This window comes from Microbulbifer sp. ABE4_465, assembly GCF_056160765.1.
This window is the reverse complement of record NZ_JBSWXV010000004.1, coordinates 57672-115216: the sequence shown is the minus strand read 5'-3', so window position 1 is coordinate 115216 and position 57545 is coordinate 57672. Positions and strand designations below refer to the sequence as shown.

55 protein-coding genes (2 of these 55 cut by a window edge) are annotated in these 57545 nt (G+C 58.4%); 19 read left to right on the top strand and 36 right to left on the bottom strand.

Going from position 1 to position 57545, the window contains the following annotated elements:
* From ACXAG1_RS09130 to ACXAG1_RS09090, 9 genes are all read left to right on the top strand, one after another.
* Positions 1 to 302, top strand: partial view of a chondroitinase-B domain-containing protein gene (locus ACXAG1_RS09130; RefSeq protein ID WP_475119536.1) — the 3' end only. Its footprint begins 1969 nt before the window's first position; 302 of the gene's 2271 nt are visible here — the last part of the coding sequence; the start codon falls outside the window, past its left edge; the stop codon is at positions 300 to 302.
* Positions 303 to 322: 20 nt separating this feature from the next.
* Positions 323 to 2566 (top strand): heparinase II/III domain-containing protein, encoded by a 2244-nt coding sequence (locus ACXAG1_RS09125; protein WP_475119535.1) that lies wholly within the window; start codon positions 323 to 325, stop codon positions 2564 to 2566.
* Between the two features lie 17 nt (positions 2567 to 2583).
* Positions 2584 to 2937, top strand: coding sequence for a cupin domain-containing protein (locus ACXAG1_RS09120; protein ID WP_475091384.1), 354 nt, complete (start codon positions 2584 to 2586; stop codon positions 2935 to 2937).
* Between the two features lie 2 nt (positions 2938 to 2939).
* Entirely contained in the window at positions 2940 to 4235 is a 1296-nt protein-coding gene (locus ACXAG1_RS09115; protein ID WP_475091383.1) for an MFS transporter, read from the top strand.
* Positions 4236 to 4296: 61 nt separating this feature from the next.
* On the top strand, positions 4297 to 5046 hold the full coding sequence (locus ACXAG1_RS09110) for an SDR family NAD(P)-dependent oxidoreductase (RefSeq protein ID WP_475091382.1): 750 nt from the start codon (positions 4297 to 4299) through the stop codon (positions 5044 to 5046).
* A 37-nt stretch (positions 5047 to 5083) separates the two neighbouring features.
* Positions 5084 to 6040: a sugar kinase gene (locus ACXAG1_RS09105; RefSeq protein ID WP_475119534.1), complete on the top strand. Its 957-nt coding sequence runs from the start codon at positions 5084 to 5086 to the stop codon at positions 6038 to 6040.
* A 356-nt stretch (positions 6041 to 6396) separates the two neighbouring features.
* On the top strand, positions 6397 to 9267 hold the full coding sequence (locus ACXAG1_RS09100) for a TonB-dependent receptor (protein ID WP_475091379.1): 2871 nt from the start codon (positions 6397 to 6399) through the stop codon (positions 9265 to 9267).
* Positions 9268 to 9461: 194 nt separating this feature from the next.
* Positions 9462 to 11333: a polysaccharide lyase family 7 protein gene (locus ACXAG1_RS09095; protein ID WP_475119533.1), complete on the top strand. Its 1872-nt coding sequence runs from the start codon at positions 9462 to 9464 to the stop codon at positions 11331 to 11333.
* 244 nt (positions 11334 to 11577) lie between these two features.
* On the top strand, positions 11578 to 12693 hold the full coding sequence (locus tag ACXAG1_RS09090) for a GNAT family N-acetyltransferase/peptidase C39 family protein (protein WP_475119532.1): 1116 nt from the start codon (positions 11578 to 11580) through the stop codon (positions 12691 to 12693).
* A gap of 85 nt (positions 12694 to 12778) precedes the next feature.
* Here the strand turns inward: ACXAG1_RS09090 and ACXAG1_RS09085 are convergent, their stop codons facing one another.
* The 8 genes from ACXAG1_RS09085 to ACXAG1_RS09050 form a co-directional block, all read right to left on the bottom strand.
* Positions 12779 to 14533 (bottom strand): M28 family metallopeptidase, encoded by a 1755-nt coding sequence (locus ACXAG1_RS09085; protein ID WP_475119531.1) that lies wholly within the window; start codon positions 14531 to 14533, stop codon positions 12779 to 12781.
* A 98-nt stretch (positions 14534 to 14631) separates the two neighbouring features.
* A complete protein-coding gene (locus tag ACXAG1_RS09080; protein WP_475091374.1) occupies positions 14632 to 15378 on the bottom strand; it encodes a hypothetical protein in 747 nt (248 codons plus the stop codon).
* Positions 15379 to 15449: 71 nt separating this feature from the next.
* A complete protein-coding gene (locus ACXAG1_RS09075) occupies positions 15450 to 15860 on the bottom strand; it encodes an ACT domain-containing protein (RefSeq protein ID WP_475091373.1) in 411 nt (136 codons plus the stop codon).
* Complete coding sequence (locus ACXAG1_RS09070; protein WP_475119530.1) at positions 15857 to 16702, bottom strand: hypothetical protein; 846 nt, start codon at positions 16700 to 16702, stop codon at positions 15857 to 15859. The genes ACXAG1_RS09075 and ACXAG1_RS09070 overlap by 4 nt, the downstream gene beginning before the upstream one ends.
* A gap of 165 nt (positions 16703 to 16867) precedes the next feature.
* Entirely contained in the window at positions 16868 to 17413 is a 546-nt protein-coding gene (locus ACXAG1_RS09065; protein ID WP_475091371.1) for a hypothetical protein, read from the bottom strand.
* Between the two features lie 134 nt (positions 17414 to 17547).
* A complete protein-coding gene (locus tag ACXAG1_RS09060; RefSeq protein ID WP_475091370.1) occupies positions 17548 to 18708 on the bottom strand; it encodes a hypothetical protein in 1161 nt (386 codons plus the stop codon).
* Positions 18709 to 18933: 225 nt separating this feature from the next.
* A complete protein-coding gene (locus ACXAG1_RS09055) occupies positions 18934 to 19611 on the bottom strand; it encodes a thiol:disulfide interchange protein DsbA/DsbL (protein WP_475091369.1) in 678 nt (225 codons plus the stop codon).
* Positions 19612 to 19813: 202 nt separating this feature from the next.
* Complete coding sequence (locus ACXAG1_RS09050) at positions 19814 to 20464, bottom strand: c-type cytochrome (RefSeq protein ID WP_475091368.1); 651 nt, start codon at positions 20462 to 20464, stop codon at positions 19814 to 19816.
* A gap of 153 nt (positions 20465 to 20617) precedes the next feature.
* On the opposite strand from ACXAG1_RS09050, the gene yihA reads away from it, so the two are divergent.
* Positions 20618 to 21283, top strand: coding sequence for a ribosome biogenesis GTP-binding protein YihA/YsxC (gene yihA, locus ACXAG1_RS09045; RefSeq protein ID WP_475091367.1), 666 nt, complete (start codon positions 20618 to 20620; stop codon positions 21281 to 21283).
* 16 nt (positions 21284 to 21299) lie between these two features.
* On the opposite strand, the gene ACXAG1_RS09040 is transcribed toward yihA, so the two are convergent.
* From ACXAG1_RS09040 to polA, 3 genes are all read right to left on the bottom strand, one after another.
* Positions 21300 to 21479: a hypothetical protein gene (locus ACXAG1_RS09040; protein WP_475091366.1), complete on the bottom strand. Its 180-nt coding sequence runs from the start codon at positions 21477 to 21479 to the stop codon at positions 21300 to 21302.
* Positions 21480 to 21490: 11 nt separating this feature from the next.
* Positions 21491 to 21970 (bottom strand): hypothetical protein, encoded by a 480-nt coding sequence (locus ACXAG1_RS09035; protein WP_475091365.1) that lies wholly within the window; start codon positions 21968 to 21970, stop codon positions 21491 to 21493.
* A gap of 1037 nt (positions 21971 to 23007) precedes the next feature.
* Positions 23008 to 25752 carry a DNA polymerase I gene (polA, locus tag ACXAG1_RS09030; protein ID WP_475119529.1) on the bottom strand — a complete coding sequence of 915 codons (2745 nt, stop codon included), beginning with the start codon at positions 25750 to 25752 and terminating at the stop codon, positions 23008 to 23010.
* Positions 25753 to 25961: 209 nt separating this feature from the next.
* On the opposite strand from polA, the gene ACXAG1_RS09025 reads away from it, so the two are divergent.
* Entirely contained in the window at positions 25962 to 26510 is a 549-nt protein-coding gene (locus tag ACXAG1_RS09025) for a hypothetical protein (protein WP_475119528.1), read from the top strand.
* Positions 26511 to 26542: 32 nt separating this feature from the next.
* On the opposite strand, the gene ACXAG1_RS09020 is transcribed toward ACXAG1_RS09025, so the two are convergent.
* Positions 26543 to 27463, bottom strand: a complete 921-nt coding sequence (locus ACXAG1_RS09020) for a metal ABC transporter solute-binding protein, Zn/Mn family (RefSeq protein WP_475119527.1) — start codon at positions 27461 to 27463, stop codon at positions 26543 to 26545.
* 199 nt (positions 27464 to 27662) lie between these two features.
* Between ACXAG1_RS09020 and znuC the strand changes: the two genes are divergently transcribed.
* Together znuC and znuB are read left to right on the top strand one after the other, a co-directional pair.
* Complete coding sequence (gene znuC, locus ACXAG1_RS09015) at positions 27663 to 28448, top strand: zinc ABC transporter ATP-binding protein ZnuC (protein ID WP_475093908.1); 786 nt, start codon at positions 27663 to 27665, stop codon at positions 28446 to 28448.
* Positions 28448 to 29257: a zinc ABC transporter permease subunit ZnuB gene (znuB, locus tag ACXAG1_RS09010; protein WP_475091361.1), complete on the top strand. Its 810-nt coding sequence runs from the start codon at positions 28448 to 28450 to the stop codon at positions 29255 to 29257. Before znuC ends, znuB begins: the two co-directional genes overlap by 1 nt.
* Before the next feature lie 19 nt (positions 29258 to 29276).
* On the opposite strand, the gene ACXAG1_RS09005 is transcribed toward znuB, so the two are convergent.
* From ACXAG1_RS09005 to ACXAG1_RS08980, 6 genes are all read right to left on the bottom strand, one after another.
* Entirely contained in the window at positions 29277 to 30065 is a 789-nt protein-coding gene (locus ACXAG1_RS09005) for a lysostaphin resistance A-like protein (protein ID WP_475091360.1), read from the bottom strand.
* Between the two features lie 117 nt (positions 30066 to 30182).
* Entirely contained in the window at positions 30183 to 30851 is a 669-nt protein-coding gene (locus ACXAG1_RS09000) for an SCO family protein (protein WP_475091359.1), read from the bottom strand.
* A 1-nt stretch (position 30852) separates the two neighbouring features.
* Positions 30853 to 31761: a heme o synthase gene (cyoE, locus tag ACXAG1_RS08995; RefSeq protein WP_475091358.1), complete on the bottom strand. Its 909-nt coding sequence runs from the start codon at positions 31759 to 31761 to the stop codon at positions 30853 to 30855.
* 240 nt (positions 31762 to 32001) lie between these two features.
* Positions 32002 to 33054, bottom strand: a complete 1053-nt coding sequence (locus ACXAG1_RS08990; RefSeq protein ID WP_475119526.1) for a COX15/CtaA family protein — start codon at positions 33052 to 33054, stop codon at positions 32002 to 32004.
* 23 nt (positions 33055 to 33077) lie between these two features.
* Positions 33078 to 33728: an SCO family protein gene (locus ACXAG1_RS08985; protein WP_475119525.1), complete on the bottom strand. Its 651-nt coding sequence runs from the start codon at positions 33726 to 33728 to the stop codon at positions 33078 to 33080.
* Positions 33729 to 33812: 84 nt separating this feature from the next.
* Positions 33813 to 34646, bottom strand: coding sequence for an SURF1 family protein (locus tag ACXAG1_RS08980; protein ID WP_475119524.1), 834 nt, complete (start codon positions 34644 to 34646; stop codon positions 33813 to 33815).
* A 33-nt stretch (positions 34647 to 34679) separates the two neighbouring features.
* On the opposite strand from ACXAG1_RS08980, the gene ACXAG1_RS08975 reads away from it, so the two are divergent.
* Positions 34680 to 34904 (top strand): DUF2909 domain-containing protein, encoded by a 225-nt coding sequence (locus ACXAG1_RS08975; protein WP_475091354.1) that lies wholly within the window; start codon positions 34680 to 34682, stop codon positions 34902 to 34904.
* 50 nt (positions 34905 to 34954) lie between these two features.
* Here ACXAG1_RS08975 and ACXAG1_RS08970 read toward each other — a convergent pair whose 3' ends face one another.
* The 4 genes from ACXAG1_RS08970 to coxB are packed head-to-tail and all read right to left on the bottom strand — an operon-like array spanning position 34955 to position 39181.
* A complete protein-coding gene (locus tag ACXAG1_RS08970) occupies positions 34955 to 35845 on the bottom strand; it encodes a cytochrome c oxidase subunit 3 (RefSeq protein WP_475091353.1) in 891 nt (296 codons plus the stop codon).
* 6 nt (positions 35846 to 35851) lie between these two features.
* Positions 35852 to 36424 carry a cytochrome c oxidase assembly protein gene (locus tag ACXAG1_RS08965; protein ID WP_043319827.1) on the bottom strand — a complete coding sequence of 191 codons (573 nt, stop codon included), beginning with the start codon at positions 36422 to 36424 and terminating at the stop codon, positions 35852 to 35854.
* Between the two features lie 21 nt (positions 36425 to 36445).
* Positions 36446 to 37996 (bottom strand): cytochrome c oxidase subunit I, encoded by a 1551-nt coding sequence (gene ctaD / locus ACXAG1_RS08960; protein ID WP_475091351.1) that lies wholly within the window; start codon positions 37994 to 37996, stop codon positions 36446 to 36448.
* A 24-nt stretch (positions 37997 to 38020) separates the two neighbouring features.
* Positions 38021 to 39181 carry a cytochrome c oxidase subunit II gene (coxB, locus tag ACXAG1_RS08955; protein ID WP_475091350.1) on the bottom strand — a complete coding sequence of 387 codons (1161 nt, stop codon included), beginning with the start codon at positions 39179 to 39181 and terminating at the stop codon, positions 38021 to 38023.
* Between the two features lie 418 nt (positions 39182 to 39599).
* Here coxB and ACXAG1_RS08950 point away from each other — a divergent pair, with 418 nt between their 5' ends.
* On the top strand, positions 39600 to 40958 hold the full coding sequence (locus tag ACXAG1_RS08950; protein ID WP_475119523.1) for an MATE family efflux transporter: 1359 nt from the start codon (positions 39600 to 39602) through the stop codon (positions 40956 to 40958).
* Positions 40959 to 41096: 138 nt separating this feature from the next.
* Positions 41097 to 41756: a hypothetical protein gene (locus tag ACXAG1_RS08945; RefSeq protein ID WP_475004270.1), complete on the top strand. Its 660-nt coding sequence runs from the start codon at positions 41097 to 41099 to the stop codon at positions 41754 to 41756.
* A 48-nt stretch (positions 41757 to 41804) separates the two neighbouring features.
* Here ACXAG1_RS08945 and ACXAG1_RS08940 read toward each other — a convergent pair whose 3' ends face one another.
* Genes ACXAG1_RS08940 through ACXAG1_RS08930 form a run of 3 tightly spaced genes read right to left on the bottom strand, consistent with a single transcriptional unit; the run spans position 41805 to position 44975 of the window.
* Entirely contained in the window at positions 41805 to 42611 is an 807-nt protein-coding gene (locus tag ACXAG1_RS08940; RefSeq protein ID WP_475091348.1) for a hypothetical protein, read from the bottom strand.
* A 31-nt stretch (positions 42612 to 42642) separates the two neighbouring features.
* Positions 42643 to 42903 (bottom strand): YheV family putative zinc ribbon protein, encoded by a 261-nt coding sequence (locus tag ACXAG1_RS08935; protein WP_475004272.1) that lies wholly within the window; start codon positions 42901 to 42903, stop codon positions 42643 to 42645.
* Positions 42904 to 42926: 23 nt separating this feature from the next.
* Positions 42927 to 44975 carry a M3 family metallopeptidase gene (locus tag ACXAG1_RS08930; protein WP_475119522.1) on the bottom strand — a complete coding sequence of 683 codons (2049 nt, stop codon included), beginning with the start codon at positions 44973 to 44975 and terminating at the stop codon, positions 42927 to 42929.
* A 149-nt stretch (positions 44976 to 45124) separates the two neighbouring features.
* Between ACXAG1_RS08930 and ACXAG1_RS08925 the strand changes: the two genes are divergently transcribed.
* The 3 genes from ACXAG1_RS08925 to ACXAG1_RS08915 all read left to right on the top strand — a co-directional run bounded on the left by ACXAG1_RS08925 (position 45125) and on the right by ACXAG1_RS08915 (position 48254).
* On the top strand, positions 45125 to 45679 hold the full coding sequence (locus tag ACXAG1_RS08925) for a gamma carbonic anhydrase family protein (RefSeq protein ID WP_475119521.1): 555 nt from the start codon (positions 45125 to 45127) through the stop codon (positions 45677 to 45679).
* 182 nt (positions 45680 to 45861) lie between these two features.
* Entirely contained in the window at positions 45862 to 47118 is a 1257-nt protein-coding gene (locus tag ACXAG1_RS08920; RefSeq protein ID WP_475119520.1) for a Zn-dependent hydrolase, read from the top strand.
* 224 nt (positions 47119 to 47342) lie between these two features.
* A complete protein-coding gene (locus ACXAG1_RS08915; RefSeq protein ID WP_475091344.1) occupies positions 47343 to 48254 on the top strand; it encodes a dimethylarginine dimethylaminohydrolase family protein in 912 nt (303 codons plus the stop codon).
* A 91-nt stretch (positions 48255 to 48345) separates the two neighbouring features.
* Here ACXAG1_RS08915 and ACXAG1_RS08910 read toward each other — a convergent pair whose 3' ends face one another.
* The 11 genes from ACXAG1_RS08910 to ACXAG1_RS08860 all read right to left on the bottom strand — a co-directional run.
* A complete protein-coding gene (locus tag ACXAG1_RS08910; protein ID WP_475119519.1) occupies positions 48346 to 48735 on the bottom strand; it encodes a c-type cytochrome in 390 nt (129 codons plus the stop codon).
* Positions 48736 to 48768: 33 nt separating this feature from the next.
* Positions 48769 to 49170, bottom strand: a complete 402-nt coding sequence (locus tag ACXAG1_RS08905) for a hypothetical protein (RefSeq protein WP_231758916.1) — start codon at positions 49168 to 49170, stop codon at positions 48769 to 48771.
* Between the two features lie 104 nt (positions 49171 to 49274).
* A complete protein-coding gene (locus ACXAG1_RS08900; protein WP_475119518.1) occupies positions 49275 to 50405 on the bottom strand; it encodes a 5-(carboxyamino)imidazole ribonucleotide synthase in 1131 nt (376 codons plus the stop codon).
* A gap of 55 nt (positions 50406 to 50460) precedes the next feature.
* Positions 50461 to 50952, bottom strand: a complete 492-nt coding sequence (gene purE / locus ACXAG1_RS08895; RefSeq protein WP_475091341.1) for a 5-(carboxyamino)imidazole ribonucleotide mutase — start codon at positions 50950 to 50952, stop codon at positions 50461 to 50463.
* 297 nt (positions 50953 to 51249) lie between these two features.
* Positions 51250 to 52089, bottom strand: a complete 840-nt coding sequence (aroE, locus tag ACXAG1_RS08890; protein ID WP_475119517.1) for a shikimate dehydrogenase — start codon at positions 52087 to 52089, stop codon at positions 51250 to 51252.
* 42 nt (positions 52090 to 52131) lie between these two features.
* On the bottom strand, positions 52132 to 52560 hold the full coding sequence (locus ACXAG1_RS08885) for a hypothetical protein (protein ID WP_475091339.1): 429 nt from the start codon (positions 52558 to 52560) through the stop codon (positions 52132 to 52134).
* 184 nt (positions 52561 to 52744) lie between these two features.
* Complete coding sequence (gene hemF, locus ACXAG1_RS08880) at positions 52745 to 53650, bottom strand: oxygen-dependent coproporphyrinogen oxidase (protein WP_475091338.1); 906 nt, start codon at positions 53648 to 53650, stop codon at positions 52745 to 52747.
* 31 nt (positions 53651 to 53681) lie between these two features.
* Entirely contained in the window at positions 53682 to 54302 is a 621-nt protein-coding gene (locus ACXAG1_RS08875) for an L-threonylcarbamoyladenylate synthase (RefSeq protein WP_475091337.1), read from the bottom strand.
* A 206-nt stretch (positions 54303 to 54508) separates the two neighbouring features.
* Complete coding sequence (locus ACXAG1_RS08870; RefSeq protein WP_475119516.1) at positions 54509 to 55654, bottom strand: PQQ-dependent sugar dehydrogenase; 1146 nt, start codon at positions 55652 to 55654, stop codon at positions 54509 to 54511.
* A gap of 75 nt (positions 55655 to 55729) precedes the next feature.
* Complete coding sequence (gene dprA / locus ACXAG1_RS08865; RefSeq protein ID WP_475119515.1) at positions 55730 to 56884, bottom strand: DNA-processing protein DprA; 1155 nt, start codon at positions 56882 to 56884, stop codon at positions 55730 to 55732.
* Positions 56885 to 56934: 50 nt separating this feature from the next.
* Positions 56935 to 57545: the 3' portion of a LysM peptidoglycan-binding domain-containing protein gene (locus ACXAG1_RS08860; protein ID WP_475091334.1), read on the bottom strand. It continues 457 nt past the right edge of the window; only the last 611 of its 1068 coding nucleotides appear in the window; the start codon falls outside the window, past its right edge; it ends in the stop codon at positions 56935 to 56937.

Here is a 57545-nt window from a genome sequence, read left to right as displayed (position 1 = left end):
GTACCGATGAAAGCACCTTTGGGCCGCACATCGACTTTAGTAACAACGAGGTTATCGGCTCCGGTAAGGGCAAGCGCAACAAGGCGCAGGCACTGATCAAACTGCACGGTACCCAGGTGGCGGACATTCATAAAAACCGCATCGAAGACAGTGCGGGTATTGTGGTCGAACATACCGTGGGTGAGCCGGTTACCCATATTGCCAACAATCAGTTCTTCAAGGCCCCTCTGCCGGAAGTCACTGAACTTGTCGCCGAGGGCCCGCACACCGCAACCCTTGCCAACAACACCGTGAAAAACTGATTTAGAGAAGAACGAAAACGATGTTTGGCAATTCAATATTTAAACAGCGTAAATCTCTCGCCGCCGGCGTGGCTCTGGCGGCCGGGGTATCTGCGGCAGTTTTCGCGCTCAACCCACTTGCAGCATTCGGCGCGAACCATCCAAATCTGGTGATCAGCGCTGCCGACGTCGATGCCATGCAGGGCGCGGTTGAGCAACCCGGCCGCTTTCGCAGCGCCTTTCTCCGCAGTCAGTCCGCGGTAGATCGCGCACTGGAAGCGCCCATCGCGGTGCCGGTACCAGCGGATGCCGGCGGTGGCTACACCCACGAGCAGCACAAAAAGAACTACCAGCTGATGTACAACGCTGGCGTGCTGTATCAAGTGACCGAAGACGCAAAATACGCGGAGCGCGTACGGGATATGCTGCTCGCCTATGCGGACATGTACCCGACGCTGCCACTGCACCCCAAGCGTCGCCCCGGTGCAGAGAATCCGGGGAAACTGTTCTGGCAGAGCCTGAACGAAGCGGTGTGGCTGGTGTACACCATTCAGGCCTACGATCTGATCCGTTCGTCTCTCACTGACGCGGAAGCACAAAAAATTGAACAGGGTGCGCTGCGCCCGGTGGCCAAATTTTTGTCCGTCGATTCGCCGAAGACCTTTAACAAGGTACACAATCACGGCACCTGGCTGACCGCCGGTGTGGGTATGGCCGGCTATGTACTGGGTGAGCCGGAGTGGGTGGAGCAGGCGCTGCTGGACCTGGATAAATCCGGCAAGGGCGGATTTCTTCGCCAGCTGAGCACCCTATTTTCGCCGGACGGCTACTATAACGAAGGCCCCTACTACCAGCGTTACGCGCTGATGCCTTTCGTGACCTTTGCCAAGGCGATTGAAAACAACGAACCGGAGCGCGGAATTTTCGATTACCGCGACGGTATCGTGATGAAAGCGATCGATACCACCATCCAGCTCAGCTACAACAATCTGTTCTTCCCGATCAACGATGCCATCAAGAGCAAGGGGATCGATACGTCAGAACTAGTACTGGGTGTCACCATCGCCTACGGTGAATCCGGTAATCCACAGCTGCTGGACATCGCCGCGCGTCAGGATCAGATCCTGCTGAGCGGCGATGGGCTCAAGGTTGCCCAGGCGCTGGACGCCGGTGAGCAACAGCCCTACGAATTCAAATCCTTCGCGTTCCGCGACGGTAAAGACGGCGACGAAGGCGCGCTGGTGGTTCTACGTCAGGAGACTGCCGGCGATCAGGCATTGGTGTTCAAGCCCGCCGCCCAGGGTATGGGCCACGGCCACTTCGACAAGCTTTCCTGGCAGTTTTACGACCGCGGGGCCGAGATTGTTACCGACTACGGTGCCGCGCGCTTCCTGAATGTGGAAGCGAAAAACGGCGGCCGTTACCTGGAAGAAAACGAAACCTGGGCCAAGCAGACCGTCGCGCACAACACAATTGTGGTGGACGAGACCTCGCACTTCAACAACAGCCTGAAGGTGGCCAACCAGGAGCATCCGGAACTGCTGTTTTTCCACGCGGATGATCAGGTCAAAATCAGCGCGGCGGAAATTGACTCCGCCTATCCTGGTGTTTCCCTCAAGCGTACCCTGGCACTGGTGAACAACCCGCAAAGTGGCAGTACCTTCGCCATCGACCTGTTTGACGTGCAAGCCACGAAAAAACACCAGTTCGATTTGCCACTGCACTACAACGGCCAACTGGTGGAGACCAGCTTCAACTTGCAGGGTTACACCGACAGCCTGAAAGCGCTGGGCAGCAAAAATGGTTATCAGCACCTGTGGCTGAAGGCCCGCGGAAAACCCGAATCCGGCCTCGCCCAGGTGACCTGGCTGAACGACAACGGTCGCTTCTATACCCAGTCGAACCTTGTGGATGGGGAAACCGAACTGCTGTTTACCGAACTCGGTGCCAACGACCCGAACTTTAACCTGCGTTCCGAAAAAGGCTTTATCGCCCGTCGCGACAATGCCCGTGCACATAGCTTCCTGAGCGTGCTCGAGCCCCACGGTGAGTACAACCCGGCCAAGGAATTCACCTTGAGAGCGGAAAGCCAGGTCAATGCTCTGGCGCATCAGCGCAGCGGCGATCTGGAACTGATCTCCATTGGCACCAAAAATGGCGCCACACAACTGCTGGCGTTCAACGGAAATCCCGACGCAGCGGACGATATCCAGAACACGTTTGAATTCGGCGGCAGTGAATACCGTTTCACCGGCCGCGCCAAACTCTTTCAGATTAAAAATTGAGAAAGGCAAAACACGTTATGCCCGCAACTGATGCATTTGTTCAGGCCCAGGATGTTGCCGTCGAAGATCTCGGCGGTGGTATCAAGCGGCAGATTCTTGGCCACGACGACAACCTCATGATTGTGCGCGTGTGGTTTGAGGAAGGCAGTATCGGCTATGTACACAAACACCCGCACACCCAGGTGAGCTACGTGGAGAGCGGTGAGTTTGAAGTACAGGTGGATGGCCAGAAAAAACTGCTGAAAGCAGGAGACAGTTTCTACATAGCGCCACATCTGGAACACGGCGCCGTGTGTAAAAAGGCCGGAGTGCTGCTCGATACCTTCAGTCCCTACCGGGAAGACTTTCTGGAAAGCGAAACAGGAAAATAATAATGAAGAACTTACGCTGGACCATTGTGTCCCTGGTGGCCCTGGCCACCATTATCAACTACATCGACCGTACTGCCCTCTCGGTGATGTGGCCGGGCATTGCCGACGACCTCGGCATGGACAGCCACGACTACGCCAACATCATGAGTGTATTCCTGATTGCCTACGCCATCGGTCAGGCGGTATTCGGCCGCGTGTTTGATGCCATCGGTACCCGTCTCGGCTTTATGTTGTCGATTGTGGTCTGGTCGATCTCCATCGCACTGCACGCGCTGGCCACGTCCGTAGCCTCTTTCAGTATCTTCCGTGTATTACTCGGCTTCGGTGAAGCGGGCAACTGGCCCGGCGCCACCAAGGCCAACGCAGAGTGGTTCCCGGCAAAAGAGCGCGCTCTGGCTCAAGGGATCTTTGGTGCCGGCGCCTCTGCGGGCAGCATCATCGCTCCTCCGCTGGTTGCCTTCCTGTACGCCTTCCTCGGCTGGCAGGCCACCTTCGTTGTTGTTGCGCTGCTCGGCTTCATCTGGCTGGTACCCTGGCTGATCATTTACAAGAGCGGTCCGGATGCGCACCCGTGGATCACCCAGGAAGAACGCGAACTGATTCTGTCTGGACAGATCACTGCCGAAAAAGACGAAGACGAATATGTTCCGACACTGCGCGAACTGCTGTCGCACCGTCAGAGCTGGAGTGTGATCTCCGCGCGCTTCTTTATCGAGCCAATCTGGTGGCTGTTTGTGGCCTGGTTGCCGCTGTACCTGAACGACAAATTCGGCTTTGACGTGAAGGCAATCGGTGCGTCCGCATGGATTCCTTACTGCGGCGCCGCCGCCGGCGCCCTGTTCGGTGGCTGGTTATCCGGCAAGCTGATGAGCAGTGGCTGGAGCGTGAACAAATCCCGTAAATTTGCTGTGCTGGTTGGCGGTTGCTGCATGCTGCCGGCCCTGCTCGCAACCACCGTTGCGGCAACGCCAGCCGCGGCACTGGCCCTGATTACCGTGATCCTGTTCGGCTTCCAGGCCGCCATCAACAATATCCAGACGCTGCCCAGTGATTACTTCTCTGGCAAGAGCGTTGCCAGCCTCGCCGGCATCAGCGGCGCTGTTGGTGTAATCAGTGTGATTACCGCTATCCAGTTGGTACCGATCATTACCAACGACGGCACCTATTACCCGCCCTTCTTCATTCTCGGTGCTTCTCTGGTACCGCTGATGTTGATCTCCGTTCTGTTTGTTGGGGGACGTATCGCACCGGTACGTAGCAAACAGGAAAAGAAGCAACTCGCTGAAGCGGCGAGCTAACACAAACCTGAAAAACTCTTCGATCAAAAGTCGGAATTCAAAATTACAGTTAGGAGTAGATATGAAACTTCAAGGTAAAGTAGCCATCGTCAGCGGTGGGGCGCGGGACATCGGTAAAGCGGTATCCCTGAAACTGGCAGCGGAAGGCGCGAAAGTAGTGGTGAACTACTTCAGCAACGCACAGACTGCAGAAGAAACCCTGGCCGAGATCAAAGCGGCTGGCGGTGAAGCGATCATCGCCAAAGGCGACATGACCAAGCAGGCGGACGTTGAGAGCGTGGTTGCTGCAGCGCAGGAAGCCTACGGCAAAACCATTGACGTACTGGTAAACGTCGCCGGCGGTCTGGTAGAGCGCAAAACTCTGGAAGAAATGGACGAAGAGTTCTTCAACAAAGTTGTTGCTCTGAACCTGAACAGCACCTTCCTGCTGACCAAAGCGGTTGTTCCGCACATGGACGGCGGCGCCATCGTAAACCTGGCATCCCAGGCTGGCCGTGACGGCGGCGGCCCCGGTGCTTCCGCGTACGCCACTTCCAAAGGTGCAGTAATGACCTTCACCCGCGCCATGGCGAAAGAACTGGGCCCGAAAAACATTCGCGTCAACTCCCTGTGCCCGGGCATGATCAGCACTACCTTCCACGATACGTTCACCAAAGATGCCGTGCGTGAGAACGTTGCCAATGCCACTCCGCTGAAACGCGAAGGTAAAGCACCGGAAGTCGCCGATGCCGTTGCCTACCTGGCTTCCGACGATGCGTCTTTCATCACCGGTACCAACATCGACATCAACGGCGGTCTGTTCTTCTCCTAAAGGGGAAGGAAAGAAACTCAGCTCTTTGAGGTAAATCATGCACAAGCGCATTGCAGTTATCGGCGAATGTATGCTGGAAATGAACCTGGACAATGACTGTCGCAGCCATCACAGTGAGCGCCGCCTGAACGCGGGGCTCTCATTTGGTGGCGACACATTGAATACAGCACTGTATATGTCCCGGCTCGGCGCCAGCGTCGATTATGTGACTGCGCTGGGTGACGACCACCTCAGTGACTGGATGATCCGCCAATGGCAGGCCGAAGGTATCGGCTGCGATCTGGTAAAGCGCGAGGCAAATGCAACGCCCGGGCTTTACCTGATCGAAACCGATGCCACTGGTGAGCGCACCTTTCACTACTGGCGAGACCGCGCTCCAGCCAAACGCCTGCTGGATAGCCCACAAGCGGCGAAGCAGTTGTTTGCGCAACTGAAGCAGTTTGACGCGGTGTATCTTTCCGGAATTTCCCTCGCCATTCTCTCGCCCTATGGGCGCGAATGCCTGTACGACTTTCTCGCAGAATTTCGACAGGACGGCGGAAAGGTAATTTTCGACGGTAATTACCGGCCGCGCCTGTGGGGCAGCGAGACCCTTACCCGCAAAGCCTATGAGCAGATATTACGACTAACGGATATCGCACTGCCGACGTTCGAAGACGAACAGATGTTGTTTGAAGACAAGGATACCGATGCGGCGCTGGCACGCTTCCAGGAATGGGGCGTGGGGGAAATCGTATTGAAACTGGGCGGTGATGGCTGCCTTGTGGTTCAGCAAAACCGCGACCCGAAATTAGTACCGGCCAATAAAGTGGTGCCGCTGGATACTACCGCTGCGGGAGACTCATTTAATGCGGGTTATTTGGCCAGCCGTTTGTCGGGCCAGAGTGCCGAGGAAGCAGCGCAGCAAGGTCACCAACTTGCGAGTACGGTTATTCAATATCGCGGCGCGATCATCGCGCAAAGTGCCATGCCCGGAGCTGCGCAGAGCGCATAAAAAACGCGGGGCTTTCGGTGACTAAGAGCGGCTTATTAGCCGCTTTTTTTGTCTGCGAGGCGGGTAGCCGATCAATGAAGATGACAGAAGAAACTCAACCTATCAAACCAATTGGCTTTACCCCTGAGCAAATAACGAGTCGCATTAAAAAACATAAAAATTTATTTAAATTTACTTTTTCCTTAGAAAAAACCGAAAAACCCATATAAAACAATTATTTAATTGTATTCTGCAACAACCTATCTTACCAATACCGTTAACCAATATTATTGACAGGTTTTCTCGAACGCGTTTAACTCGCCATGCTGCGAGCTAATAAAAATAAAATCGTTCTTACAATGAGAGGAAACTGTTATATGGATAACTATAAAAAATTTAAGAAGTTCGATAAGCAGAGCGCACTGAGAGACCTCAGCGTGTTGATGCTGTCCGCCTCCGCTATGGCATTTACCCCCATGACTTTTGCCCAGACTGACGATGCCGCCCTGGAAGAAGTTACTGTAACGGGTATTCGCGCCAGTCTCGAAGCCGCCGCCGATGCCAAACGTGACGACGCCCGTGTTGTCGACGCGGTGGTTGCGGAAGATATCGGTAAACTCCCCGACAACAACATCGCCGAAGCCCTGCAGCGTGTTACCGGTGTTTCCATTACCCGTGAATTCGGTGTGGGCTCCGGGGTATCCATTCGCGGTCTCACCCAGAACCGTGTGGAAGTAAACGGTCGCTCCGTTATTGGCGATGCCCGCAGCGGTATCGACTTCCAGGATTTCCCCGCTGCCTTCCTGCAGAAAGTCGAAGTCGTAAAGTCCCCGACCCCGGAGATGACCGAGGGCGCGCTCGGCGGCACCATCAGCCTGAAAATGGCGCGCCCGCTGGACCTGAATGCACCGCTGGCCGCGGTTTCTGTTCAGGGCGAGTACGCCGACAAAGCAGAAAACTGGGCGCCGATCATCAGCTCCGGTGTTGGCAACAACTGGGATCTGGGCGACGCCGGCACCTTCGGTGTAATCGCCTCTCTGGCCTATCAGGACCGCACCCTGCGTCGCGACGAATCTCTGGTTCAGCTGCAGGTAGGTCCCGTTGAAGGCCTGGGCCCGGCGCAAAACACCCCGAGCGGCAACTATGTGTATGCCCGTGAGCACACCTACAACCCGCGCACCGAAGACCGCGAGCGCACCGCATTCAACCTGGCGTTCCAGTGGGCGCCGGCTTCCGAACAGGGCCAGTTCTACCTGGACCTGAACGCCGTTGAGCGCGCTGGCGGACAGGAAACCTTCTCCCTGCTGCACATCCTCGACGATCCGACCATTACCGCAGATACCTACGAAGATGAAAACGGCCAGCTGCAGAACTTCATGTACGACGAAGTTCAGCCGCTGATGACTACCGGCTCCAGCTTCCGCCACAGCGATTCCTTCAGCCACGCGTTTGGTGGCGAGTGGAATTTCACTGACCAGCTGAGCGTTAAAGGTGAATTCTCCACCGCCTCATCCGACAGCTACACGCCATTCTCCGAGTTCCGCTTCCGCGGTATTGATCGCTCTCTGGAAGGTCAGGGTGCGGATGGCGAGAACAAATGGCTGATCCCGGTAACTTATCGCGGTAACGACAGCGGTGCACCGGTTGTAGACTTTGCCGACGGCTATGTATTCACCGACCAGCAGAACCAGGCGTTCCGTCGCTACGAAGACACCCGCACGTACGTTAAGAACAACGAAGACGCTTTCCGTTTTGACGTGAAGTACGTGGAGCCCTTCGGTCTGGATTGGGTAAGTGCCATCAAATCCGGTGTCCGCGTGACTACCCGTGACTACGAGCAGAGCCGCGAGCAGTTCCGTATCACCAACATCTTCAAAAACCTGACCGATGCCGACGGCAATCCGGATATTATCTGGATGGAAGATGTGGTGGCTCAGTTCCCTAATGCCATGACCGATTACGACTTCACCGGCGATGCGTTTGAGCACTCCGGTCGTGCCGGTGCCTACGATCTGGCGAAGTTCACTGCCTACGATGCCAAGCTGCTGCAAAACCAGCAGGCAACCTTCGATATCGTCAGGCAGCTGCTTGCCGGTACCAATATGGAAATCAACGGCAGCCTGGCGGACAACCTGGAGTATCAGGAAGGTGCCTACGCGGAAGTAAGCGAAGATACCTCCGCTGCCTACATTCAGGCAGAGCTGGACTTCGGTGACGTGCGCGCGATTGTCGGCGGCCGTTACGTGGGTACCGACCTCAGCACCAGCGCCTACCAGGACGGTGAGATCGTTTCTGGCACCAGCAGCTACAACGATTTCCTGCCCAGCCTGAACGTCACTTGGGGCCTCACCGAAGCTACCCAGCTGCGTTTTGCTGCTGCCAAGGTAATGCGCCGTGCGGACTTCAACGAGCTGAGCCCGGCTTACGCCTATCGCGATGCCTACATCGCCGCCAGCCGCGGCAACCCGGATCTGGAGCCCTACCGTGCAACGCAGTACGATATCGCGGCAGAGCACTACTGGGACAACAACATGGTTTCCGCCACCCTGTTCTTCAAGGACGTGGAATCCTTCCTGACCCGTACCTACGAGTGTGAAAACCAGCCAGAAGTTGTCAGCACCCAGACCAACGTGTCTGACTACGACAAGATCTGTCTGTGGCAGGCGAACGGCATCCAGTACGCCAACGAGAATACCCCGATCTCCGAGATGGGCATCCTGACCGACTTCATCACCAACGGTGAAAACGGCAAGGTGCAGGGTCTGGAACTGGGTTACCAGCAGGCGTTCGACTTCCTGCCGGGCCGCTGGTCTGGTCTGGGTATGAGTGCCAACTACACCTACGCGGACAGCGAAAATCCCGACGGAACCCCGCTGGAAGATATTTCCAAAAACACCTTCAACACTCAGCTGTACTACGAGTATGAAGGCCTGGGTATCCGCCTGGCATACACCTACCGCGACCGTTTCCTCGACAACGAAGAAACCAAGCGCGTACTGCCACTGGGTGAACTGGTACTGGCAGGTGCTTCTCAGGACGACGACCCAACTCTGGGTAACGACTACCGCGAAGCAGTGTCGCAGCTGGACCTCTCCGCCAGCTACGACGTCACCGATAACATTACCGTTATCGGCAATGTTTCCAACCTGACCGGAGAACCCACCATCAACACCGGTACCAACGGCTCTGCATTCCAGATCATGGAAAACGACCGTCGCTTCGTACTGGGTGTACGCGCCAAGTTCTAATCCGGCGCAAAGGCCGGCGGCACTCCGCCGCCGGCCTTTTTGCTCTTAAAAATTATTCCTGAACAGAACAACAACACACCGTGTCTACGGCGGTATTGCCGTGGGTGAAACAAAAAAATCGAAACAAGAGAGAAACAGCAGCAGACGGTATCGCTGCACCCTTAAACACCCTAAAAATAAGTACAGAGGGTTCAATGAAAAGCAATAAAAAAACCTTAGCGATGAAAATCAGCTGCGCCGCCGCACTGTCGGTCTGTATGGCCAGCGCCAGCGCATCCATTCAAAACCCCGGTTTTGAAAATGACTGGGACAGCTGGAATGATTCCGACCCATCGGCGATCTCCGGCGTTGCCGAAAGCGGCAGCAAATCCGCAAAAATTTCCGGTAGTGGTGGCAAGGTGGAACAGCAGGTCTCCGTCAGCACCAATACCAACTATCGCCTGACCGCCTATGTGAGCGGTGCGGGCACCATCGGTGCCGTGGTCAACGGCAGCACTTACGACAGTAGCATCAGCGACGGTGACTGGGATCAACTGCAGGTGGAGTTCAACTCCGGCAGCGCCAGCAGCATTACCGTATTCGGTACCTACAATGGCGACGAAGGGCGCTTTGATTCTTTTGCACTGGAGAATCTCGGTATCGCCTCTTCCTCCAGCAGCTCTTCAAGTAGTTCGTCGAGTAGTTCATCCGGCGGCTCGTCCAGCGGTGGCAGCGCCTGTACGTCCGGCAGCAACCTGCCTGTGGCTTCCGCCTCCGATGACGGCAGCAACGATGGCCACGGCCCCGGCAATGTACTCGACGGCAGCCTGGCCGACGAATCCCGCTGGTCCTCCCAGGGTATCAAGTGGATCACACTGGATCTCGGCAGCGTAAAATCGGTAGAGGGTGTGGATATCGCCTGGTTCAAGGGCGACCAGCGCGCAAGCTTCTTCTCTGTGGAAACCTCCACCGATAACAGCAACTGGACAGTTGTACTTTCCGGCGGCCAGTCCAGTGGCAACAGCGCGGATATGGAAAGCTACGACGTGGCCGACAGTAGCGCGCGCTACGTGCGGGTTACCGGCAGCGGCAACTCCGCCAACAACTGGAACAGCATGCTGGAAATGGATGTGATCGGTTGTAGCAGCGGCGGCAGCGGTTCCAGCTCCGGCGGTTCTTCTTCCAGCTCTTCGTCCAGTTCCAGCAGCTCAAGCTCCAGTGGCGGTTCGAGTGGTTCAGGTTCTGGCGGTACACTGGATCCCAACCTGCCCCCTTCCAGCAACTTCGACTTGAGCGCCTGGTACCTCAGCGTACCCAGTGACGACAACGGCGACGGCAAAGCGGATTCCATCAAGGAAGACGAGCTGAACGGTGGCTACGCCAACAGCAGCTACTTCTACACTGCAGCCGATGGCGGCATGGTGTTCCGCTGCCCGGTAGATGGCTACAAAACCTCGTCCGGTACCTCCTACACCCGTACCGAGCTGCGCGAGATGTTGCGCCGCGGCGATACCAGCATTGCCACCCAGGGTGTCAATGAAAACAACTGGGTATTCGGTTCTGCCCCCTCCTCCGCGCGCAATGCAGCGGGCGGCGTGGATGGTGTACTGCGGGCAACCCTCGCGGTCAACCATGTCACCACCACCGGAGACAGCGGCCAGGTTGGGCGGGTTATTGTTGGCCAAATCCACGCAAATGACGACGAACCCCTGCGCCTGTACTACCGCAAACTGCCGGGTAACAGCAAAGGCTCCGTGTACATTGCCCACGAGCCCAACGGTGGCAGCGACAGCTGGTACGAAATGATCGGCAGCCGCTCCAGCAGCGCCTCCAATCCTTCCGACGGCATCGCCCTGGATGAAATCTGGAGCTACGAAGTCAAGGTGGTGGGCAACACCCTCACCGTCACCATCATGCGCGATGGTAAAGACGACGTGGTACAGGAAGTGGATATGAGCAACAGCGGTTACGACGTATCCGATCAGTACCAGTACTTCAAAGCCGGTGTGTATAACCAGAACAACACCGGTAATGGAAGCGACTACGTACAGGCGACCTTCTATGCCCTGGAGCAGTCGCACGATTAGCTGCCAGGGCAAGTTTTCCCCGAGCGCGTGATGCGGGTGGCTCTTACCCCCAAAAGGTAGTTTTAAGGAAGGGGTCACTCAGCGGAAGCTTCCCGGAGCGGTGTCGTTTCATCTCCGCCGCTCCGGGCTTTTTGCCACGCAGAAAAATATTTTTGCAGGGATATTGCCGGAACCCGCAACCGGCGCTTTAATCGCACTATCTCTTCAACTCTCGGGCCAGTTCCGGCTCCCCACCTTCCCCTAAATGACCAACCCCTCAAGCTCGAGCTGCCCTATTCGCCCCGCCGTCGGTACCGATCTCGACCAGCTGTGCGCACTGGAAGAAGCCAGCTTCAGTGGCGACCGCCTCAGCCGCCGACGCTTCCGCCACTGGCTGAAAACTGATAACCGCGTATTTCTGGTGGCAGAACAGGAGGGCATCCTGCTTGGCTATGTTCTGGTACTGCTGCGCCGGGGAACTCGGCTCGCGCGGCTGTACTCCCTTGCAGTCGGGCCCGCCGGGCGCGGCAAGGGAATCGGCAAGGCGCTGTTGAGCGCGGCGGAAGATGCGAGCAGTCGCAGCGGCCGCCTGTATATGCGCCTTGAAGTCGCCGAGCAGAACACCGCGGCCATCGCCCTGTACCAGCAGCTGGGTTACCGCACCTTCGGCAGTTACGCCAACTATTACGAAGACTCGGGCAATGCACTACGGATGCAGAAGCGCATCCGCTACCGCCCGGAGAACCTGCACACCGCAGAGGTGCCCTGGTACGGACAGCGCACGGAATTCACCTGTGGCCCGGCGGCGGCGATGATGGCGATGGCCGGACTGGATTCCAGTTACGAACCCAATGGCAATGACGAACTGGCCCTGTGGCGGGAAGCCACCACCATTTTTATGACTTCCGGTCACGGTGGTTGCCACCCGATTGGCCTGGCGCTGGCGCTGCAGAAACGAGGCTTTGACTGCGAGGTTTATCTGAATCTGACCGGACCGCTGTTTATTAACGGCGTGCGCAGTGAAGAGAAAAAACGGGTGATCGAGCAGGTGGATACTGACTACCGCGAACAGGCACAGACATCGGGCTTACCGGTAATCGCCGAAGATTTTACCCAGGAACAGTGCCAGCAGTGGCTTGAGCAGGGCGCACTGGTTTTACTATTGATCAGCACCTATCGCCTGGACGGAAAGAAGGTACCGCACTGGGTCACGCTAACCGGGATGGATGATGTGTGCTTCTACGTGCACGACCCGGATGTGGACGACGAGGACAACCCGCTAGACAGTCAGTACCTGCCGATCGCACGGGAAGATATCGCGCAGATGTCGAGCTTTGGCAGGGAAAAACTCCGCACCGCTGTGGTTGTCAGGAACAGCTGAGTAAGCACACAATTTCCTGACGGCGATGTGGATTTAAGGGTGTTCGGGATATTCCCGGTGGTATTCCCCTTCAACACCCCCAACTTCACTTATTCGTATACAAGTCCCCGAAAAAATCTCCCCGATCCCAGCGGGGTTTCTCATCCGCATCGGTCACTTCCCGCGCAATCGCGTAATTCACTTCGGCAAACTGCTGGGCGGCGATGTAGTTGATCTGATCGTCGGCTTCGTCGCTGGGGCGGTGGTAGCGGCTTTTGAGGAATTCGACCTGGGCGCCGGCGCCATCAATCTTGCTATCAACGGCGTCGCGGCCGGTGATGAGGTAGATCGCCGGCACGCCCTGACGGACGAAGCTGTAGTGATCGCTGCGCACAAAGATCACCTGTTCGGGCATGGGGTCGGGGCTCACCTTGAGGCCGGCGTGCCCGGCGGCGCGGGTCGCGGTCTTGCCGAGGCTGGAGTGCTCGGCGCCGAAGGCGATGACGTCCTTGAATGGATACAGCAGCATCGGCATGTCGAGGTTGATATTCGCCACCATGGATTTCGGTGGCGCCGGCGGGTGCTGGGCAAAATAGTCAGAGCCGAGCAGCCCCTCCTCTTCCGCGGTAACCGCCACAAACAGGATGGAGCGGCGCGGGGCGCGGCCGGATTCCACAAACAGGCGCGCCACCTCCAGCATAACGGCGATCCCCGCCGCATTGTCCTGGGCGCCATTGTTGATGTTATCGAGAGAGGTACGGTCGGGGCTTAGCAGTTTATGGCTGCCTTGTTCCCCCTGGTGATCACCGTGACTTCCGTTTTCATCCACACCGATATGGTCCAGGTGTGCGGAGAACACCACGTATTCATCTTTGAGATCCGGATCGCTGCCCGGCAGCAACCCTACTACGTTGGGACTGAGAATTTTCCGGTGCTCGGCACTGCTGGTCAGTGTGACGGTGTAGGGCAGCGGAAAACCCGCCGGTACCAGGCCGTTTTCCATCTCGGTAAAGATGGTGTCGAGACTGCGCGCTGCCCCCATAAACAGTTGCTTGGCCGCGGGCATGTCCAGCACTACCCCGGGGTGCAGCCCGGGAATGGCGTTACCGGGAATATCGTCCGCGCGCACCCAGTCAAAACTCGGGTTTTGCAGGTTCTCGGCGGAGCGGGCAAACGGGCGGCGGGCTTCGCGGGCGGGGGTGTTGAGGGTGATGTAGCCGACGGCGCCGTGGCGGGCAGCGGTTTCACGCTTGGTGCGACCGGAGGCAAAATGGGCACCCATCTCATTGGGCAGATGCTGCGGTCGCCCGTCCAGTATCACCGCAATTTTGCCCTGCACATCCAGGCCAGCGTAATCGTTGAGGCCGTATTCCGGAGCCTCGATACCATAGCCGACAAACACCAGGCCGCCACTGGTGGCGGTGTCTTCACTGATGGTTGGTGGCGAGGCGAGAAAATCTGAGCCCAGCTCAAAGGTGATGTCCCCATCCCGACCGTGCAGCATCAGAGTAGCGTGATGTTCGCCCCGTTGTGGCCAGCGCGCTTCGCGGAAAGGCACCTGCTGGAAGTAGTCATCGCCGGTAACCGAAACCAGCCCGAGCCGGGCAAAACGCTCCGCCACAAAATCGGCGGCCTGCTGATAACCGGCGCTGCCGGTCTGGCGTCCCTGCAGGGCGTCTGCCGCAAGATAATCCACGTCCGCCTGCATGGCGGCCATGTCTGCACTGGGGATAGCACCGGATTGCTGCAGCGTGCTGCAGGCGCTGATCACTACGGCGCTGAAGGCGGCGGTGATCAGCGCGAATACTGCGGGTTTGTGAATGCGAGCAATGGGAGAAGTGCGGGTATCGGCGCGGGACATGCTGGGCTCAAACCTGTTTTTGGAATCGGCGCCAGCTTACCACGGCCGCCGGCGAGGCACCGGCGACGAGCGAACAATTGCGGAACGAAGCAGAGAGATCAGTGGCCGGGTTGCAGCCGGGTGAAACTGGCGGCGACGGCCTGCTCCGCCAGTTCGTGGGCACGATCGGCGCAGAAGTCGCCGTGTCCGGCGAGCATATGCTGAAACGGCAATTGCAACAGGCGCTGGAAGTCCGCTGCCAGCCAGCGCTGGTTGTTTTCCGCCTCTGGCGTGGCGCGCCGGCACCAGCCCGGTGCTACCTGCATACCATGATGCACACCGCTCAACCGCAACATCCACTTGCCGGCCCAGTTGCAGGCGGTCCAGCCATCCCAGTATTGCAGTGCGTCACAGGTAAGCAACAGGCCCCCGGCGTGGGGTATCAACAGTGCCGCTTCCGGCACGCTGCTGTTACTGAATTCAAACACACGGCCGCCGGTGACCGGGCAGGTGCCACCATCGACGAGAAATTCGTCTGCGGGAGGGAGCGGGTAATGATCGGAGTGGGACTGGCGCCAGAAGAAGACATTAAAACGGTCGCGGTAGTAGAGATCATCGCAGCCGTGAAAATAACCCAGGCGCACGGCCTGTCGCACGGTGCCAAGTTCGGTGAGCCGCTCTTCCTGTACCGCGTTGAGACGCACCGGGTTAACCAGCAACAACTCATCGCCGCTGCGCACGATGCCCATGTTGCGATTGACCATTACCCCGGGTGCAACACGGGCCTGGCCCCGCACCACAAAGAAATCCGGCAATAACTGGCGAATGGGTCCGTGGGGAAGCGGCGGCGGATAGGCGATATGCATGGTCGGCAAGGAGCTCCTGTGCGGCACTCCCTGCCATCAGTGGTTCTTCAGAAAATGTTGCGCTGCCGGCCTCAGCTGTACTGCAGGCGATTGCTGATGCCGTAGAGGATCTGCATGGCCTGGGCCGAATCACAGTCGCGCACCAGAACATGTTCATGGCAGCGGGCGGACACCACATTGACCTGGATACCCGCGTCCGCCAGCTCTCTCAGGATAATGGCGGTCAATCCCGGCACCTGTACGCCGGCTGCGTACTGCAGGGTAATCTGGCGGTAGTCGTCTTCCACGGGGAGTTTTGCATCTTCGGCAATATGTCGCGGCAGCAGTGCACAGATACCCTCGCGCTCGCGAAAAATACACCGGCACTCGGGCAACAGCTTCTCTAGTTGTGTTTCATCCAGGGTACACAGGCCCAGACGCTCTGGATCCAGAATCGGGGTAAGGCGCAGTAACAGTTGGTCGATTTTCACCTGGGCATTCATCGGCGGTCTCTCCTGGATTTGTCTTTCACCCGCGCCTTGGCGCTGTTTTTGCGTTTCTGTGTTGGCAGCTTGCCCTTGGGCTCTTGCGCTGCGGGACCGAACTCCTCTCCCCCAAACTCGGGCTCGCCTTCCACCGGTGTGGTGTCCACCAGCTGTTGCGCCTGCTGCTCTTCATGCTCCCAGCGGTCCAGAGCCATATCGATATCCTTTTCGATATCCATACGCGGGAAGGTGGGACAGGGTGCGTCTTTCTCCGGGTTGTGCCAGCCGGACAGCGGGGCCACAAATACCACCAGAGACTTGTGCAGATAGTTGCGGCCGATGCTCGCTTCGGTCCAGGTGGTTTGCCAGGCGTATTTGCCCTTCACCGCGTAATCGCTTTCGTAGGATTTGAGGGTGAGGAAATAGGGATACAGACGGCCACCACGGCACACTATGCGCCGCTCGGTCTTGATATTGGCCATCTGGGTAAACGGATCGAAATACCAGCTGATGTCGTAGCCGTAGGAGAACTTCATATTGTCGCCGCTGCGACTGAAGGCGTAGGATCGACCGGTACCATCCTTGTTCAGGCTCCACACATGCTGGGCCTCACCATCCCGGGAAATCAGCCAGTTGCCCACCCACTGGTCCGCCTCGAGACGGGACTCCACGTCCCAGCCGGGATACTGCCCCTCTTTCCGTTTTCCCTCTGCTGATTCGGCGGCTTGCGCCCCTTTGGCACCGGGTTCTTTGTCCTCGGTGGCGGCACTGCAGACAGTTACCGGCGCCAGTGCAAGCGCTGCCAGCAGCAGTGCTCTGTGGCTCGCGACGCGAATTGTAGGAATAAAGCGTGGCTGCATAACTGCCAGACTCCACTTGCGCTTTATTCGTCCCTGAGAGAATTGCCGTTGCCGCTGACCAGCACCGGCGAGACCCTTCGTCGGTGCTGGTCCGGATGCTGCTACCTGTGTTGTCAGTACCTGTAGCTTCATGGGCCGGGAGTGAGACCTTGCAGGACTCAGCACTCAGTTCCCTGCCGAGGCAGTCTGCTGGGTATCACTGCGGTCGCGCTGGTACAGGTTGGGGCACTCGGCGCCGTGGTTGGGGGTTTCCCAGTCGGCGAGACGGCGCTGGAAGGCCAGAATGCCGCCATTGTGCTGGCGCCAGTGACGACCGTCGATCACGTTGAAGTCTAGGGTGACAGGGCTCCAACCGGTAAATTGCGCATACACCATGCCGCTGTTGCAGTGCAGGGTGCCACCGGTACGGATACGCACGGTATCTCCCTCGAACCGCCAGGAAATGGCAAACCCGTGGGTGAGCTGACCGTCTTTGCGGAAGCCGTGGGCGAAGCCCGTGCCGTCGGCCTTGAGTTGCCACACGAGCTGTTCATCGCCCTGCCCCACTACCAGCCAGTTGCCCACCCAGTTTTTGGCGGCGGCCTGATCGGGGGTGTGCTCCTGGGCTTCGGCGAAGGCGGGGAGAATTAAAAAGACTGCAAACGTAAAGGCGTATGCCTGCAGCAGTGATTCAAGAACGGGGCGGAAGGACAACTGACGCAACAACTTCATGCGGCACTCTTCTCTGTTGGGTTCTACGACTGGCGGTTATTTGAACAACCTACTTAAAAGACTAGTCGTAAATCTCAACAGTGGCAGCGGAAGCGACAATTTTCTTTGTTTTTGCGCCAAGCCAGCCTAAGAGCCTAATTTCGACGCCGGCGGCGCAATGCAAACCACAACAGCGCCCCCACCCCCAGTGCCGCAACAAACATCAGCGCCGCCCAGCCATAAACTGCACTGCCACCGGTGGGCTGTAACAGCTCACGGCCCTTCACCACATTGGCCTGCAAGCGCTGAAACTTTTCAATCACCTCATTCGACGGCGCCCGCTCGAGAATGGCGTTGCGCAACGCCTGCCACTGCTGATCAAGCTGGCTGGCAAGGGCCGGATTGCGCGCTTCCAGTTGCGGACGGGCCGGCAGATAGCCGGTGCGCAGGGCGAGCATGATCTGGTGATAGGCGCTGGCGGCATCTCCACTGCGATAGGTAGTCTGCGCGAGGTAAACAAGACCGGCGGCGCGGGCGAGGGGGTGCTGCAGGGCGCGGGTCTCCACCGGGTGGGCGCGCCACCACATAAGGGAATCTCTGGCCTCTTGCGGAAGTGTCGCGGGGCGCAGAATGGCGATGCCCGGTAACCCGACGAGGGCGGGATAACGCTTGGCAAGCTTCTGCGCCGGTGCCATCTGCGGGGCGCTGAAACTGGCGACTTTGACCGCAAGCGCCCAGCGCTCGCGGCTGCTGAGATCACTGTCTACCGCCTCGTCGTGGGCGTCGTTGCGAGTGGGCTCGAGCACATTGTAGAAATCGTAGAGGCTGAGGTTTGCCATACGCGCGGGATCATTGAGCGCCCGCTCCGGCTGATCGGCAGCGCCGTCAATACCGTGGCAGTGCTGGCAGCGGTCCTGGTAGAGCGCACGGGCCTCCGCTGCCGGCGGCAGCGACTCGGCCGGCGAGCGCGGCAACTGGTAAAGGGCGGCGAGGCGGTCGGCGGCACTGTTGGCCTGGCGGCGCACCGTTTCCGGGGGCGACTTGCTGGCGATGGCACTGTTCAGGGCCTGCAGGGCGCCGAGTAGCTGGGTTCGACCAGGCCTTTCGGGCAGCTGCTCCACGAGGCCTGTGGCGAATTCCGCGTTGTCCCGCGTCTGGCGATAGAGACTGCTGTCACTGACCGCTCCGTCCTGTACCGCGTCCGGGTAATCTACCGCCACAAACGACAGCAGGCTGACCGCCCGCGCCGCAGTATTCTGCTGCTCGCTATCGGCACTGGCCGGGCCCTGGCCTACAGCGACCCCCGTGGAACACATCAGGAAAAGACCGCACAACCAGCAGGCGATTGAAGAAGGACTCTGTAGCAGCGGGGGAATTTGGCGCATTGCAATACTGGCGGATTTTTGACGGCACCCGTTTTCAGCCTAGCAGTGCTGGCAGGTGCAGTGATTCCGACTCTGTGGAATTAGGGGCGATGGCTTGCCTTCAGGCAATAAAAAACCCCGCGTCTGCGGGGTTTTGGGTAGCACAGCAGGGGGCGATCAGCCCTTTTCGCTGCGCTCTTTTTCTACCAGGAAGTCCACCACATCCAGCATCATCTGCTGACCGTTGGACTTGCCCTTGAAGCCCGGCAGGGAGGTGCTGACACGGTATTTACCGGCCACAACCATTTCCGGCGTACCTGTCAGGTTATACGCACGCTGCTTGGCCTGGCCCTGCTTGATCTTGCTGTTGATGGCAAAGCTGTTCATCAGTTTCACTGCTTTGTCACCATCGGCACCGGCCTGGGTGAAGATTTCGGCAATGGCGGCGTCATCCGGCTTCCACTCGCGTCCATCGCGGCTGGCAAACATTTTGCGCTGCTGGGCGATCGCGCCAAAGATCGGGTCGTGTACCTTGTCCAGTACACCCATGGCGTCGGCCACATAGAACATGCGCGCATGCACTTCCATCACCGGCTGCCAGATTGCAGGAATCTTGTTCAGTGCCACATCGGCGGGCATGGTTTTCTGCCACTTTTTCAGCGGCGACTCGAAGTGGTAGCAGTGGCCACAGCCGTACCAGAACAACTCGGTGACCTCGATTTTGCTGTCGTCATCCTGGGCGACGGCCTGGGGCAGCACTTCGTAGTGCTGGCCTGCCTTGAACTTGCCCGGTGCTTCCTGGGCACAGGCTGCAAGGCTCAGCAGCATGGTAAATAGTGCGACGACGGCTCTCATAGGTTCTTACTCCAAACTTTTATTCTGGGTGGCGGGGACAGTATGTACACAGTGTAATTCGGGATAACTGTCGCCCGGCTGAATATAGACCGCGGAAATTATTGAAGTTCCCAACGCCCGGTGCAACCCGGGCGCGCCGGCCCGAAACAAAAAGACCGGTCAGCGACCGGTCTTTTTGTCTTGCTGCAGGGCAATCCGAGTCTTACTCGGTCAGGCCTGCCACATAGTTGGCCACCGCCTTGATCTCGGCGTCGGACAGCTGGCGGGCCACGGTGCGCATGGTGCGGGCGTCGCCGTCATTAGAGCGGGTGCCTTCGCGGAAAGCCTTCAGCTGCTTTTCCACATATTCGGCATACTGCCCGGACAGGCGCGGGTAACCGGCAGGCGCATTGCCCTGGCCAGTGGGCGAGTGGCAGCCCATACAGGCGGCGACACCGGTTTCGGCGTTACCCGCACGGAAAATTTTGCGACCGAGCTCCAGTGCGTTCACGGTGTCGCCATTGTTCAGCATGACGGTGAACTTGTCGGAACCGGAGATCTGGATGTTCTGGGCAGCGAAGTAGGCGGCGACATCCGCCATATCCTGATCGTTCAGGTTGTCCAGCATACCGGTCATTTCCGGTACCTTGCGGGCGCCTTCCTTGATGTCGTGCATCTGCTTGAGCAGATATTTCTCACCGAGACCGGCAATCTTCGGAAAGGTCGGCGCCGGGCTGTTGCCATCCGCACCGTGACAGGCTACACAGGCCGCAGCCTTGGCCTGCCCCGCACTGGCGTCACCGGCAGCGTGTCCCACCTGGGCAAACGCTACCATCCCCAAAGCCAGAGCGGCCTTCTTTATAATGCTGTTCATACGTCGTCCTGTTGCGCGCTGAAGTTTTGCATTCGATCTTCGCTGTCGACGGCAACCCCAATCATTTACGGTATCAAGACCCGGCAGCCATCAGCGACGATAAAACCGCGGCATTATATACTTGCGCGCCATCTGAGTGTACCGGGAAGGCTCATGTCTGAATCCAATGTAGAACGAATCAATTTCCGCCAGGCGGAATTCCTTATCAGCGCGCCAACCCTGGCAGAGTGCCCGGAGGATTCCGGCGCCGAAGTGGCCTTTGCCGGCCGATCCAATGCGGGCAAGTCCAGCGCCATCAATGCACTGACTGACAACAGCAAGCTGGCGCGCACCTCCAAAACGCCCGGACGGACGCAGCTGATCAACTTCTTTCGCCTGAGCGAACAGCAGCGGCTGGTAGACCTGCCCGGCTACGGTTACGCCAAGGTCGCGCGCTCCATGAAGGACGAGTGGCAGCGCCACCTGGCATTCTACCTGGAGCAGCGCAACTGCCTGAAAGGCCTGGTGCTGTTGATGGATATCCGCCAGCCGCTCAAGGAATTCGATCTGCAGATGCTGAATTGGGCCACCACCTCCGGCCTGCCCACCCATATTCTGCTGACCAAAGCGGACAAGCTGAAAAACGGCCCCGCCAACAACGCGCGCTTTGCGGTAGAAAAGGAGCTGAAGGCACTGGAGCTGGACCGCAACGTGACGGTACAGATTTTCTCCGCTCCCAAGCGCAAGGGCCTGGACAAGCTGGAGCGACAGCTGAATCAGTGGCTGTCGCTGGCAGAGGTTTCCGAAGGGGGCGACACCGAGGAAAGTGGCGAAGACTGAACGTCACCTGCGCGGGTCAGTGGCGCCCGCCTGGCTCTTCCTCGCGCAGACTGTCGAGAAGAATGCGCCGCAAGGTGCGGCGCGCGGTGGGCGTCAACCCGCGCAGCTGTTCTGCGGTGAGCTGGCGGCGTGCAATCAGCGACACCAGCGTGCGCTGACTGATCTGCACCGTTAAAAAGTGTTCACGCGTGGCCATTTGGTCCACCCTCAGTGCAGTCGCGGCGCCGCCCCAGCGGCACCGGCAGGTGATTGCCAGCCGCCACTCGCCCGCATCTGCTCCGCAACCGCATCGGGCAGGCTGACTTCGGCGGTGTACAGGGTGCGGATGCAGTCCGCGGTCAGCTGGTAGTTGGCCTTATCGGCAAGTTCCCGGGCCAGGCGCGAGCTGGAGGTCACCAGTACATAGTTCGCGTGTCCGCTTTCCCCCAGCTGGCGGTAGGCCTCGATCAACTGGCGGGCGCTGTCGGTAAAGCGCAACAGGGCAACCGAAACCGCCGGCGAGCGCTTCAGCAACAGAAAGTCTGCCAGTTCAAACGCGCAGCCGAGATAGGGAGTTGCCTGGGCGTAGTCACCCTCCTCACACCGCACTGCAGCGCGCTCTGTCCACTCCATCCACGCCTGTTCCGCACGCTGGATATCACCCATCAGCCACTGGCGGTGGTTGGCACATAAAAATCGTAAATTCACTGCACTCTCCCATTATCAGCCCTGTCTCCGGGCCTGTTTACACACAAGTCCATTTGCTCGAACAAGCAGGCCCCACATGGGCCGTCTCAAACGACCCACTCATGCTAATGCGAAGCATTATCATTTACAACTTAAGTGATAGGCCCTCTGTTACACCCCGGGTGATTTGCGCCGCCAGAATTCGTCTAGACTAAAAACATGCCGCTCTTATTTCGCCCGGCTCCAAGGCACTACGAAGGCGAAGGCGGTCTCACAGGATGTCTATTGGGCTTAACGCGGGATGTGTGTTGGGGAGGCTGTGGATAAGTCGCAGCACTGGCGACGCGAATGCCAGGTAAGAAAGCAGCAGGCAAAAAAAAGCCGGCAGATTGCAGCTGCCGGCCAGGGGTCAGTGTCCTTGGGGATGGACACTGGGGAGCCGCGCCCAGGGGGACGGGCGCGACCTTGGGTTCTCACCCAAATTCCACTGCATCCGATGCGGTTCCTTCGACACCAATTCCTTCAGTACAAAGACTAAGCTGGGGCACCAGGGTTCCCCACTTTTTTTCGCTGTTCGGACACCGCAACTCTATCCCACCTATCTCGCCCTTGCGGGCAAAAAATTCTGTTTCTGAGACTTTATTCCACAGGGCACTTCAAAAACCCCACTTCAAGCGCAATTTATAGTCAGCTCTTGCGAGAAATTTCCCGGGGCATTCTTTTTCGCCCGTACAAATTTCAGGCAAAAAAAAGCCCCGATGGGGGTAGCTTCGGGGCGAGGGGCTTCTGACTAAGCTTTGGGGGATGATGTTGCAATCCAACGATCTTGCTTAGTTAGAGGGGCCCCTTCGCTGTTGGTTCCACCAGTTGCGAAAAAAACTTAAAAAATTTCGCTGATATTTTTTCAGGTTCGGAGGAAACCCTGCGGCTTCGCACGCTGTAGCTTCTGGATCCCGGGTCGAGCCCGGGATGACGTCGTGGCTGGGATGACACAGGCTCCGTCATGCCGGACTCGATCCGGCATCCAGTGCGGCCGCGCCGCACAGTACAAACCACGATCAGTGCGCCTCGTCCCAGTTGGCACCTTCACCCAGTTCGGCAATCAGCGGCACATCCAGTTCCGCGGCGGCCTGCATCAGTTCCGGAATGCGTTTTACCACCAGCGCACGCTCATCCGCCGGCACTTCCAGTACCAGTTCATCGTGCACCTGCATGATCAGGCGGGTCTTCAGTTTCTCGTCCCGCAACCAGGCCTCCACCGCGATCATTGCACGCTTGATGATATCCGCCGCGGTGCCCTGCATGGGCGCGTTGATGGCGGTGCGCTCGGCGGCCTGGCGCTGCATGCCGTTGCGGGAATTGATCTCCGGCAGGTACAGGCGGCGCCCGAACAGGGTTTCCACATAGCCCTTGTCCGCGGCCTGCTTGCGGGTGTTTTCCATATACGCCAGTACGCCCGGATAGCGCTCGAAGTAGCGGTCGATATAGGTCTGGGCGTCGCCGCGCGGAATATCCAGCTGCTTGGCGAGGCCAAACGCGCTCATGCCGTAGATCAGGCCGAAGTTGATCGCCTTGGCGCGGCGGCGCTGCTCGTCAGACACTTCGTCCACGGGCACTTCGAAGACTTCCGCCGCGGTCGCGCGGTGAATGTCCGCACCCTCGGCGAAGGCATCCAGCAACCCCTTGTCGCCGGACAGGTGCGCCATGATGCGCAGCTCGATCTGCGAGTAGTCCGCGGCCACGATTGCACTGCCCCCATTGATGCGCGGGTCGGCAACGAATGCCTGGCGAATGCGACGGCCCTCTTCGGTGCGGATCGGAATATTCTGCAGGTTGGGATCCGAGGACGACAGGCGACCGGTAGCCGCCACCGCCTGGTGGTAGGAGGTGTGCACGCGGCCGGTGGCCGGGTCGATCATCAGCGGCAGTTTGTCGGTGTAGGTATTTTTCAGCTTGGCCATGCCGCGGTACTGCATGATCAGCGCCGGCAGCTTGTGGGAAAGCGCCAGTTCCTGCAGCACCGGTTCCGCGGTGGACGGTGCCCCTTTCGGGGTTTTCTTGATCACCGGGATTTCCAGCTTTTCAAACAGGATGGTGCCCAGTTGTTTTGTGGAGCCGAGATTGAACTCCTCGCCCGCTTCTTCATACGCCTGCTGTTCCAGCGCGCGCATTTTTTCTTCCAGCTCGCCGGACTGCTTTTTCAGCATGGCCGCATCGATATAGGCCCCGTTGCGCTCGATATGAGTGAGCACCGGCACCAGCGGCATTTCGATCTCGTCGAGGACTTTTTCCAGGGTCGGCTCTTTGGCCAGCCGACCGCTCAGTTCCCGATGCAGGCGCAGGGTGATATCCGCATCTTCCGCCGCGTAGGGGCCCGCCTTGTCCAGCTCGATCTGGTTGAAGGTGAGCTGCTTGGCGCCCTTGCCGGCGATGTCTTCAAATTTGATGGTGGTCTCACCCAGGTATTTCAGCGCGAGGGTGTCCATATCGTGGCGGCTGCCGGTGCTGTTCAGTACGTAAGACTCGAGCATGGTGTCCCGCGCGATACCGCGCAGTTCGATATCGTAGTTGGCGAGTATGTGACTGTCGTACTTGAGGTTCTGACCGACTTTTTTGTATTGCTCGTCTTCGAGAATCGGCTTGAGTTTAGTCAGCGCCTTGTCGAAATCGATCTGCGCCGGTGCCCCCATATAGTCGTGGGCGAGAGGCAGGTAGGCGGCCTCGCCCGCCTCCACGGCGAAGCTCACACCGACGAGTTTGGCCTGCATGTAGTTGAGGCTGGTGGTTTCGGTATCGAAGGCGAATACATCGGCTTTCTTCAGTTTTTCGATCCACTCGTCGAGCTCTTTTTCTTCGAGAATCGTGCTGTAGTTGCGCTCGACCGTCATGGCCTCCGCTGCGGTCTCGGCATCGCCCTCTCCGGCCAGCTCTTCCACCCAACTGCGGAACTCCATCTGCTTGAACAGTTCGCGCAGCTTGTCGGTATCCGGCTCGCCGTTGCTCAGGCTCTCGGGCCGGTAGTCCATTTCCACGTCGGTCTTGATGGTGGCGAGCACATAGGACATATCTGCGGCGTCCCTGTGCTCTTCCATTTTCTTGGCCAGGGTTTTCGAACCGCGGAAACCCAGCGGCGCGATCGCATCCAGGTCCGCGTAGATGTCTTTCAGGCTGCCGATACCCTGCAGCAGCGCCAGTGCGGTTTTCTCGCCCACACCGGGGACGCCCGGGATGTTGTCCACCTTGTCGCCCATCAGCGCGAGGAAGTCGATGATCAGCTCCGGGCCCACGCCGAACTTTTCTTTCACCCCGTCCACATCCATCACCGTGTTGGACATGGTGTTCACCAGGGTCACCCCCGGGCGCACCAGCTGGGCCATGTCCTTGTCGCCGGTGGAGATGATGACGTCGATACCCTGCTCCGCGCCCTGCAGGGCCAGAGTGCCGATCACATCGTCCGCTTCCACCCCCTCGATCACCAGGCGCGGCAGCCCCATGGCGTCGATGATGTCGTGGATTGGCTGGATCTGTGCGCGCAGGTCGTCCGGCATGGGCGGGCGCTGCGCCTTGTACTCCGCGAACATCTCGTCGCGGAAGGTCTTGCCCTTGGCATCGAACACCACCACCACCGGGCTGTCCGGGTGCTCCTTGAGGTGCTTGCGCAGCATGGAGATGACCCCGCGCACGGCGCCGGTGGGTTGGCCGTTACTGGTTTGCAGCGGCGGCAATGCATGGAAGGCGCGGTACAGATAGGAGGAGCCGTCCACCAGGATCAGTGGTGCGGAAGAGGACTTGGCGTTGCTCATAGACAGTAGGGAATTCGATTTGCGTGGGTCGGACTTGTTGGGCGACAGGATACCCGCCTTGGAAGAATTTCGCTCGTGCACCGGCGGCGAATTTTGACGCTGCGCCGTTCAATCCATCGTCACCGCCGCGCCAGTCATCGCAGTGTCACCCCCGTTTCGGCCGCAGCTTCTAGGCTTGGTATAGGGAAGTCGCAGCGAGGCAAAAAATCATGAAATCCCGTCTATTTATTCCCCTGGCACTGGCCCTGGGGTTCAGCGGTACCGCCTTCGGCGAAGGTGCCGATCAGCAACAGCAGCGCGCACAGTCGAGCGCGGGCTCGGCCTACGCCGCCGAAACCATGGAACATGTGGAAACAAGCACTTACACGGTGCCTGAAGTGGCGACTGAAAAAGTTTCCGCCGCCAACATCTATCTGATCGAAGAGCAGAACCGCGAGCGGTATCGGCAGGAGATGCTGCAGGAACACAATCGCCGCACCCTGCTACACAACGTACGCAGCACGCAGATGCAGCAGCTAGAAGTATTCCTGCAGGAAGGAGAAAGCGAACAACAGGTGGTGCAGGAGTCGGTGCCGCAGCTTCCTCAAGAGGTCACCACACCCTCTTTGGAGAGCACACTGCCAGCAATGAATGAAGAGGCCGGCCACGCTGCACCCGCAGAAGCGCGGATGGACGAGTATCAGGCTGAAGAGTTGCAGGCGGAAGAGCTACAGGTCGAAGAGGACCAGGCCGGCGAGCTGGCTCAGGAACCCTCCTGATACGGGCCTGAGGCAACCGCAGTGAGGCTGCTCTATTCGCTGCGGTCCGGGATGCGTGCAAGGCACAGGCGCGCGTCCGCCAGCAGCTTTTCCATCAGATCCCGATAGCCTGCGCCTTCCGGCAATGCAATCCCCAGCGGATCCAGCGCCTGATATCCGAGATTCAGATTGACGGCGGTCTGTTGGTCCCGATCATTGGCGGGAGCCTCACCAAACAGGCAACCTGCGACGGTTGTTTCCGGTTGATCACCCTCAAGGGTGCGGTGTTTCTGCATCAAAGTCCGCGCACCGTGCTGGTGATCCGCCGTTCCCCCCAAACTCTCAACGCCGACCCCTGCTGCACCAAAAAAGTGGCTGTAAGCCTGATGGGTGGTGACGATGGGAGCATCTTTGTAGGCCCAGAGTGCACGATCCTGCACCTTTTGCAGGTTGGACATGGCGCGGGAGAAATCCCGCGCGCGCTGGCGATAGCCATCTGCATTGTCCGGATCGGTGCTGGCCAGGCGCGTGGCAATCATCGCCGCCATGACTGCAGCATTGCGCGGTCGCAGCCACAGGTGCGGGTCGCTGGCGTCCGCACCGGTATATTCGTAGGCAGTTTTCTCGGCCAGCAGCATCAGCTGTCGATCATCCGGCACCAGCGCCATCTGCCGCGCCAGTACCGACTCCATCGCCGGCCCCATCCACACCACCAGCTGTGCAGACTCGAGCCTCAGGCGGTCAGATACCTTGGGGGCAAAGTGGTGGGGGTCACCGTTGCGGATCAACTGGTGCACCGAAGCGTCGCCCCCGGCAACCTCGCGGGCGATCATCGCCAGCGGGCCAATACTGGCGACAACCCTGGGCCCCACTTCTCCCGCTTCCTGCTCCCGTGGACTGCAGCCGCTCGCCGCGAACATGCTGGTCACTACAATGGTCAGGGCGGTAATCAGGCGAAGGGCTATTTCGGACATCAACTGGCAGCTCAAGCGGTGCAAAATCGGTTCAAACGACGCGGGTGCCGGTGCCGGCACCCAATTTAGGGGATGCGATATAATCACAGCCAGCTTACACTCGCCAGCCAAATCCCACCTTTTAAACCCGTCAGTCATCCAGTCTGGAAATCCCTTGAAGAGTCCGCAGGACAGCCCCCATAGCCCAACCACGCCGCTTATCCGCGCTCACCAGGTCAGCCTGGAAATCGCCGGTAGGCAGTTGTTGCAGGATATTTCCCTAGCGTTGCAGCCCGCCGAGATCGTTACCGTAATCGGCCCCAACGGCGCCGGCAAGACCACCTTGCTGCGCCTGCTACTGGGGCTGACCAAGCCGACTGCCGGCCGGGTGGAGCGGCTGCCGGGCCTGCGCCTGGGGTATATGCCCCAGCGCCTGCAGATCGATGCCACCATGCCGATGACCGTGGCGCGCTTTCTGCAGCTGGGCATCAGCGGGGTCGAAGTGGCGGATGCGCTGGATCGTGTTGCCGCACCCCATCTAGCCAAGTCTCGCCTGGCGGACCTTTCCGGCGGTGAGATGCAGCGGGTGTTGCTGGCACGGGCGGCGGCTCGCCGACCGCAATTGCTGGTGCTGGATGAGCCTACCCAGGGTGTCGACCTGGGCGGACAGAGTGAGGTTTACCAGTTGATCGCTCAGCTGCGCGATGAACTCAAGTGTGGCGTGCTATTGGTGTCCCACGACCTCCATCTGGTGATGGCCGCCACGGACCGCGTACTGTGCCTGAACCAGCATATCTGCTGCTACGGTCACCCGGAGCAGGTCAGCAAGGACCCGGCTTATCTGGAGATGTTCGGCGATAAACTGGCGCCCTACACCCACCATCACAATCACCACCATGATATCGGCGGTGAAATCGTGGACGAGGGCTGCAGTCACGACCACGACCACGCGATTACCCCCCCGCCATCGCGCACATCTTCGCAGGACTCCGGGGAGAAAGACTGATGGACTGGTCGCAGATTTTACACTCGACGTTTCTCTGGTACGCCCTGGGCGCCGGCCTGCTGGTGGCCCTGGTGAGCGGCCCCCTCGGCTGCTTTGCGGTGTGGCGGCGCATGGCCTACTTCGGCGACACCCTCGCCCACTCTGCCCTGCTCGGTGTGACCCTCGGTTTTGTACTGCATATTCAGCCGACGCTGGCGGTGGTGGCGAGCAGCTGCTTGCTGGCGCTGCTGCTGGTGTACTTCCAGCGTCGTCAGAACCTGTCGGTGGATACCCTGCTGGGCATACTGTCCCACTCCATGCTGGCCCTCGGGATCGTCACCGTCAGCCTGCTGGATATCAATGTGGACCTGTTATCGCTGCTGCTGGGCGATCTGCTGGCAGTCTCCACTCAGGACCTCCTATTGATGGCCATCGCCACCGTAGTAATTGCGTTGCTGCTGATTTTTCTGTGGCCGAAATTGCTCGCCTTTACCCTGCATGAGGAGTTGGCTGCAGTAGAGGGAATCAAGGTAGAAAGGGTGCGCCTGGCGCTGATGCTGATGCTGGCGCTGCTGATTGCCATCGCCATGAAAGTGGTGGGTGTATTGCTGATCACCGCCCTGCTGATTATCCCCGCCGCCACCGCGCGACGTATTTCGACCACCCCGGAGCAGATGGCCGGCTTCGCCTCCTTGATCGGCTGTATTTCCGTGGCAATCGGCCTTGCGGCTTCGGTGCTGTGGGATAGCCCGGCAGGGCCGTCGATCGTGCTGGCGGCGGGCTGCCTGTTTCTGATTGGGCAGCTGTTTCACCGGGAAACAACTGCCTGATTCATATCATGTCAACGGCTCAACCCGGGTATTGCAGCAGGGTCATATGCAACAGGTTTACCCCCCAGTGGGTAAACACACAGGCCCAGAAGCTGCCACGCAATTGCCAGATCAGCGCGTAACCCAGGCCCGCGAGCCCAACCAGCGACAGCATGGTGATGGAAACAGCCCAGCCCGTGTGCAGGTAGGTGAACAGCAGGGTTACCAGAATGGTCGGAATCCACGGCCAGCGATGTAACCACTGGCCCAGCCCGCGCTGTAAAACCCAGCGAAAAAAACCTTCCTCGGCAATACACACCACCAGCAGGTTCAGCAGTGCGGCGAGCGCGATGGTGGCGGTGAGCTTGGGCTGGAAGTCGAGAAAGAAAGCACCCGCGACAATCGGGGTGACGATGGCGATGGCCATCAGCGGCAGGTCTTTGCGTTTCAGCGGCTGTGGACGCAGCAGCATAAACAGCACGAGCGTCACGGCAATAACCGCTTTGGCCGGGCGAAAGCTCGCGTAAATTTCGCTGCCGTTTTGCAGATACGGCTCCATCAGCAGGATATGGTCGTTTCCGGGAATGGCCCCGCTGGTGACCACCAGCATCAACAATCCGGTAATCACATAGCTGACGGCTTTTTTCCAGCCCTGCGCACTGTCCATTGCCACCAGACCAAGCCAGATGGCGGGGGCGAATATACCGATCCAACCAAACGGAATTGCCAGCAGGCAGAGAAACGCCGCGGGTAGCCAAAGAAACTTACCATCGATTGGAGTATCCGCCGCAATCACTGGCGCACCCCGCTGTACATTGAGTGAAAACATAGAAATTCCATTTTCAACAATTTGACGAATTATTCGGTCCTGTAATTCAGATCAGGCAAACGAGAACAGGCGCCATCATAGCGCCTGTTGCACATCCCTGCCGTGATCGCGGTCCCCTCAGCCGTTATAGGTTGCGCGCATTGAACGGTACGTCAGTTTCATTTTTGCCGGATCCAGCGGCGCTTTGAAAAAGCCGTGGTAATGCCCACGGGGGTTGATCAGTACCACCTGTGATCCGTGATCTACGGTGTATTGGTCGTCTTCCAGTGGAACCTTGTTAAACGGCACGTTGAGCTGATTGGCAAAACGCTTGAGATTGATAAATTCTCCGGTCACTCCGTAAAAATCCGGATTGAAATAACGCACGTAGTCCTGCAGTTGTTTCGGTTGATCTCTTTGTGGATCGACGGAAACCAGCAGAATATCGGTAGTTTCCCGAGTGTCTTCATCCAGGGTTTTATAGAAGTTATTCAACGTGGCCAGTGTGGTGGGACAGACATCCGGGCAGTGGGTAAAGCCGAAGAAAACCAGCGTCCAGCGCCCGGTCAGTTGTGTGGTTTTGAATACGTCACCACTGTCGGCGAGCAGTTCAAATTCATCCAGAATACGCGGTCGCTCCAGCTTGAATGCACCGTTAGCCCGCAACTCCGCATCGGTAATCACCCGCGGCTGGTTCAACTTGTTAAGAAATCCCACCACAACGGCTGTCATAAACAGTATCAACACAGCGACGGTTATAAAAATGCCGCGTTTCTGTGCCGGCGTGTGATGCAGATTTTCATTCATATCAAACTCCGCTAGTAGGCAGCGCCACCAGATAGTGGTCCATCAACATAATGCAAAAGAGCGCCATCAGATAAACAATGGAGTACTTGAACGTCTCCATTCCCGCATTGGCAACCCTGCCCCGTAGCATCTCGATGGCCCAGTAGAGGAAACCGATACCGAGGACCACCGCACCGAGTAGATACAACCACCCCAGCATTGCGGTTGCGAATGGCAAAAGACTAACGGCGAAAAGAATGATGGTATACAGCAGAATATGGATTTTCGTAAACTGCACACCGTGGGTAATCGGCAACATTGGAATTTCTGCTTTTGCGTAATCATCGCGACGGTGCACCGCCAGTGCCCAGAAATGCGGTGGCGTCCAGGCAAAAATAATCAGCACAAGCAGCAGACCGTGGCCATGTATCTCACCGGTTACCGCAACCCAGCCAAGTAGTGGCGGCGCAGCACCCGCGAGACCACCAATGACGATATTCTGAGGCGTGGCGCGCTTGAGAAACATGGTGTATACCACTGCATAACCCAGCAGGGAGGCCAGTGTCAGCCAGGCGGTCAGTGCATTGACAAAGACGAGCAGTATAGACATACCAGAACAGCTCAGGGCCAATGCAAACAACAGTGCCTTATGGGGTTCGACTCGGCCTCGCGCCACCGGGCGGTTGGTGGTACGGGCCATTTTGATATCGATATGCCGGTCGACAAGATGGTTTATCGCGGCGGCACCGCCAGCACAAAGCGCGATACCAGCATTCCCCAGGACCAATATATCCAGTGGCACCATGCCGGGGGCCGCCAGTAACATGCCGATCACTGAGGTGAGGATCATGAGCATCACCACCCGCGGTTTGGTGAGCTCATAGTAATCACGCCAGATGGCGTGCTGGACTGCTACTGCCTGGGTACTCATGGTTACCACCTCGTTGTCATTATTATGGGTATCTCAAAAATCTACTGCGCGTGCGCCTGGCGGCGTCTGGCGGTGCTGGTGCGCCAGCCCGGTCAGAATGCTCATGTAGTCTCAAACACTCCGCTTCCTGCACTCCGACGCCCACCACCAGCCTCCCGCTCGTTACGATTCTTGAGGCGCCCCTATTTGAGGTACTGCAAAACCCTCTACGCTACATCTTTATGCTCAATCTCAACGTCGTTACGGAAAATTCTTGATCGCCGGCTGCACCGTGTTAATCCGATAGCAGAAGGTCAGCAGACTCAGCAGCAGTAGTGCTGCGCCGGCATTGTGGGCCACGGCGATGGGCAGCGGCAGGAACATCACCACATTCGCAATTCCGAGAGCCACTTGCAAGCCCAATACGGCGAGCAGGCCCTGGCCCCAGCGGGGCGAGCCGGCCCGCCAGGCGAATACCGCCAACAGGCTCACTATCAGCGTGACAATGATTGCGCCAATGCGGTGGGTCAGGTGAATTGCGGTACGCGCATCGCTTTCCAGCGCCCCGCCTAAATAGTTTGGGCCGATATGTTGTGCAACATTAAAACCCTGTCGGAAATCCATCTCTGGCCACCACTCGTTGTGACAGGTAGGGAAATCCGGGCACGCCAGCGCCGCATAGTTGGAGCTGGTCCAGCCACCAAGTGCGATCTGGAGGCTCACAACAATTACTGCCACAATCGCCAGTGGACGCAACCTCTGCAGTGCCGCGTACTCATGAGCTGGTATCAATCGTTTCCGGTAGCGTAACCGTTCGGACAACATCCATAGCACTGACAGTGTAGCCATACCACCCAGAAGGTGCAGGGTAACGACTTGCGGCCAAAGTTTGAGAGTGACCGTCCACATACCGAAAGCCGCCTGCAGGACTATCAAACCCAACAGGATGTGACTCTGGATAAACCCCCGATGCCCGCGGCGACGCCAGAACAGATAGGTTAATCCCGCCACCAGCAGCAGCAACATGCCGGCAAAATAGCGGTGCACCATTTCCGGCCAGGTCTTGTCGGTTTCTACAGGGGTGTCCGGAAAGGCGGCGTTGGCCGCGGTAATTTCGTGGTGCTCATCCGGCCACAGGAGGTGCCCGTAACAGCCGGGCCAGTCCGGGCAACCGAGACCGGCGTCAGACAAGCGGGTGAAGGCACCGAGCACCACCACCACCAGGGCGAGGCCGGTGCCCGCCAAAGCCAGGCGAAACCGCCAGTCCCTCTTGTAGTTTTTACTCAGTTCAGTGATATCGGATTCAACATCCATTTCGCTCCCTCCTTTAGCCTTTACTATTCGTAGGAGTACTTCAGCAATCGTTTGATATCTTTCAGCAATTGGTTGCCAGTATGGGTATTATCGTACACCATCATCGCGTAACCCTGTTGATCCACAAGTAGCGCATTTGGACGCGCGAGGCCGGCGTGGTCACTGTCAGCCAGCCACAGATCCAGTTGTTGCGGGTCAACGCTGAAGAAGCGGAGTTTGGGGTGTTGGCTGGCGAGATCTCGTTGGCGCACCCCGCTCAATGGCGCGGCAGTGACAAGGATCCGTTCCACACGACGTGCCTTGTCGCCCAAGCGGATATGCACCTGACGAGTGGTGTACAAAAGTTTCTCGCATTCAACGCTACACTGAGCATCACCGATAATCAGGTAGCGCCACCTAAGCGCCTCGTGCTCCAGTGACAACTCACTGCCATCATGGGTCAGTAGCTCGATTTCTGCCACACTCTTGGCAGGTTTTAGGAGTTCCCCCTGATTAACCGTGTTGGATGGAATACCTAAACCGGTATAAAAGATGAGGTAAGCTGCAAGAATCGGTAACGCTACAGAAGCAACGACACCAATACCGGCCAAACGACTCGAACCTGACAGCATTCGATGCGAACGCTCTGCCGAATTGACCTCCGAATCCTTATCGGTCTGAACTCTTTCCGTCACCTCTTGTACCTCACTATTGGGAGCAATTTGCGGACCGGAATCCACAATACACTCATTATTGATTTGGTTTAACTACATCTGTTTTTAAGATTTCTTTAACTTATCACACAGTATTTGGCGCGTGTTTGTCGCCGTAAGCAACCAAAGTACAAGCAGAGTAGCTGCCATCGCGAACCATTGTATCGAGTATCCGATGTGCTTCGGCGAACTTGTGGTGATCAGTTGCCAGTCAGTAACCAACGCGGTATCTGAATCAACACTGAGACGCACTTGCCACATTGGTTGGTTAAGCATGAGTTGCTGTGGGTTCAATTCTTGCAGGGACTGAATTCGACTTTGAGGTGTCGTGCCACCTTGCCCATTGAGCTGCGCGGGGTAAAGAAAGCCGGTGATGACTTTCGCGGCCAGTGGATAGCGCACTTCGGGCAACTCGCTTCGACGACTGCCAGCTGGCAGCCACCCACGATTGATCAACCAGCGTGATTTGGTTGTATCACTGCTGCCGGTTTCAAAAATCTGCAGTATTTCGTAGCCAACACGACCATTGCGGGTGCGATTATCGAGAAAAAAGTACTCTTCTGAATAAACGCCCAGTAAGCGTACGGGCGTATAGGCTTTAAGGATTCCCCACTGTGCAGACGCGTCAGTCAGATTTACCGGCTGTGCGGAGAGTCGCCCATTGATCTGCTCCAGCATCTGTTGTTTTTCCGCCGCGCGATTGAGCTGCCAGTTGCCGAGGCTCAACAAGATGGGGAAAAAACACAGGCTGAGGAGGGTGACGGGCCAGTTGCGAATAAATGCTACACTGGCGGCGCGCGATGAGGACTTGCCATCTGCCGCGTGTTCCGTAACCTTTTCGGCGTTCCCGGTCTTTACTGCGTGATCGCGGTGTTGCTGCGATGTATGGGGAGCTGTCATGCCAATAAATACTTCAATAAGTGGCGTTTTATTATGTGGCTAAAAGCACTAATCGTGTTGTTGTTTCTCGCCGTACTGGCCAGCCTGACCAGTGCGCTGATTTTCCTGTTGCGCGATATGGGCGCGCCACAATCCAAACGTACCCTCTATGCGCTGGGTATTCGCATCTCTCTGGCGGCATTGTTACTGATCGCTATTTGGTACGGATTTGATAGCGGGATCCTTTCCAACACCGCGCCCTGGGCAAATAAATATTAAGTTCGATTTAGACAGGTGGATGCTAGAAGCACCCACCTGCCAGCTTTTGTTTACGCACCCAGCACGTAGACAAAGATAAACAGACCGACCCAGACCACATCCACAAAGTGCCAGTACCAGCTGGCCGCTTCGAAACCAAAGTGATCGTCCGGCTTGAAGTGGTGGGCGATCACCGAGCGCAGCAACATGATCAACAACATGATGGTGCCGAGGGTCACGTGCGCACCGTGGAAGCCGGTGAGCATAAAGAAGGTGGTGCCGTAGATTCCGGATTCCAGAGTCAAGCCCAGCTGCTGGTAGGCCTCGAGATATTCCTCTACCTGGAAGAACAGGAAGGCAATACCCAGTGCCACGGTAGCGGTGAGCCACAGATTAAAGCCCTGGCGCTTGCCCTTTTTCAGATAAACATGGGCGATATGTACGGTCACACTGGACGCTAACAGCAATACAGTATTAAGCAGCGGCAGGTGCCAGGGATCGATAATTCCCTTGGGACCGACCACTTTGGCCGCGTCACCACTGACTGCCTGCTCCGGGGTAACCATCAGCGGCCAGGTGTTCTGGAAACCCTCCCACAACATATTTGATGATCCGCGGTCACCCTCACCACCGAGCCACGGCAGGGAGAAGGTGCGGATGTAATAGAGTGCGCCGAAGAAGGCGGCGAAGAACATCACCTCAGAAAAAATAAACCAGCCCATACCCCACACATAGGAGCGCTTCAGCTGAGCGCTGTTGAGGCCCTGCATGTTTTCCTTGATGACTTCCGCAAACCAGAACCACAACACCGTGGCCATGGCGATGGCGCCGATAAAGAAAATATACGAGCTGCCGCCATTGACCCAGGTGGCGGCACCAAAGGCCGTCAGGAATATGCCGATGGTGGCGAAGATAGGCAGCCGGGACTGCTCGGGAACATAGTAGCTGCTTTCGGTGGCCATAGTTTTTTATCCCTCTCGCTCGGAGTCGGTATTTTTGTTGTTCGCTTGTTTGGCAATTCTTTCCGTGACATCAAACAGCGTGTAGGAAAGCGTAATGGTATTTACCCCGGCGGGCAGATCCGGATCGACGATAAAACGCAGACCCAGTTCGGCGGATTCGCCGGCGGCGAGCGCCTGCTGGTTAAAGCAGAAGCATTCGGTTTTATGAAAATAGCTGGCGGCCTTGAATGGCACCAGGCTGGGAATCGCCTGACCGATCATGTCGCGGTCGGTGGGGTTGCGCGCGTGGAACACGGTATCTACCGCTTCCCCCGGGTGCACTCGGATTTCCACCGTATCGGGCTTGAATTCCCACGGCATGTTTTCGTTATGGCTGGCAACAAACTGTACTTTCACCGTGCGCTCGGTATCCACCGCGGCAGGCACCGCCTCGTAGCGACCACCGGTTTTTCCATTCAGGCCGGTAATCTCACAAAAAGCATCGTACAGCGGCGGCATGATGAACAACGCAAAGCCGAGCATGCCGACCGCGAGGGTCAGCAGCTTGGCTGTGGTTTTTGCGTTTGCGCTCAGCGACATACCGTCAACTCTTACAGGAAATTAACGCACAACCGGTGGCGTGCTGAAGGTGTGGTACGGGGCCGGTGACGGCACGCTCCACTCCAGCCCTTCCGGATTTTCCCACACTTCATCGGTGGCTTTCTTGCCGCCCTGCACCGTGCGAATCACGTTGAACAGGAACACGATCTGTGCGGCGCCGAACAGGAAGGCACCGACACTGGCGATCTGGTTAAAGTCCGCAAACTGCAGTGCGTAATCCGGAATACGGCGGGGCATACCAGCGAGGCCGACAAAATGCATCGGGAAGAAGGTCACGTTCAGGCCCACAAACGCCATCCAGAAATGCACCTTGCCCATAGTCTCGTTGTACATATTCCCGGTCCACTTGGGCAGCCAGTAATAGACGCCGGCGGTAATCGAGAAAATGGCGCCGGGCACCAGCACATAGTGGAAGTGCGCCACCACAAAGTAGGTATCGTGATACTGGAAATCCGCCGGCGCGATGGCGAGCATCAGGCCGGAGAAGCCACCCAGGGTAAACAGGATCACAAACGCGATGGAGAACAGCATGGGCGTCTCGAAAGTCATCGAGCCGCGGAACATGGTGGTCACCCAGTTGAACACCTTCACCCCGGTGGGCACCGCGATCAGCATGGTGGCGTACATAAAGAACAGCTCACCGGCAATCGGCATGCCCACGGTAAACATGTGGTGCGCCCACACGATAAAACTTAGGAAGGCGATGGACGCGGTGGCGTACACCATGGAGCTGTAACCGAACAGCGGCTTGCGCGCGAAGGTGGGAATGATCGCCGACACGATACCGAACGCCGGCAGGATCATGATGTACACCTCGGGGTGGCCGAAGAACCAGAACACATGCTGGAACAGTACCGGGTCACCACCACCGGCGGCGCTGAAGAAGCTGGTACCGAAGTGGATATCCATCAGCATCATGGTCACCACACCGGCGAGTACCGGCATTACTGCAATCAGCAGGTAGGCGGTAATCAACCAGGTCCACACGAACAGCGGCATCTTCATCAGGGTCATACCCGGTGCGCGCATATTCAGAATGGTGGCGACGATATTGATCGCACCCATGATCGAAGAGGCACCCATGATGTGAATGGCAAAGATAAAGAAGGTCACACTGGGCGGTGCGTATTCGGTGGAGAGCGGCGCATAGAATGTCCAACCGAAGTTGGGCGCACCGCCTTCCATAAACAGCGTGGATGCCAGCATCGCGAAGGCGAACGGCAGAATCCAGAAGCTCCAGTTGTTCATGCGCGGCAGCGCCATATCCGGAGCGCCGATCATCATCGGCACCATCCAGTTGGCGAGCCCCACAAACGCGGGCATCACCGCACCGAACACCATGATCAGCCCGTGCATGGTGGTCATCTGGTTAAAGAAATCCGGCTGCACAATCTGCAGGCCGGGCTGGAACAGTTCAGCGCGGATAACCAGCGCCATACATCCGCCTAGCAGGAACATCGCAAAACTGAACCACAGATACATCGAGCCGATGTCTTTGTGGTTAGTGGTGTAGAGCCAGCGGGTAAAACCGGGTTTGGGACCGTGTGCCATAACTAAACTCCTCTCGGCTCCTGCTTACTTATTCTTGAAATTGAGAATGTCGATGGGCTGCACGGTGTCGCCCATATTGTTGCCGAAGGCACTGCGCTGATAGGTGATGACCGCGGCCAGGTCCACTTCACTTAACTGCGCGCCGAAGGCCTGCATCGCTGGGTTGGTCGGGGAACCATTCACCACCATGCTCATGTGCCCGTCCATGGGGCCGGTAGCAACCTTGGAACCGGCAATGGCCGGGAAGGTGCCGGGAATGCCCTGGCCTTTGGCCTGGTGGCACGCCACACAGGCACTGTTGTAGATTTTCTCGCCGCGCTCGTACAGCTCGTCGAAGGTGAACGTTTTGTTGGTCAGTTCCTTGATGCGCGCGGCTGCGGCAGCGCGGTCGCTGAGCCAGGAATGGTATTCATCTTCCGGCACCGCCTTGACCACGATCGGCATAAAACCGTGGTCCTTACCGCAGAGTTCCGCACACTGGCCGCGGTAAATGCCGGGCTCATCGATGCGGGTCCAGGATTCATTTACAAAGCCCGGGATCGCATCTTTCTTCACCGCCAGATCCGGTACCCACCAGGCGTGGATCACGTCGTTGGCGGTAATCAGGAAGCGGATTTTTTTATTCACCGGCACCACCAGCGGCTCGTCTACCTCAAGCAGGTAGTTCACCGTTTTCGGTTGCTGATTTTGAATCTGCGACTGGGGCGTGGAGAGATTGGAGAAGAAAGAGACATCGGAACCCAGGTAGTCGTATTTCCACTTCCACTGGTAGCCGGTGATCATGATGTCGAGATCGGCTTCCTTGGTGTCGTAGATATCGTAGAGGGTTTTGGTGGCGGGGATCGCCATGCCGATAAGAATCAGGGTAGGGACAATGGTCCAGGCCAGTTCCACTCCGAGACTTTCGTGAAACTGTGCGGCCTTGTAGCCCTTGCTTTTGCGGTGACGCCACATGCTGTAGAACATCACCCCGAATACCGCTACGCCGATCACCACACAGATCCAGAAGATCAGCATGTGAAGATCGTAAGTGGTACGGGAAACCTCGGTTACCCCCTGGGTCATATTGACCCCCCAGCGTTGCACTTCCTCCGAGGCCTTCTCAGAAGCCTCCTGCGCGAGCGCAGCGGGTGCAATTGCCGAGATGGTCAGGAAGGCGAACAGCCGTTTGAAGCCCATCAACATCGCCTGCAGATCTCCATGTTTGTTATTCTCGCGAGCCCGCTTCCTGCGGTTTGATCGCTACGGCCTTGCGCCACGGAAAAATAACCGTGCGCGGTCGCGGCATCGCAAACCACAAAATAGCAAAACCCGTAAACAGCGGCTGGCTGTTCCGAGGATGGAGACTGCCCCGATCGGAAAATCGGGAACACACCCACACGTGAACGTGTGGATACGCTGTAGTAAACCAAGACTACATACACTGTTCGCACACCGGGCGAGGACCTCAACTGCGCGATACTGCTGTCAGTGCAACTTGTTATTTTTACTTCAGATGTCGCCGCCCGGAAGGTACAACCAACAACCTGTGTCTTTTTGTCGCATCTAGCACTTTCAAAAGAAACACATCGCCAGAAGAAAGTCAATTGAAACGCCAACTTACATGAAAAATTCATCGGCGCTCTCCAGTGTCTTTTCACGCCGAAACGCCGCTCCCTATCTGCGGGTCTGGCATCTCGCCTGGCCCATGATTCTGAGCAACATCACCGTGCCACTTCTGGGCGCAGTAGATACCGCCGTGCTCGGCCACCTGTCCAGCCCGGAATATCTTTCCGGCGTCGCCATTGGCGCCAGCGTGATTTCCATGTTGCTGTGGGCTTTTGGATTTTTGCGCATGGGCACGACCGGGCTGGTGGCCCGCGCCAGCGATAGCGGCGCGGCGTGGTTACTGCGCGCACTGGTGCTGGCACTCGCCCTCGGCGCCCTGTTGCTTCTGCTCGCCTCGCCGCTGCTGCCACTGATCACCCAGTGGATGAACGCCAGTACCGAGGCCACGCCCCACGCGCGCGACTATCTGCAGATCCGCCTGTTGAGCGCGCCGTTAGCGCTTGCCAACTTTGCCCTGCTGGGATTTTTTATCGGACGCCAGGACAGCCGCGCTCCGCTGGCGATACTGGTCACTGCCAACCTGCTGAATATCGCGCTGGATCTGCTGTTGATTCTGGGGCTGGGGATGGGCGCGCGCGGCGCCGCCTGGGCTTCGGTTTGCGCAGACCTGTGCAGTTTCTGCCTGGGCTGGTGGCTGCTGGGTTTGCGCCACCGGGATGCACGCAACGAGATGGGAGAAGTATTGCGGAGCGCCGCCTTCTGGCCATGGCAAAAGACGGCGCCGTGGTTGGAACTGCTGCGCATCAACGGCGATCTGTTTGTGCGCACCTGCCTGCTGCTGTTTACCCTGACCTTTTTCACCGCCCAGGGCGCGGCCCAGGGCGACACCATACTGGCGGCCAACGCGATCCTTCTGCAGCTACTGATGATCACGTCTTACGCCCTGGACGGCTTTGCCCACGCCACCGAATCCCTCGTTGGTCGCGCGGTGCGGCGTGGTTCGATGGAGCAATTCCAGCGGACCAACCGCGCCGCCGGCACCTGGGCACTGGTGACGGCGCTGGTAATCACGGGCATTTTGGTTACCGGAAAGTTCTGGATTTTGCCGTTATTTACCGATATCCCCGCGGTACTGTCGGCAACGGCAAGCTACTACCCGTGGCTATGTGCGTTGCCCCTGGTTGCAGTGTGGAGCTATCAGCTGGACGGAGTTTTCATCGGCGCAGGTAAAAGCCGGCAGATGCGGAATACCATGTTTGTCGCTTCCGTGATGGTGTTCATAGCAACTTGGTGGATGACTCGACATTTGGGCAATGCTGGCATCTGGTTCAGCCTTTTTTTGTGGTTTGGCGCACGATCAACCGGATTGATGGTCTATTTTTACTACTACACTAAAAACAAAGTTTGGCTGTAACTGGAGCTACGGTACCGATTCCACTTCCATCGTTAAGCAGTCTTGTCCGCTCACTAATTTGAACCCGCTCACGGGTCCAAACGGGGGAATGGCGAACAAAGAAACGAGGACGCGGTTTCGCCGTTTTCGTTTTGACGTATGTCCGACCATTACCACCTGATCCAACAGTGCATCGAACGGGCCGTGGCCGCAGAGCAGGCCCGCAGTCGTTTTCGACGCTCACTGCACAACACACTGCCGAACCTGCACCGCAGCATCCATTTGCCGCAGCGGGATGCCCCGCTGCACATTACCTGTTTTGTGATCCGCTATATCCAGGTGATTCCCTCGTGGCTCGAGCGCATGGAGCAGCTGTGTGATGCCGGCGGGCTCGACTTTCTCCCGGTCAGGGATCTGATCGTGCACAGCTTTGGAGAAATACCCGAGCGCCAGCCCCAGGAACACGGGCTCGGCTCTATTCTCGATGAGGCGTACCTCACCCACCGGATAATGGAAGAAATCAACGACATCCTGCAGCCGGTATGCGGTACCCCGCTGCTGCCAATGGACCCGATGGTGGCGAACCTGGTTGTGCGTGAATTATTGGGCGAAACCCTGGCCTGCCAGCTGGATGATCTGGCCGAAGTGCTGTTGCAGCGTTTTGAACCCGCCGAACTGGACCCCGCGCGGCTGGTATCGATGATCCTTTACAAGCAGCGATTTGAAGATGTGCCCGGTGAGTGGCCGGATTTCGCCAACCACATGCAAATTGAATTGCGTGCCCCCACCCTGAACCGACAGATTGATCTTTCACACTGATCACATCTGGCCGGGTCTATTATTTCTTGCCGCTGCAGTCGCCGATCTTTACTGCTCTACGATCTGCCGCCAGTTGGCGAAAAAGTCCGACTCACCGTGCAGCAGGGAACGATTCAGGTCGTCGGCCTTGCGGTGCAACTTTTTGTTGTAGAAAAACAGACTTCCACCGCGCAAGGTGAACCCTTTCGGGTTGTCCGTCAGCAATTGATAAAAGGCTTCCTGTCGCTCCAGATACTGCAGTACCCGGCGTTTGCTGAAGCGACCCTTGCGGTATTTCTTAAATATATATTCCTGTAGCTGCTGCTCGGTCAGCGCGCGCGCTTCCGGTGAAACCCGGCTGACGTCCAGCAGTCGTTTTACATCTGCCTGCAGATCATCGAGATAGCGGTCCGCGGCTTCTGCGGCAACCTTTGAACGATAAATGGCTTTTTTCCGGCGCTCCTGAAACGGCTCACTTTTTGCCGTATCCAGATCCCAGATTTCTTTTTTCGCCATTTCCGCAAGTGAGCGGAATATGGTTTTGTGTTGACGATTACTGTTCACCGTCAGGCGATCACATACCTCCAGAGCGCCCTGCCAGTCGGCATAGGGTTTCCCCTCGTATACCGCATCCGGTAATGCCGCCACCCGCTCCCGCAAACGCTCGGTTTCCCTATCTAGTAGTTTGGGCTTTTTGTTCCAGTCATTTGCCTGCAACGCATACAGTGATAGCAAGCCCTGATTGACGCAGCGGGTAATCAGATGCGCGGTCGTCGCCTGCTGCTGTTCACGAACTTCGCGATAGTGATCCAGTCCATAGAGACCGGCAATGACGAGAACGATCGCCAGGGCGATCAGGGGATAGATTTTTTTCAAGAGCCTGGCTTCTGAGAAGTGATTTTGTGGATTATTTTTTATCGTTCGGGGGCAGTAAGATTTTCACTGCCGTTACTTCCACTTCCCTGTCTTCGGTTTGATTTACACGGGTATCCAGTTCCCGCGGTGATGCCTGTAGCCGAATTTCATCTTTGAAACCACACGCCACGCACTCACGATAATTCTTGTCACCCTGTTTGTAATTGACGATCTTGTCCATTTCGCTACAGCGCGGACAGACGGCGCCGGCAATAAACCGGCGCTTCACAGGCTTTTCAAATTCGTCGCTCAAAATATACCTCGTTACTTGCCGCGCTATTCGATACCGGAGTGGCGCAGCAGCGCGTCAATTTTAGGGGCCCGGCCACGAAATTCCGTGAACAGGTCCTGCGCATCGCGACTGCCACCCTGCTCCAGTACGGTGGCGAGAAATTTATTGCCCGTGGCCGGATCGAAAATGCCGGTCTCCTCGAACAGTGAAAACGCATCCGCACTCAGCACTTCCGCCCACTTGTAGCTGTAGTATCCCGCCGCGTAGCCGCCGGCAAAAATATGGCTGAAGCTGTTCTGGAAGCGGTTGTCCGGGGACACCGGCACCACCGACACCTTGGCCCGCACCTCGTTGATCAGGCGCTGGATCTCATCCGCGTTGGCGCCTTCCGGGCGCGAGTGCAGCAGAAAGTCGAACAGGGCAAATTCCAGCTGGCGCACGGTGAACATGGCGGACTGGAAGTTCTTTGCGGCGAGCATTTTATCCAATAATGCCTGCGGCAGGGGCTGCCCCGTCTCAAAATGCCCGGAAATCATCGCCAGCGCTTGCGGTTCCCAGCACCAGTTCTCCAGAAACTGGCTGGGCAGCTCCACCGCATCCCAGGCCACCCCATTAATCCCGGACACCGCCGCCACATCCACCTGGGTGAGCATATGGTGCAGGCCGTGGCCAAATTCGTGGAACAGTGTGGTGACCTCGTAGTGGGTCAGCAGCGCCGGCTTGTCTTGTGATGGGCTAGAAAAATTGCACACCAGATAGGCCACCGGCAACTGCAGGCCCGCCAATGTCTGGCGGCGCACCCGCGCGTCGTCCATCCAGGCGCCGCCGCGCTTTTTCTCGCGGGCATAAGGGTCGAGATAGAAGCCGGCGATGGGCTCACCGCCGCGCTTCAGCCAGTAGAAATGCACATCTTCGTGGTAGCTGGGCACGCTGTCGTCCCGCTCCGCCACCACCCCAAACAGCTTTTCCGCCACCGCAAACAGGCCGCACAGCACCTTCGGATAGGGGAAATACGGGCGCAGGTCTTCCTGGCTGACGGCATAGCGGGATTGCTTGAGCTTCTCTGCCGCCCAGGCCACGTCCCAGGGCTGCAGTTTGTCGAGGCCCAGTTCATCGGCCGCAAACGCCTGCAGCTCCGTGAACTCCTTCACCGCGGCGGGCCTGGCGCGCTTGGCCAGATCCCGCAGGAAAGTCTCCACTTCGTCGGTCGAACCCGCCATCTTGCTCGCCAGGGAGCGCTCCGCGTAATTGGCCATACCCAGCAGGTGCGCCTGCTCGGCGCGCAGGGACAGGATCTCCGCCATCACATTGGCGTTATCGAACTCGCCGGCATTGGGACCCACATCCGAGGCGCGGGTGATAAACCCGTAGTGCATCTTGTGGCGCAGCTCGCGATTCTCCGCGTGGGTCATCACTGCCAGAAAGCAGGGGCCATCCAGCGTCAGTCGCCAGCCCTGTTCGCCCTTTGATTCCGCCAGTGCCTTCGCCGAGGCCAGCGCGGATTCGGGGATACCCGCCAGCTCGGCCTCGTCGGCGACTGTCAGGCTCCAGGCGTTGGTGGCATCCAGCACGTTGTTGGCAAACTTGCTCTTGAGCTCCGCCAGCCGCTTGCTGATGGCAGCGTAGCGCTCGCGCTTTTCGCCCTCCAGCGCCACACCGCCGAGATGCATATCCCGCAGGCCGTGGCGCACCGCCTGCTTGCGCGCCTGTGGCCAGTTGGCGAAATCCGGGGACTTAGCCAGGGCGCGGTATACCGCGTACAACTCCGGGTTCTGCCCCAGCTCGGTCCAGTACTCGGTCACCTGCGCCAGGCACGCCTCGTAGGGCGCACGCCAGTCGCCGCTCAGTACGCTGTTCAGGTGTGAAACCGGTGAAAACGCCTTGCTCAGGGAATCCTGGGCCTCCTCCAGGGGTGCCATGGTTTCATCCCAGCTCGGCTCGCCACCGGCATTATTCAGGCAGGATTGCAGCTGTTCGCGGCATTTGGCGATCAGTTCAGCAATCGCGGGCTCGGCGTGTTGCGGCTTGATGGTATCGAAGGGAGGCAGTACTGGCGCGGTCAGCAGCGGGTTCGCGGAGGAAGTATCAGACATCGGGATTCCTTGTCGCAGGGCGATCGGCAGCGGCGCATGGATCGCGGGGACGGGTTAACATATGCCGATTATTCTAGTGGATTGCGCGAACACCTTGCACCACAGCACCTTGCATCAAAGCACCTAGCACCAAAAGCCGGAGGTCAACCTTGTCCAAGTTGGATTCAACCGAACACACCCTGCGCGAACACCGCGGCCACAGCCCCAAGCTTGGCGAGCGGGTTTTTATCGACCCCCAGTGCACGGTGATTGGCGACGTTGAACTGGGCGACGACTGCTCCGTGTGGCCGATGACCGTAATCCGCGGCGATATGCACCGGGTGCGCATCGGCGCCCGCACCAGCGTGCAGGACGGCTCGGTACTGCATATCACCCACGCCAGTGATTTCAACGAGGGCGGCTGGCCGCTGACCATCGGTGAAGACGTCACCATCGGCCACAAGGCCTGCCTGCATGGCTGTACCGTGGGCAATCGGGTGCTGATCGGGATTGGCGCCATCGTGCTGGACGGCGCGGTGATCGAGGACGAAGTGGTTCTGGCCGCCGGCGCGCTGGTGCCGCCGGGGAAGCGGCTGGAAAGCGGTTATCTGTATGTGGGTTCACCGGCGAAACAGGCGCGGCCGCTGACCGAGAAAGAGAAGTCTTTCTTTACCTATACCGCCGGTAATTATGTGAAGCTCAAAGACGAGTACCTCGCCGATTGATACTGCAGTAACTGCACATAGCGCGCGCTGATTCCGCAGGATCACCGCGCGCGTCGACCGAGTTCAACAATCAGAAGTTCTGCCCCGCGTCAAAATGTATTCAGCATCTGTACTAAACCTGATGTACGGAACCTGATACACAAAACGCGCGTAAACAATAACTTTTGCTTTTGGACGACTCGATGAACGACTACCGGCAACTGCGTATCAACGGCCAGCGCCTGTGGGGCTCCCTGATGGATATGGCGCAGATCGGCGCCACACCAAAAGGCGGCTGCAACCGCCAGGCCCTTACCGACCTCGACAAACAGGGCCGTGACCTGTTTGTGAAATGGTGCGAAGGCGCCGGCTGCAGCGTCACCGTCGATGAAATGGGCAATATCTTCGCCCAGCGCCCCGGCACTGGTTGTAAAAACGGGCCGGACCTGCCCCCGGTACTGACCGGCTCCCACCTCGACACCCAGCCCACCGGCGGCAAGTTCGATGGTGTTTACGGCGTACTCTCCGGCCTCGAAGTCATCCGCTCCCTCAACGACGCCAATGTGGAAACCGAAGCCCCTATTGAAGTGGCCGTGTGGACCAACGAAGAGGGCGCCCGCTTCTCTCCCGCCATGATCGGCTCCGGCGTCTGGGCCGGCGAATTCGACCTCGACTACGCCTACGCCCGCCAGGACAAGGAAGGCAAAACGTTCGGCGCAGAACTGGAACGCATCGGCTACAAGGGCCAGGCCCCCGCCAAACCGCGCCCCCTCGCCGCCGCATTTGAAGTCCACATCGAACAGGGCCCCATTCTCGAGGCCGAAGAAAAAACCATCGGCGTATTGAGCGGCGTCCAGGGCATGAACTGGTACGACCTCACCCTGATCGGCCAACCCTGCCACGCCGGCCCCAGCCCCATGGAAGGCCGCCGCGACCCGTTTATGGGCCTGCACCGCATCCTCGACCAACTCTACAAACTCGCCGAAGAACACGCCCCCTGGGCAAGAGCCACCTTCGGTGACATCCGCGTCGAGCCCGGCAGCCGCAACACCGTCCCGGAAAAACTCGCCCTCGCCGTCGACCTCCGCCACCCGGACCAGAAAACCCTCGACGCCATGGACCAACGCTTCCGCGAAATCGCCGCCAGCGTCGCCGAAGAAACCGGCCTCGAACACGAAATCCGCGAAGAATGGCGCTCCCCCGCCGTCGCCTTCGATACAAAATGCGTCGAAGCCGTACGCAGCGCCGTCGCCGATCTCGGCTACAGCAACAAGGAAATGGTCTCCGGCGCCGGCCACGACTCCGTGTACATCTCCCGCGTAGCCCCCACCAGCATGATCTTCGTGCCCTGTGAAAAAGGCCTGAGTCATAACGAAGCGGAAAATGCGGAACCGAAAGATCTGGAAGCCGGCGCGAATGTGCTGCTGCACGCGATGTTGAAAATGGCAAACCCAGGCTAACCGGATTGGTGGATGCGCTGCGCTTATCCACCCTGCGACTTAACGAAGTAAGAAACTTTAATGCGAAGCGGCTGCTGCCGGTGACTATTTGCTAGACCTTCCGCGAGAGGGACCTCGCGGAAGAGCCCCCAGGGATGGGTTCACGGCGTGTCTAGCAAATAGTCACCGGCAGTGGCCGCGCCACCGGGCCCTAAACAGGGTTCAGTAAAAGCTCGAGAACCACCATGACCGAATTTACCTACAAACACCGCAACGAAAACGGCAACACAGCGCCGCTGAAAAACTGGGGCATCGACTCCGAATACGGCGTTCTCACCGACCTGCTCGTTGGCCCCATCGACAACTACACCTGGCAGATGGGCAACGCCGCCAGCCGCCGCTCCGTGCGCCTCGGCCGCCAGTTCGACCCCGCTATCGCCAAAGCCCAGCACCAGGAAATGCTCGACGCCTACAAACACGCCGGCGTCACCACCCACCTGCTGCCCGCCGACAGCAACCTCCCCTATCAGCTCTACGCCCGCGACAGCAGTGTCATGACCCCCTGGGGCCCCATCGTCACCCAGATGTACTCCCCCTGGCGCCGCGGCGAATGGGTCGACGTGGTCAAAACCTACCAGAAGCTGGATATTCCGATTTACGACATCATCACCGCCGGCAGCCTCGAAGGCGGCGACTTTATGGTGCTCGAACCTGGCGTCATCCTGTGCGGCTACAGCGGCGAACGCACCTCACCCCAGGGCTTCAACCAGATGAAAAGCTGGATCGAAAAAGAAGGCTGGGAAGTAAAAGGCTACGAATTCGACCCCTATTTCCTGCATATCGACGTACTGGTAGCGGCGCTCGCAGAAAAACTCGTGGCAGTGTGCGTGGATGCGGTGGAGCCGGAACTGGTGCAGTGGTTCAAATCCCGCAACTTCGAGATTATCGACATCTCCTACCCGCAGGTGATGGAACTGGGTGTGAACGTGGTGGCGCTGGGCAACGACCGCGTCATGCTCCCCGCCGACAACACCGAACTGAAAGAAAAGTGCCGTGCCCACGGTCTGCAAGTGATCGACCCGGATATCTCCATGATCACCGCCGGCGGTGGCGGTGTACACTGCATGTGCCAGCCGCTCGCCAGAAAGCCGGCTTAACGCCCGGATCTCACAAAAAAGGTCGGCTCTACGGCCGACCTTTTCTATCTGCACAGCAACATCGTACTCTGCACCGACGGCACAGCGGGAATCATCGCGCCGCCTTGACCTCTTCTTCGCTTACCAGCAACACCTGATCTCCCCAGGTATTGGTGATAAACGCAATGATTGCCGCGATCTCGCGGTCCGTCAGAAATTCCAATGGCGGCATCAGATCTTCCTCACCGCCATTGCGGCGCGGTGCCGAACGCCCGTGCAGCAGCGTCTCGACCAGCAGCTTTTTATTTGCCAGTAGAGCGGGATCGTGCAGAGAGGGGTACAACGCCTCCTCACCATAGCCATCAATCTTGTGACACTTTATGCAGTTGTCAGCAAAAGTGAGCGCACCCAGCCCGATCAGATCACGGGTCTCCTCCTCCGAGGCCACGGATCCCAGCGAGAGGGTCGCCAGCAATATACCGATGGTTCGTTTGCCTTTCATACGGAGTACCCTGTTTCCAGAAACTTTACGGAATTATTTCCCCTGCGCGCGCAGCCACCCCGACCCGGCAATGCCCCCCGCCGCACAGGCCAGAACAATCACCAGTGGCGTCAGGGTACCCAGCGCCAGCGCACCGATACCCAGACCACGCATCGGCAGCAACACCAGCAACAGAATTCCCGCGGGAATCAGCGAAAGCAGAAAGCCGCGGGTAATCCAGCTTTTGCGCCAGGGCAGCAGGAAAATCAGACCGCAGATTCCGCCCCACACAACCCGTTGGTAAATATAGGCGTTGGAAAGGTGCGGCGCGATATCGACCGACAGCGCGCGGGTAATACCATAGTGGCCCAGCGCCCACAGACCGAGCGCGTAACCCAGCCCGGCTATACCGCCGGCGGCAAAACAGATGGAAAGATTTTTTATAAATTCGCGCATAAACATCCCCCGATTTTCTTGCGCCTCGCCAGGAATTTATCCTGACGGGGTAATGGGGGAAGTATGCCAGAACTAGCGGAAAACACCGCTAACGGGTTTGGAAATCAGGCGGGGCGTTTGCTGGGGCCGTAGAGTTCTTCCAGTATGCTGTCGATACGGGAGGCCAGTGCGTCCTGGCTTTCGTCCAGCAGGATTACGTGGCCCATCTTGCGGCCCGGGCGCAGTTCCTTGCCGTAGGACCAGACACCTTCATTCTGCAGCGCAGGCTTTTTATCCACACCCAGCATATTGATCATGACCGCCGGGCGCTCTGCCGTGGTGTCACCCAGTTCCATACCGAGAATCGCGCGCACATGGTTGGCAAACTGGCTGGTTTTGGCACCGGCCAAGGTCCAGTGGCCGCTGTTGTGTACGCGCGGTGCCAGCTCGTTGATCAGAAGACCGCCGTCGGTGACGAAGCACTCCATCGCCAGCACGCCCACGTAATCCCAGGCGTTCATCAAAGTGGAGAGATATTCTTGCGCGGTGGTCTGCAGCTTTTCATCTACATGGGGCGCCGGTGCGGTGGAAACCAGCAGGGTGCCGTTGTAATGATCGTTCTCCGCCAGCGGATAGGTCACCACCTTGCCGTCCGCGGTACGCGCACCAATTAGAGAAACTTCGCGGGAGAAATTGATGCCCTTCTCTACTACGTATTCCTGCGCGGGCACCTGGTCGGCGATCGCCGCCAGATCTTCGTCGCTGTTCACCCGCCACTGGTTCTTGCCGTCGTAGCCGTTCTCACAGCTTTTGATAAACGACGGGTAGCCCAGCTCTCTTACCGCCGTACAGATTTCGTCGTAATTGTTGGCCGGGCGGAAAGGGGCCACCGGCAGGCCGGCTTCGGTGATCGCGGTTTTCTCGCGCACGCGATGCTGGGTTTTTTCAAACGCATCCGGGCGCGGGTACACCGGGCAGAATTTTTCCAGCGCGCGCAGCAGGCCTGCATCGACGCCTTCGCGTTCGGCGGTGATGACTTCCGGGCTGCCCATGGCTTTGTACAGCGCTTCGATCTTCGCGCTGTCACCCGCATCAACCGCACCTGGATTGACAATGGTGCCGAGCCCTTCCACACAGGTGGTATTTTCACCATTCTCGGCGAGAAAACTGAACTCGATACCCAGCGGGCGGGCCTCCTGGGCCATCATCTGCGCCAGCTGGCCACAACCGACAATACCTACACGTCTGGCTGTCATTTCCGCTACACCTCGTACTCGTTCAGTAATCGCTAACAGGTTGAATCAACGTCGCTTATTCGACTTCAAAAGGTACACCGGCGCTCTGCTGTTCGCGCCAGGCGATCAGGCGCTTCTGCAGCTCCGGATCGGTCAAAGACAGCATCTGCGCTGCCATCAGGCCCGCATTGAATGCGCCAGAAGCACCCACTGCCTGAGTGGCCACCGCCACACCCTTGGGCATCTGTACGATGGACAACAAGCTGTCCATACCGGTCATGAACTTGCTCGCCACCGGCACGCCGATCACCGGCAGCGGGGTCATGGCGGCGATCATGCCCGGCAGATGTGCAGAACCTCCGGCGCCGGCGATGATCACCTGGGTACCACGCTCGTGGGCGGTGGTGGCGAACTCCACCATGCGCTGCGGGGTGCGGTGGGCGGACACAACCGCCGTGGCGAAGGGCACACCCAACTCGGTGAGGGGCTTGGTCGCCATTTCCATGGTCGGCCAGTCGGACTGGGAGCCCATGACGATGGTGACTTTTTCGAAGGGCAGCTCTTTCACTTTCGCATAACTCCAGAATTTGGCGGGCACCGGCCCCAAAAATTAGGGGCGGAAGGATACCAAAACTCAGCGAGAAAGCACGCAATACGGGGCTCTCCGGCAGGTTCGGCGCCGCTTTTTGGGCGATTTATTGCTGCGGGCAGCCCAACCGGCAGTATCTGAGTACCGGGGAACCGGCTTTGCCGGTGCGTGTTAAGGAGAACAACAGAGCAAACAATAGTGTGGCGAGCCGGTCACGACACCTGTCTGTGACCGGGAGCGATTGGAGGGTTTTGAATTGCGAGCTTCACACAGGGCTCAACCGGGGCTAGTCGCTGCCTTGCGGCGGAGCTCGTTTCGCAGCATTGCCAGTACCGGTTCAACCTTTGGCCGCACCCCGCGCCAAAGGGCAAAGGATTCCGCCGCCTGCCCCACCAGCATGCCCAGGCCGTCGGCGGTCTTCGCCCCAAGCGGCGCCGCCCAGCGCATAAATGCCGTGGGCTCGGCACCGTAAACCATGTCGTAGGCGCAGCAATCGGGCCCAATCACGGCCTCACTAATCTGCGGCCGCTCGCCGGACAGACCTGCAGCGCTAGCGTTGATAATCAGCTCAAAGCCCGCGGGAATGTCGTCGAGGCCACCGGCGCTCAGCTCGCCGTATGGGGCAAAGTCTTCGGCCAGCTGTTGTGCCTTGGACGCGGTGCGATTGGCGATATGCAACTGCGTCGGCTTCTCGTTCAGCAGCGGCAGCAGAGTACCGCGGGTAGCGCCACCGGCGCCCAGCACCAGTACCTTCTTGCCCGCGATGGTCCAGCCCAGATGATCGCGAATATCCGACACCAGCCCGGGGCCGTCGGTATTGTCACCAAGCAAAGTTCCATCGGGCTGCCGCGCCAGGGTATTCACCGCACCCGCGGTGCGCGCGCGCTCGGTCAGTTCATCGGCGTATTCAAACGCATCGAGCTTGAAAGGCGCGGTGATATTCAGCCCTTTGGCGCCGCTGGAAAAAAATTCATCCACCACCGCCTTGAAGCCATCCACTTCTGCAAACAGCTTGCCGTATTCCAGATCTTGATTGGTCTCTTTTGCAAAGGCCGTGTGAATTACCGGCGACATCGACTGCTTGATCGGGTTACCAATGACAGCGTATTTGTCCATGTTGTTTTACTTCTCTCAACGTCCGTTTATTTTAGCTAACGCTTATTTTTTAAGGGCCTGTTTGATCTGGCTGGTTTCATTCACACCGATCAAACCATCAATTTTTAATTCACCGCCAAATTCGCACACCATATAGCGCGTAATCGCACTGTAAATCTGCTTCGGCTTTTCACCGCTCGCATCCAGCAGCACCCAGTTCAGGGTCGCCAGACTGGTATTTTCATTCAGCTCGATCACATCGGTAACCGCACCGACGATCTGGGTAACGCCCAGTTTCTGATACAGGTTTAACAGCTTTTTTACCCGGCCGATAAAGTACTCGCGGCTGAGCTGGGATTTTTTGCCGTCGGAAAAATAGTAGTGAATCGGAAACCGGTAAAAATCGGCAATCTGCTCCGCGTCGCGCGCTTCAAACAGGCGACGGTATTCGAGGAACAGTTTGTTGATATCTTCCAGACGGGCCTTGTGCATGGCTATTTCCTTTAGAAAAATTCCACAGATCTACGCGCTAAGGCGCTGATACCGGGTATGGCCTTGTGAGACCGTCTGCGGCCAGGACGGCCGCGGCCGAGCCCCCATGGATGGGTTACCGGGGGGACGCCTAGTTCGTGTCTCGCAAAGGGACACCCGGTAGCGGCACCGCCACGGAGCTAATTTACACCCACTCCCGGTGTGGCAAAAAATCCGTATAGAGCTTTTCTTCCGGACTGCCCGCTTCCGGGTGCCAGTTGTAGCGCCAGCGCACTTCCGATGGCAGGGACATCAGAATGGATTCTGTGCGACCGCCACTTTGCAGGCCGAACAGGGTGCCGCGGTCGAACACCAGATTGAACTCCACATAGCGACCGCGGCGGTACAGTTGGAAATCCCGCTCGCGCTCGCCGTATTCGGTGTCCTTGCGCTTTTTCAGAATCGGCAGATAGGCATCCACATAGGAATCGCCAACCGCCTGCATAAACGCGAAGGCATTATCAAAACCGCCCTCGCTGAAATCGTCAAAAAAGAGTCCGCCCACACCGCGCGACTCGTCGCGGTGTTTCAGATAAAAGTATTCATCGCACCATTTTTTAAAGCGCGGATAAATATCTTCGCCAAACGGTGCGCAGGCGTCTTTGGCGGTCTGGTGCCAGTGCACCACATCTTCCTCAAAGCCATAATAGGGGGTCAGATCGTAACCGCCGCCGAACCACCACACCGGCTCCGCGCCGTCTTTTTCCGCAACAAAAAAGCGCACATTGGCGTGGCTTGTGGGTGCGTAGGGATTCTTCGGATGAATCACCAGGCTGACACCCATGGCCTGAAAAGAGCGGCCGGCCAGTTCCGGGCGCGCGGCGGTTGCCGAGGGTGGCAGTTTATCGCCGAATACGTGGGAGAAATTCACTCCGCCCTTTTCGATCACATTGCCATTTTCCAGCACCCGGGTGCGGCCACCGCCGCCACCTTCGCGCTCCCAGCTGTCTTCAAAAAATTCGCTGCCGTCTACAGCCACCAGTGCCGCACAGATGCGATCCTGCAAACCCAGCAGGTAATTTTTGACGGCCTGGATGTCAATGGTACTCATTTTCTTCTCTCAATTGGGTGCGGCCAGAAGGTTAACCCGCGCGCACGATGCGGCCGCTGGCGGCGTCGCGAATCTCACTGGGGGCGGCGCGCCCACCGGTGCTGCCACCGCCAATAAAGTCCAGGTCGTTGCCGAAGTAGCGCAGTACCTGGAACTTGTGGCGCGCCGGCTGGCAACCGGCCGGATTGGCCGAGGTGGATACGATGGCGCCACCAAAGGCGCGGGACAGCGCACTGGTAAAGCGGTGACTGGTGTGGCGCAGGGCCACGCTGTGGTGAATGCCGGTAACCCAGGGCGGCACCTGGTCAAAATGCGGTACCAGCCAGGTCACGGGACCGGGCCAGGTTGCGTCGATACGCGCGCGCTGGTCGCCAGACAGGTTGTGCAGCAGGCCGGAAAAGTGCTCCACATCACCGGACACCAGGATCAACCCTTTTTCCAGCGGCCGGTTTTTCAGGCCAACAAGACGCGCAACCGCTTCGGGGTTGTTCGGGTCGCAGGCGAGCCCCCACACGGATTCGGTGGGGTGGGCGATAACGCCGCCGGCGGCCAGGATGCGCGCTGCGCTGGCCAGGCAAAAGCCGGCACTGATTGCAGGGGGGAATGTTTTGGTCGGATCGTTAACGGCGCTTGGTGCAATATGTTCAGACAAGGCAGGAACTCACTGGGGTCTGGCAAGCTGGGGATACGGGGTGGGCACAGGCTGAGCTTGATCCAGCCAGTCGCTGCGCCGCAATTTATCGAATACTACCAGCCTAGACAAGGAAGGGGTGCGGTTGAAACCTTCAACCGCACAGGAGGGGCGGCGCCTCGCGCGTGCCTATTTTGCGCGCTCGCGCGCACTTTCCATCTGACAGGTTAGCCTTCGTAGCTGACGCGATAGACGACGCCCGCCACATCATCCGAGACCAACAGAGCGCCGTCCGGCATCACCAGTACATCCACCGGGCGGCCCCAGGCTTCTTCACCCTGCAGCCAGCCGTCGATAAACGGCTTGTAAGAGGTGGCGTTGCCGTTCTCGTCCAGGGTCACCATGGTCACCCGGTAGCCGATCTTTTTACTGCGATTCCAGGAGCCGTGCTCGGCGATCAATACCTGGTTTTTATACGCCGCGGGGAACTGGTCGCCGGTGTAGAACTTCACGCCCAGGGGCGCCACGTGGGGGCCGAGCTCCTGCACTGGTGGTACATAGGCGCTGCACTGCTTACCTTCACCAAAGTCGGGGTCGAGAACATCTTTGCCGTGACAGTAGGGGTAGCCAAAGTGCTTGCCGGCTACCGGTGCGGTGTTCAGTTCACAGGGCGGGGTGTCGTCACCCAACATGTCGCGGCCGTTGTCGGTAAACCACAGGTGTTTGGTTTCCGGGTGCCAGGTAAAACCGACGGTGTTGCGCACGCCCTCGGCCCAGGTTTCGGTTTTCACCACCTTGTCGCCCTCGATCTTGAGGCGCTGAATATTGGCGAAGTCCTTTTCCTCACAGATATTGCAGGGGGCACCGATGGGTACATACAGCCAGCCGTCGGGGCCAAAAGCGATGTATTTCCAGCCGTGGTGTTTGTCCGGGAACTGACTGGTAATGGTGACCGGCTTGGGCGGGTTGTCGAGACGGGACTCGATATCATCCAGGCGCACGATACTGGTCACCGCGCTCACGTAGAGGTCACCGTCTTTGAAGGCCACACCGGTGGGCATCTTGAGCCCCTCGGCGATCACTTTTACCTCGTCAGCTTTCTGGTCGCCGTCTTTATCCACAATCGCATACACCTTGCCGGCGCGGCGGGAACCCACAAACAGGGTGCCCTTGTCACCGCGGGCCATATGGCGGGCGTTGGGGACGTCGTCGGCATAAACCTCGATTTTGAAGCCGTCCGGCAGGTTGAGCTTATCCAGCTGGACGTCGGCGGCCTGAGTGGTGGCCGTCGCACTCAGTGCGAACGCAGCGGCGATCGGCGCGACGGCGGCCTTGAGGGGGGAAGCGTGGGAGAGAAATCGGAACAAACCCATCGGGTGGTCACTCCATGCGGCTAATTAGTTGAATTCAGGGGTCGGATTCAAGGAGTGACCGTAACGGCTTTTCGGTTATTCCACCAGTCCGGACAGGGCTTTGGTGCCATTTCCGGTGAGCTGGTAGCCACCGGGGAGCTGTTCCACCAGCCCTTCCAGTTCCAGATGCAGCAGGCTCGCCATCAGATCGCCGGTGTCGCCACCGGTATCCCGCGCCAGCTGTTCAATACTGCGCGGATCGCCGCCGAGGGCAACGATTATGCCTCGCTGCTCCTGGGGCAGATCAATTGAAGGTGCTGCGGACGCTTCAAACAATGAATGTTGCTCGACCATGCCAGACAACAAGCCGCCCAGCTGGGCGACGATATCCGCGCTGGTTTCCACCAAATGGGCGCCGTGTTTGATCATATGGTGACAACCCTTCGCCATGGGGTTGTGAATGGAGCCGGGAATCGCGAACACCTCCCGGTTCTGCTCCAGTGCCAGGCGCGCAGTAATCAGGGACCCGGAACGCACCGCCGCCTCTACCAGCAGGGTGCCAAGGCTTAGGCCGGAAATGATGCGATTGCGACGGGGGAAGTTGCCCGCCTCCGGCGCCGTTCCCAATGGCATTTCGCTGACGATGGCACCGCCGGTGGCGAGAATCTGTTCGGCAAGTACTGCATTGCGCAGGGGGTAGATGCGATCCACACCGGTGCCCAGCACCGCTACGGTTTTACCCTCACCGTGCAAGGCGCCCTTGTGCGCCATGGCATCGACACCCAGTGCCAGTCCGGAGGCAATCGCGAAACCGGCGGCGGCGAGATCGGCAGAAAAAGCCTCGGCGTTATCCAGCCCCGCGCGGCTTGCGCGCCTCGCGCCCACCACCGCCACCTGTGGCAGCGACAGCGCACCCGGGTCACCGGCAACATACAGCAGCGGCGGCGGCCGGTCGATTTCCCGCAACAGCCGCGGGTAACTGTCGTCTTCGCAATGTAAAAGAAAGATGCACTCTTCGGCACAGCGCTGGCGCTCGGCCAGGGCCCAAAGGCCGAGCTCGCTATCCAGCCCACGGCGCTGGAATTCCGCCAGTTGTGCCTGGGCACGTGGCGGCAGTTTGCGGGGGAGTTGTTGCGGGGATTGTTCGAGTACGGCCTCGGCGGAGCCGAATCGCTCCACCAGTTGCCAGTAGAGGCCGGGGCCAATGCCCTCGAGCCTTAATAAAGAGAGAGTAGCGGTCAGCGCATCCATGCGCGGGTACCTCCATCGAAATTCTTTTTCTTATTCGTTCAAACCCTCGATTAAGGGTTGCGTACCAGATCCATCACTGCCAGCGGTTTGTCGGCTTCCAAAACCAGGCCCAGGCTCATCTTTTCAAAGCTGCGGAATACCATCAGCACACCGGCGCGCTCGTCCGGCAGCTTGACGTTCTGACGGGCCAGCTGGTCGCGCACGGTAGCGCCGCGTTTATAGATTGCGAGCACGTGGCCGGGCTGCAGGCCTTCGCGCAGACCGCGGTTGATGGCAACCACATCGTACTTGGCTACCTGGGTAACACCCTCTTCAACGCCGAGGATAATGCCATCCACAGGAACGGACGGCGCACCGGGCTGAAACAGCGCAGCAATGGCGCGCTCTTCAACCGGAAGCAGGCGGTCCTGCAGACGGATGTCGCGGCTGGTGCGGGTGACATCCAAGGTGGCCACAGCAAATTCGGTGTTGGCGTTATCGGCATCCAACTGGCGCAGGTCCACAGAGCCTACATCCAGGGCCTGTTGACCCAGTTCTTCACCAGTGAAAGGGTCGGCGTAAACCGGGCCCGGGCGGTAGATGCCGTAGGAAGCCAGCGGCTCGCGGAAATCACCGCGGGCGTAAATCTTCTCGCCGGCGCCCATCAGAATTCGCTGATCCT

Bases quoted from the DNA above. Each gene is read 5' to 3' on its own strand.
- ACXAG1_RS08905 (WP_231758916.1), bottom strand. From the start codon at position 49,170: ATGCGCGAATTTATAAAAAATCTTTCCATCTGTTTTGCCGCCGGCGGT.
- znuB (WP_475091361.1), top strand. From the start codon at position 28,448: ATGGACTGGTCGCAGATTTTACACTCGACGTTTCTCTGGTACGCCCTG.
- ACXAG1_RS09105 (WP_475119534.1), top strand. From the start codon at position 5,084: ATGCACAAGCGCATTGCAGTTATCGGCGAATGTATGCTGGAAATGAAC.
- ACXAG1_RS08930 (WP_475119522.1), bottom strand. From the start codon at position 44,975: ATGTCTGATACTTCCTCCGCGAACCCGCTGCTGACCGCGCCAGTACTG.
- polA (WP_475119529.1), bottom strand. From the start codon at position 25,752: ATGAGCAACGCCAAGTCCTCTTCCGCACCACTGATCCTGGTGGACGGC.
- ACXAG1_RS08885 (WP_475091339.1), bottom strand. From the start codon at position 52,560: ATGCACAAGGCCCGTCTGGAAGATATCAACAAACTGTTCCTCGAATAC.
- ACXAG1_RS08910 (WP_475119519.1), bottom strand. From the start codon at position 48,735: ATGAAAGGCAAACGAACCATCGGTATATTGCTGGCGACCCTCTCGCTG.
- ACXAG1_RS08975 (WP_475091354.1), top strand. From the start codon at position 34,680: ATGTGGCTAAAAGCACTAATCGTGTTGTTGTTTCTCGCCGTACTGGCC.
- ACXAG1_RS09055 (WP_475091369.1), bottom strand. From the start codon at position 19,611: ATGAGAGCCGTCGTCGCACTATTTACCATGCTGCTGAGCCTTGCAGCC.
- ACXAG1_RS08980 (WP_475119524.1), bottom strand. From the start codon at position 34,646: ATGACAGCTCCCCATACATCGCAGCAACACCGCGATCACGCAGTAAAG.
- ACXAG1_RS09025 (WP_475119528.1), top strand. From the start codon at position 25,962: ATGAAATCCCGTCTATTTATTCCCCTGGCACTGGCCCTGGGGTTCAGC.
- ACXAG1_RS08965 (WP_043319827.1), bottom strand. From the start codon at position 36,424: ATGTCGCTGAGCGCAAACGCAAAAACCACAGCCAAGCTGCTGACCCTC.
- dprA (WP_475119515.1), bottom strand. From the start codon at position 56,884: ATGGATGCGCTGACCGCTACTCTCTCTTTATTAAGGCTCGAGGGCATT.
- ACXAG1_RS09080 (WP_475091374.1), bottom strand. From the start codon at position 15,378: ATGCATATCGCCTATCCGCCGCCGCTTCCCCACGGACCCATTCGCCAG.
- hemF (WP_475091338.1), bottom strand. From the start codon at position 53,650: ATGAGTACCATTGACATCCAGGCCGTCAAAAATTACCTGCTGGGTTTG.
- ACXAG1_RS09050 (WP_475091368.1), bottom strand. From the start codon at position 20,464: ATGAACAGCATTATAAAGAAGGCCGCTCTGGCTTTGGGGATGGTAGCG.
- ACXAG1_RS09060 (WP_475091370.1), bottom strand. From the start codon at position 18,708: ATGTGTTCCACGGGGGTCGCTGTAGGCCAGGGCCCGGCCAGTGCCGAT.
- ACXAG1_RS08920 (WP_475119520.1), top strand. From the start codon at position 45,862: ATGAACGACTACCGGCAACTGCGTATCAACGGCCAGCGCCTGTGGGGC.
- cyoE (WP_475091358.1), bottom strand. From the start codon at position 31,761: ATGAGTACCCAGGCAGTAGCAGTCCAGCACGCCATCTGGCGTGATTAC.
- ACXAG1_RS09100 (WP_475091379.1), top strand. From the start codon at position 6,397: ATGGATAACTATAAAAAATTTAAGAAGTTCGATAAGCAGAGCGCACTG.
- ACXAG1_RS08915 (WP_475091344.1), top strand. From the start codon at position 47,343: ATGACCGAATTTACCTACAAACACCGCAACGAAAACGGCAACACAGCG.
- ACXAG1_RS09020 (WP_475119527.1), bottom strand. From the start codon at position 27,463: ATGTCCGAAATAGCCCTTCGCCTGATTACCGCCCTGACCATTGTAGTG.
- ACXAG1_RS08870 (WP_475119516.1), bottom strand. From the start codon at position 55,654: ATGGGTTTGTTCCGATTTCTCTCCCACGCTTCCCCCCTCAAGGCCGCC.
- ACXAG1_RS09070 (WP_475119530.1), bottom strand. From the start codon at position 16,702: ATGCAGCCACGCTTTATTCCTACAATTCGCGTCGCGAGCCACAGAGCA.
- ACXAG1_RS09040 (WP_475091366.1), bottom strand. From the start codon at position 21,479: ATGGCCACGCGTGAACACTTTTTAACGGTGCAGATCAGTCAGCGCACG.
- ACXAG1_RS08970 (WP_475091353.1), bottom strand. From the start codon at position 35,845: ATGGCCACCGAAAGCAGCTACTATGTTCCCGAGCAGTCCCGGCTGCCT.
- ACXAG1_RS08945 (WP_475004270.1), top strand. From the start codon at position 41,097: ATGTCCGACCATTACCACCTGATCCAACAGTGCATCGAACGGGCCGTG.
- ACXAG1_RS09125 (WP_475119535.1), top strand. From the start codon at position 323: ATGTTTGGCAATTCAATATTTAAACAGCGTAAATCTCTCGCCGCCGGC.
- yihA (WP_475091367.1), top strand. From the start codon at position 20,618: ATGTCTGAATCCAATGTAGAACGAATCAATTTCCGCCAGGCGGAATTC.
- aroE (WP_475119517.1), bottom strand. From the start codon at position 52,089: ATGGACAAATACGCTGTCATTGGTAACCCGATCAAGCAGTCGATGTCG.
- ACXAG1_RS08950 (WP_475119523.1), top strand. From the start codon at position 39,600: ATGAAAAATTCATCGGCGCTCTCCAGTGTCTTTTCACGCCGAAACGCC.
- ACXAG1_RS09000 (WP_475091359.1), bottom strand. From the start codon at position 30,851: ATGAATGAAAATCTGCATCACACGCCGGCACAGAAACGCGGCATTTTT.
- ACXAG1_RS09005 (WP_475091360.1), bottom strand. From the start codon at position 30,065: ATGTTTTCACTCAATGTACAGCGGGGTGCGCCAGTGATTGCGGCGGAT.
- coxB (WP_475091350.1), bottom strand. From the start codon at position 39,181: ATGTTGATGGGCTTCAAACGGCTGTTCGCCTTCCTGACCATCTCGGCA.
- ACXAG1_RS09110 (WP_475091382.1), top strand. From the start codon at position 4,297: ATGAAACTTCAAGGTAAAGTAGCCATCGTCAGCGGTGGGGCGCGGGAC.
- ACXAG1_RS09065 (WP_475091371.1), bottom strand. From the start codon at position 17,413: ATGAAGTTGTTGCGTCAGTTGTCCTTCCGCCCCGTTCTTGAATCACTG.
- ACXAG1_RS09120 (WP_475091384.1), top strand. From the start codon at position 2,584: ATGCCCGCAACTGATGCATTTGTTCAGGCCCAGGATGTTGCCGTCGAA.
- ACXAG1_RS09085 (WP_475119531.1), bottom strand. From the start codon at position 14,533: ATGTCCCGCGCCGATACCCGCACTTCTCCCATTGCTCGCATTCACAAA.
- ACXAG1_RS09115 (WP_475091383.1), top strand. From the start codon at position 2,940: ATGAAGAACTTACGCTGGACCATTGTGTCCCTGGTGGCCCTGGCCACC.
- ctaD (WP_475091351.1), bottom strand. From the start codon at position 37,996: ATGGCACACGGTCCCAAACCCGGTTTTACCCGCTGGCTCTACACCACT.
- ACXAG1_RS09095 (WP_475119533.1), top strand. From the start codon at position 9,462: ATGAAAAGCAATAAAAAAACCTTAGCGATGAAAATCAGCTGCGCCGCC.
- ACXAG1_RS09075 (WP_475091373.1), bottom strand. From the start codon at position 15,860: ATGAATGCCCAGGTGAAAATCGACCAACTGTTACTGCGCCTTACCCCG.
- ACXAG1_RS08900 (WP_475119518.1), bottom strand. From the start codon at position 50,405: ATGACAGCCAGACGTGTAGGTATTGTCGGTTGTGGCCAGCTGGCGCAG.
- ACXAG1_RS09090 (WP_475119532.1), top strand. From the start codon at position 11,578: ATGACCAACCCCTCAAGCTCGAGCTGCCCTATTCGCCCCGCCGTCGGT.
- ACXAG1_RS08990 (WP_475119526.1), bottom strand. From the start codon at position 33,054: ATGGATGTTGAATCCGATATCACTGAACTGAGTAAAAACTACAAGAGG.